56 protein-coding genes and 1 riboswitch (1 of these 57 running past the window's edge) are annotated in these 55268 nt (G+C 63.9%); of the genes, 24 read left to right on the top strand and 32 right to left on the bottom strand.

What is annotated here, in order from left to right; translation table 11 throughout:
- Both DK366_RS16975 and DK366_RS16970 read right to left on the bottom strand, forming a co-directional pair.
- Positions 1-1061 carry the 5' portion of a beta-ketoacyl-[acyl-carrier-protein] synthase family protein gene (locus tag DK366_RS16975; protein WP_109126756.1) on the bottom strand. It extends 151 nt beyond the left edge of the window, so only the first 1061 of its 1212 coding nucleotides appear in the window; its start codon is at positions 1059-1061; the stop codon falls past the left edge of the window.
- Between the two features lie 3 nt (positions 1062-1064).
- Entirely contained in the window at positions 1065-1316 is a 252-nt protein-coding gene (locus tag DK366_RS16970; RefSeq protein ID WP_046971921.1) for a phosphopantetheine-binding protein, read from the bottom strand.
- Between the two features lie 232 nt (positions 1317-1548).
- On the opposite strand from DK366_RS16970, the gene DK366_RS16965 reads away from it, so the two are divergent.
- From DK366_RS16965 to DK366_RS16955, 3 genes are all read left to right on the top strand, one after another.
- Entirely contained in the window at positions 1549-2607 is a 1059-nt protein-coding gene (locus DK366_RS16965) for a GNAT family N-acetyltransferase (RefSeq protein WP_109126755.1), read from the top strand.
- The gene (locus DK366_RS16960) at positions 2594-3469 is read left to right on the top strand and encodes an arginase family protein (RefSeq protein ID WP_109126754.1); all 876 of its coding nucleotides are present in this window, start codon (positions 2594-2596) and stop codon (positions 3467-3469) included. Before DK366_RS16965 ends, DK366_RS16960 begins: the two co-directional genes overlap by 14 nt.
- A 106-nt stretch (positions 3470-3575) precedes the next feature.
- Positions 3576-4391 (top strand): type II CAAX endopeptidase family protein, encoded by an 816-nt coding sequence (locus DK366_RS16955; protein ID WP_109126753.1) that lies wholly within the window; start codon positions 3576-3578, stop codon positions 4389-4391.
- Between the two features lie 100 nt (positions 4392-4491).
- Here DK366_RS16955 and DK366_RS16950 read toward each other — a convergent pair whose 3' ends face one another.
- The 10 genes from DK366_RS16950 to crcB all read right to left on the bottom strand — a co-directional run bounded on the left by DK366_RS16950 (position 4492) and on the right by crcB (position 13676).
- Complete coding sequence (locus DK366_RS16950; protein WP_109126752.1) at positions 4492-5691, bottom strand: DegT/DnrJ/EryC1/StrS family aminotransferase; 1200 nt, start codon at positions 5689-5691, stop codon at positions 4492-4494.
- A gap of 1 nt (position 5692) precedes the next feature.
- Positions 5693-6136, bottom strand: a complete 444-nt coding sequence (locus DK366_RS16945; RefSeq protein WP_109126751.1) for an EamA family transporter — start codon at positions 6134-6136, stop codon at positions 5693-5695.
- Between the two features lies 1 nt (position 6137).
- The gene (locus DK366_RS16940; RefSeq protein ID WP_109126750.1) at positions 6138-6503 is read right to left on the bottom strand and encodes an EamA family transporter; all 366 of its coding nucleotides are present in this window, start codon (positions 6501-6503) and stop codon (positions 6138-6140) included.
- 9 nt (positions 6504-6512) lie between these two features.
- A complete protein-coding gene (locus DK366_RS16935; protein WP_109126749.1) occupies positions 6513-7352 on the bottom strand; it encodes an alpha/beta fold hydrolase in 840 nt (279 codons plus the stop codon).
- Between the two features lie 208 nt (positions 7353-7560).
- Positions 7561-8094 carry a hypothetical protein gene (locus tag DK366_RS16930; RefSeq protein ID WP_109126748.1) on the bottom strand — a complete coding sequence of 178 codons (534 nt, stop codon included), beginning with the start codon at positions 8092-8094 and terminating at the stop codon, positions 7561-7563.
- 187 nt (positions 8095-8281) lie between these two features.
- On the bottom strand, positions 8282-10519 hold the full coding sequence (gene parC / locus DK366_RS16925) for a DNA topoisomerase IV subunit A (protein WP_109126747.1): 2238 nt from the start codon (positions 10517-10519) through the stop codon (positions 8282-8284).
- Positions 10520-10769: 250 nt separating this feature from the next.
- Complete coding sequence (locus DK366_RS16920; protein ID WP_109126746.1) at positions 10770-11645, bottom strand: TraB/GumN family protein; 876 nt, start codon at positions 11643-11645, stop codon at positions 10770-10772.
- Between the two features lie 122 nt (positions 11646-11767).
- Positions 11768-12886, bottom strand: a complete 1119-nt coding sequence (gene cfa / locus DK366_RS16915) for a cyclopropane fatty acyl phospholipid synthase (protein ID WP_109126745.1) — start codon at positions 12884-12886, stop codon at positions 11768-11770.
- 53 nt (positions 12887-12939) lie between these two features.
- Positions 12940-13284 (bottom strand): DUF190 domain-containing protein, encoded by a 345-nt coding sequence (locus tag DK366_RS16910; RefSeq protein WP_109126744.1) that lies wholly within the window; start codon positions 13282-13284, stop codon positions 12940-12942.
- Between the two features lie 8 nt (positions 13285-13292).
- Positions 13293-13676: a fluoride efflux transporter CrcB gene (crcB, locus tag DK366_RS16905; protein ID WP_109126743.1), complete on the bottom strand. Its 384-nt coding sequence runs from the start codon at positions 13674-13676 to the stop codon at positions 13293-13295.
- Positions 13677-13751: 75 nt separating this feature from the next.
- Positions 13752-13835, bottom strand: a riboswitch (Fluoride riboswitch).
- 94 nt (positions 13836-13929) lie between these two features.
- Here crcB and DK366_RS16900 point away from each other — a divergent pair.
- Positions 13930-15198, top strand: coding sequence for a multidrug effflux MFS transporter (locus DK366_RS16900; RefSeq protein WP_109126742.1), 1269 nt, complete (start codon positions 13930-13932; stop codon positions 15196-15198).
- Positions 15199-15244: 46 nt separating this feature from the next.
- Here the strand turns inward: DK366_RS16900 and DK366_RS16895 are convergent, their stop codons facing one another.
- Positions 15245-17212: a serine protease gene (locus tag DK366_RS16895; RefSeq protein WP_232821092.1), complete on the bottom strand. Its 1968-nt coding sequence runs from the start codon at positions 17210-17212 to the stop codon at positions 15245-15247.
- A gap of 255 nt (positions 17213-17467) precedes the next feature.
- Here DK366_RS16895 and DK366_RS16890 point away from each other — a divergent pair, with 255 nt between their 5' ends.
- Genes DK366_RS16890 through DK366_RS16880 form a run of 3 tightly spaced genes read left to right on the top strand, consistent with a single transcriptional unit; the run spans position 17468 to position 20171 of the window.
- Positions 17468-18361 carry a pseudouridine synthase gene (locus DK366_RS16890; protein WP_109126740.1) on the top strand — a complete coding sequence of 298 codons (894 nt, stop codon included), beginning with the start codon at positions 17468-17470 and terminating at the stop codon, positions 18359-18361.
- Positions 18362-18393: 32 nt separating this feature from the next.
- Entirely contained in the window at positions 18394-19461 is a 1068-nt protein-coding gene (locus tag DK366_RS16885; RefSeq protein WP_109126739.1) for a class I SAM-dependent methyltransferase, read from the top strand.
- A complete protein-coding gene (locus tag DK366_RS16880) occupies positions 19458-20171 on the top strand; it encodes a 16S rRNA pseudouridine(516) synthase (protein ID WP_109126738.1) in 714 nt (237 codons plus the stop codon). Before DK366_RS16885 ends, DK366_RS16880 begins: the two co-directional genes overlap by 4 nt.
- A gap of 17 nt (positions 20172-20188) precedes the next feature.
- On the opposite strand, the gene DK366_RS16875 is transcribed toward DK366_RS16880, so the two are convergent.
- Positions 20189-20386, bottom strand: a complete 198-nt coding sequence (locus DK366_RS16875) for a hypothetical protein (protein ID WP_109126737.1) — start codon at positions 20384-20386, stop codon at positions 20189-20191.
- A 228-nt stretch (positions 20387-20614) separates the two neighbouring features.
- Here DK366_RS16875 and DK366_RS16870 point away from each other — a divergent pair, with 228 nt between their 5' ends.
- On the top strand, positions 20615-22174 hold the full coding sequence (locus tag DK366_RS16870) for a YdiU family protein (RefSeq protein WP_109126736.1): 1560 nt from the start codon (positions 20615-20617) through the stop codon (positions 22172-22174).
- 8 nt (positions 22175-22182) lie between these two features.
- Here DK366_RS16870 and trxC read toward each other — a convergent pair whose 3' ends face one another.
- Positions 22183-22620 (bottom strand): thioredoxin TrxC, encoded by a 438-nt coding sequence (trxC, locus tag DK366_RS16865; RefSeq protein ID WP_109126735.1) that lies wholly within the window; start codon positions 22618-22620, stop codon positions 22183-22185.
- 75 nt (positions 22621-22695) lie between these two features.
- Between trxC and DK366_RS16860 the strand changes: the two genes are divergently transcribed.
- Positions 22696-23160 carry a hypothetical protein gene (locus tag DK366_RS16860; protein WP_232821091.1) on the top strand — a complete coding sequence of 155 codons (465 nt, stop codon included), beginning with the start codon at positions 22696-22698 and terminating at the stop codon, positions 23158-23160.
- 4 nt (positions 23161-23164) lie between these two features.
- Here the strand turns inward: DK366_RS16860 and DK366_RS16855 are convergent, their stop codons facing one another.
- The 5 genes from DK366_RS16855 to DK366_RS16835 all read right to left on the bottom strand — a co-directional run bounded on the left by DK366_RS16855 (position 23165) and on the right by DK366_RS16835 (position 30022).
- Positions 23165-24565: a glycosyltransferase gene (locus DK366_RS16855; RefSeq protein ID WP_109126733.1), complete on the bottom strand. Its 1401-nt coding sequence runs from the start codon at positions 24563-24565 to the stop codon at positions 23165-23167.
- A gap of 265 nt (positions 24566-24830) precedes the next feature.
- Positions 24831-25658 carry an SH3 domain-containing protein gene (locus DK366_RS16850; RefSeq protein ID WP_198651612.1) on the bottom strand — a complete coding sequence of 276 codons (828 nt, stop codon included), beginning with the start codon at positions 25656-25658 and terminating at the stop codon, positions 24831-24833.
- 86 nt (positions 25659-25744) lie between these two features.
- Positions 25745-27028 carry an amino acid permease gene (locus DK366_RS16845; protein ID WP_109126731.1) on the bottom strand — a complete coding sequence of 428 codons (1284 nt, stop codon included), beginning with the start codon at positions 27026-27028 and terminating at the stop codon, positions 25745-25747.
- Positions 27025-28113 (bottom strand): SRPBCC family protein, encoded by a 1089-nt coding sequence (locus DK366_RS16840; protein ID WP_109126730.1) that lies wholly within the window; start codon positions 28111-28113, stop codon positions 27025-27027. Before DK366_RS16840 ends, DK366_RS16845 begins: the two co-directional genes overlap by 4 nt.
- A gap of 79 nt (positions 28114-28192) precedes the next feature.
- Complete coding sequence (locus DK366_RS16835; protein WP_109126729.1) at positions 28193-30022, bottom strand: 3'-5' exonuclease; 1830 nt, start codon at positions 30020-30022, stop codon at positions 28193-28195.
- Positions 30023-30237: 215 nt separating this feature from the next.
- On the opposite strand from DK366_RS16835, the gene DK366_RS16830 reads away from it, so the two are divergent.
- Entirely contained in the window at positions 30238-30702 is a 465-nt protein-coding gene (locus tag DK366_RS16830) for a VOC family protein (RefSeq protein ID WP_109126728.1), read from the top strand.
- 13 nt (positions 30703-30715) lie between these two features.
- Here DK366_RS16830 and DK366_RS16825 read toward each other — a convergent pair whose 3' ends face one another.
- Positions 30716-31639, bottom strand: coding sequence for an oxygenase MpaB family protein (locus tag DK366_RS16825; RefSeq protein WP_109126727.1), 924 nt, complete (start codon positions 31637-31639; stop codon positions 30716-30718).
- A gap of 244 nt (positions 31640-31883) precedes the next feature.
- Between DK366_RS16825 and DK366_RS16820 the strand changes: the two genes are divergently transcribed.
- Positions 31884-32978 carry a 3-deoxy-7-phosphoheptulonate synthase gene (locus DK366_RS16820; protein WP_109126726.1) on the top strand — a complete coding sequence of 365 codons (1095 nt, stop codon included), beginning with the start codon at positions 31884-31886 and terminating at the stop codon, positions 32976-32978.
- A gap of 11 nt (positions 32979-32989) precedes the next feature.
- Here DK366_RS16820 and DK366_RS16815 read toward each other — a convergent pair whose 3' ends face one another.
- Positions 32990-33415 carry an OsmC family protein gene (locus tag DK366_RS16815; RefSeq protein ID WP_109126790.1) on the bottom strand — a complete coding sequence of 142 codons (426 nt, stop codon included), beginning with the start codon at positions 33413-33415 and terminating at the stop codon, positions 32990-32992.
- Between the two features lie 150 nt (positions 33416-33565).
- Between DK366_RS16815 and DK366_RS16810 the strand changes: the two genes are divergently transcribed.
- On the top strand, positions 33566-33841 hold the full coding sequence (locus tag DK366_RS16810) for a GNAT family N-acetyltransferase (protein ID WP_109126725.1): 276 nt from the start codon (positions 33566-33568) through the stop codon (positions 33839-33841).
- Between the two features lie 115 nt (positions 33842-33956).
- Complete coding sequence (locus tag DK366_RS16805) at positions 33957-34634, top strand: DUF1345 domain-containing protein (RefSeq protein ID WP_109126724.1); 678 nt, start codon at positions 33957-33959, stop codon at positions 34632-34634.
- 179 nt (positions 34635-34813) lie between these two features.
- Here DK366_RS16805 and DK366_RS16800 read toward each other — a convergent pair whose 3' ends face one another.
- Positions 34814-35296: a YajQ family cyclic di-GMP-binding protein gene (locus DK366_RS16800; RefSeq protein ID WP_109126723.1), complete on the bottom strand. Its 483-nt coding sequence runs from the start codon at positions 35294-35296 to the stop codon at positions 34814-34816.
- Between the two features lie 591 nt (positions 35297-35887).
- Between DK366_RS16800 and DK366_RS16795 the strand changes: the two genes are divergently transcribed.
- The 3 genes from DK366_RS16795 to DK366_RS16785 all read left to right on the top strand — a co-directional run bounded on the left by DK366_RS16795 (position 35888) and on the right by DK366_RS16785 (position 39763).
- A complete protein-coding gene (locus tag DK366_RS16795) occupies positions 35888-37396 on the top strand; it encodes a DUF1266 domain-containing protein (protein ID WP_109126722.1) in 1509 nt (502 codons plus the stop codon).
- Positions 37397-37627: 231 nt separating this feature from the next.
- The gene (locus DK366_RS16790) at positions 37628-38806 is read left to right on the top strand and encodes an NAD(P)/FAD-dependent oxidoreductase (RefSeq protein WP_109126721.1); all 1179 of its coding nucleotides are present in this window, start codon (positions 37628-37630) and stop codon (positions 38804-38806) included.
- Positions 38807-38860: 54 nt separating this feature from the next.
- Entirely contained in the window at positions 38861-39763 is a 903-nt protein-coding gene (locus DK366_RS16785) for an NAD(P)-dependent oxidoreductase (protein WP_255412605.1), read from the top strand.
- An 87-nt stretch (positions 39764-39850) separates the two neighbouring features.
- Here DK366_RS16785 and DK366_RS16780 read toward each other — a convergent pair whose 3' ends face one another.
- Entirely contained in the window at positions 39851-40318 is a 468-nt protein-coding gene (locus tag DK366_RS16780) for a YaiI/YqxD family protein (protein WP_109126719.1), read from the bottom strand.
- Positions 40315-41196, bottom strand: a complete 882-nt coding sequence (locus tag DK366_RS16775) for a PhzF family phenazine biosynthesis protein (RefSeq protein WP_109126718.1) — start codon at positions 41194-41196, stop codon at positions 40315-40317. The genes DK366_RS16780 and DK366_RS16775 overlap by 4 nt, the downstream gene beginning before the upstream one ends.
- A 162-nt stretch (positions 41197-41358) precedes the next feature.
- Here DK366_RS16775 and DK366_RS16770 point away from each other — a divergent pair, with 162 nt between their 5' ends.
- The 4 genes from DK366_RS16770 to DK366_RS16755 all read left to right on the top strand — a co-directional run bounded on the left by DK366_RS16770 (position 41359) and on the right by DK366_RS16755 (position 44534).
- Positions 41359-41961 (top strand): rhomboid family intramembrane serine protease, encoded by a 603-nt coding sequence (locus DK366_RS16770; RefSeq protein ID WP_109126789.1) that lies wholly within the window; start codon positions 41359-41361, stop codon positions 41959-41961.
- A gap of 127 nt (positions 41962-42088) precedes the next feature.
- Positions 42089-42877 (top strand): histone H1-like repetitive region-containing protein, encoded by a 789-nt coding sequence (locus DK366_RS16765; protein ID WP_109126717.1) that lies wholly within the window; start codon positions 42089-42091, stop codon positions 42875-42877.
- Positions 42878-43005: 128 nt separating this feature from the next.
- Entirely contained in the window at positions 43006-43389 is a 384-nt protein-coding gene (locus DK366_RS16760; RefSeq protein ID WP_109126716.1) for a hypothetical protein, read from the top strand.
- A gap of 56 nt (positions 43390-43445) precedes the next feature.
- On the top strand, positions 43446-44534 hold the full coding sequence (locus tag DK366_RS16755; RefSeq protein ID WP_232821090.1) for an aminopeptidase: 1089 nt from the start codon (positions 43446-43448) through the stop codon (positions 44532-44534).
- Here DK366_RS16755 and DK366_RS16750 read toward each other — a convergent pair.
- Complete coding sequence (locus tag DK366_RS16750; RefSeq protein ID WP_109126715.1) at positions 44531-45346, bottom strand: cytochrome c; 816 nt, start codon at positions 45344-45346, stop codon at positions 44531-44533. The two genes, DK366_RS16755 and DK366_RS16750, sit on opposite strands and share 4 nt — an antisense overlap.
- A gap of 332 nt (positions 45347-45678) precedes the next feature.
- On the opposite strand from DK366_RS16750, the gene pncB reads away from it, so the two are divergent.
- Entirely contained in the window at positions 45679-46875 is a 1197-nt protein-coding gene (gene pncB, locus DK366_RS16745) for a nicotinate phosphoribosyltransferase (RefSeq protein ID WP_109126714.1), read from the top strand.
- A 55-nt stretch (positions 46876-46930) separates the two neighbouring features.
- Here pncB and DK366_RS16740 read toward each other — a convergent pair whose 3' ends face one another.
- The 3 genes from DK366_RS16740 to DK366_RS16730 form a co-directional block, all read right to left on the bottom strand.
- Positions 46931-47734 carry a MetQ/NlpA family ABC transporter substrate-binding protein gene (locus tag DK366_RS16740; RefSeq protein WP_109126713.1) on the bottom strand — a complete coding sequence of 268 codons (804 nt, stop codon included), beginning with the start codon at positions 47732-47734 and terminating at the stop codon, positions 46931-46933.
- Between the two features lie 77 nt (positions 47735-47811).
- Entirely contained in the window at positions 47812-48492 is a 681-nt protein-coding gene (locus tag DK366_RS16735) for a methionine ABC transporter permease (protein WP_109126712.1), read from the bottom strand.
- Positions 48489-49514, bottom strand: a complete 1026-nt coding sequence (locus tag DK366_RS16730; protein WP_109126711.1) for a methionine ABC transporter ATP-binding protein — start codon at positions 49512-49514, stop codon at positions 48489-48491. Before DK366_RS16730 ends, DK366_RS16735 begins: the two co-directional genes overlap by 4 nt.
- Positions 49515-49658: 144 nt before the next feature.
- On the opposite strand from DK366_RS16730, the gene DK366_RS16725 reads away from it, so the two are divergent.
- Positions 49659-50144 carry a glutathione peroxidase gene (locus DK366_RS16725; RefSeq protein ID WP_109126710.1) on the top strand — a complete coding sequence of 162 codons (486 nt, stop codon included), beginning with the start codon at positions 49659-49661 and terminating at the stop codon, positions 50142-50144.
- On the opposite strand, the gene dacB is transcribed toward DK366_RS16725, so the two are convergent.
- A complete protein-coding gene (gene dacB, locus DK366_RS16720) occupies positions 50129-51742 on the bottom strand; it encodes a D-alanyl-D-alanine carboxypeptidase/D-alanyl-D-alanine-endopeptidase (RefSeq protein WP_109126709.1) in 1614 nt (537 codons plus the stop codon). The two genes, DK366_RS16725 and dacB, sit on opposite strands and share 16 nt — an antisense overlap.
- Positions 51743-51860: 118 nt before the next feature.
- On the opposite strand from dacB, the gene DK366_RS16715 reads away from it, so the two are divergent.
- Positions 51861-52343 (top strand): peptidylprolyl isomerase, encoded by a 483-nt coding sequence (locus tag DK366_RS16715; RefSeq protein WP_109126708.1) that lies wholly within the window; start codon positions 51861-51863, stop codon positions 52341-52343.
- A 105-nt stretch (positions 52344-52448) separates the two neighbouring features.
- Complete coding sequence (locus DK366_RS16710; protein WP_109126707.1) at positions 52449-53627, top strand: NAD(P)/FAD-dependent oxidoreductase; 1179 nt, start codon at positions 52449-52451, stop codon at positions 53625-53627.
- Between the two features lie 6 nt (positions 53628-53633).
- Here DK366_RS16710 and DK366_RS16705 read toward each other — a convergent pair whose 3' ends face one another.
- Both DK366_RS16705 and DK366_RS21745 read right to left on the bottom strand, forming a co-directional pair.
- Positions 53634-54755, bottom strand: coding sequence for a phospholipase A (locus DK366_RS16705; RefSeq protein ID WP_109126706.1), 1122 nt, complete (start codon positions 54753-54755; stop codon positions 53634-53636).
- Between the two features lie 136 nt (positions 54756-54891).
- On the bottom strand, positions 54892-55268 hold a 377-nt coding region (locus DK366_RS21745), incomplete at its 5' end, for a hypothetical protein (protein ID WP_109126705.1).

Raw genomic sequence — 55268 nt, 5'->3', positions numbered from 1 at the left:
ACAATGCCGTCGTGGATCGCGCCAATCGTGCCGACCAACTCCAGCGCACCGCCCGCACCCAGTGCGTGACCGTGCATGGGCTTGGTGGAGGAAATCACCATCTCGCGCGCATGCGCACCGAACACGCGATGGATCGCACGCGTTTCGGTACTGTCGTTGGCTACCGTGCCGGTGCCATGTGCATTCACGTAATCCACGTCTTCCGGCGACAGGCCGCCATCGCGCAGCGCCATGTTCATGGCGGCGGCGGCGCCGATATCGGATGGCGCGGCGATGTCGCCCGCGTCCGAACTCATGCCGGTGCCCACCAGTTCGCAAAGGATCTCGGCGCCTCGCTTCTGCGCTGATTCCAGCGTCTCGATCACATACATGCCCGCGCCTTCGCCCAGCACCAGGCCGCGACGGCCCTTGCTGAAAGGACGGCAGGTATCGGGTGCCAGCACGCGCATGGCCTCCCACGCGCGCAGCGTGCCCAGCGTGATGCATGCCTCGGTGCCGCCAACCACGGCGGCATCCACCATGCCCGAACGGATCATCAGCGCCGCCTGGGCGAACGCATGGTTGGACGATGCGCAGGCGCTGGCCACCACGAAGGAAGGACCCGTGATGCCGTGGGCCATGCTCACCTGGCTGGCGGGCGCATTCATCATCATGCGCACGATGCCCAGCGGGTGGAAGCGACCCTGGTGTTCGCCGTAGAGGCGTTCGTAAAGATCGTCGCGTGTGGTTTCGCCACCGGCGCCCGTGCCGATCACCACCGCCGTGCGCGCACTGGCTTCACCCTCGAAGCTGATGCCGGACTGGCGAATGGCTTCATCGGCGGCGATCAGCGCGTATTCGCTGAACACATCGAGCAACGCGCGGCGCGATTCGTCGAAATACTTCGCCGGATCGTAATCCACCACTTCGGCCGCGATGCCGCCGTTGCGCAGTTGTCCCGGTTGAATGTGGTGGATCGGGCCGATGCCGGACTTGCCTTCGGTCATCGCCTTCCACACGGAAGGCGCGTCGTGGCCGAGCGCACAGATCGCGCCCATGCCGGTGATCACGATACGGCGCATGGATTATTCGCTGGTCTTCTGGGCGAGCTGGCGCTCGATGGCTTCGACGAGCTGGCCGACGGTGCCACCGTCAAAGTCGGTGTCTTCGTTGGGCAGGTTGATGTTGAAGTGCTCCTCGATGTCGAAGATCACTTCGATGGCGTCCAGGGAGGCGATGCCCAGATCTTTCAGGGTGGACTCCGGCTTGATCGTGTCGAGCTCGATCTTGGCCTGCTTGGCGATGATGTCGAAGGTTTCCTGCTGAACATTGCTCATAGGTGCTTTCCTGGTTGCCTTGGCGCCGGGTCTTGCGGCATCCCCCCGGATGCCGTTTCGCAAGCCTGACGAACCGTCAGGACAAAGTCCAGAACGCCACCGCATGGAGCAGTGCCGGCCATGCTCCGCCCCACGCCTTTCAGCAGCCTTATCCATGGAAAACCGTCGTATGACCGTGTCCGGGCGGGCAGGGCGTCGTATCCTATGCACTTGTGACTCGTGGACTTGCCGCGTGCGGTACCTCAATCAGCTCGAACCGGACGCACTGGTCAGCCGGTTCGCCGAACATCCCCCTATCGGATTCAGCGTGATGCAGGTGGCCGGCACGCCGGCCTTCGTGGCGCCGTTCGATCTGTTGACCACCGCCGACGACGAGGCGCGCACAAAGGTGACGGGCGCCCCTGGTTATCGCTGGTGGGGCCGGTTGCTGCGCTGGCGCACGGCGTTCGTGGGCACCACGGTGTCCGAATACGCGCTTTTCCCGCGCGATGCCCAGCCCGACACGTTGGCGAACGCGTTGCGCGACGAGCTCGGCCGCAAGCAGCGGCTGATGATCATCAAGGATATTCCGCAAGCTTCGCCCCTGTTCGATGCCGCGACGGGCGACTGGTGCCGGCGCTTTGCCGATGCCTGCGATGCCGCGGGTTTCATGCTGCTGGAAGGGCAGGCGCTGGCCTATGTGACGATCGATTTCCAGGGCGAGGACGAATACCTGGCGCGTCTGTCTTCCGGGCGCCGGAAGGACATCCGCCGCAAGCTTCGCAAGCGCGATGACGTGGCGGTGGACGAAGTCCGTTGCGGCGATGCCATGTTCGATGACGACGCCGTGGTGGACGCGTATTACGCGCTTTACGAAAACGTGTACGCGCAAAGCGAAATCCATTTCGACAAACTCAGTCGTGCGTTTTTCGCGGCGGTGTTGCGCGATGCGTCGAACGGCGGCGTGGTGTTCGTCTATCGCCACGAAGGCGCGATGATCGGCTGGAACCTGTGCTTCGCGGTCGAGGGCAAGCTGATCGACAAATACGTGGGCTTTGCCTATCCGCAGGCGCGCGAACAGAACCTGTATTTCACCAGCTGGTTCCGCAACCTGGCCTACGCGCGTGAACACGGACTGACGCATTACGTGGCCGGCTGGACGGACCCGCAGATCAAGTCCTATCTGGGTGCACAATTCACCCTGACGCGGCACGCGATCTACCTGCGCAATCCGCTGTTGCGCATGGCCGCACGCAAACTGGGCAAATTCTTCGAGAGCGACAGCCAATGGGCAGGCGATGAGCAGGCGTGAACCGCTGATTCTGGATTTCGACGATTCGGTCGGCCCGATCGCGGGCGCGACATCGCTGGCGTTGTCCGACTGGCAGGAAGACATCCGCTTCGGTTGCACGTTGCGCACCTTCAATCGACTGCGTACGCATCTCGATGCACAGATGCCGGAAAACTACGGCACCGTGCTGATGGGCTCGGGCGACTATCATCACCTGACGTGGCCGTTGGTGGAGCGCCAGCGTTCGCGTGGCCCCTTCCAGCTGGTGGTGTTCGACAACCATCCGGACAACATGCGTTTTCCGTGGGGTGTCCACTGCGGTTCGTGGGTGCGTCGCGTGGCCATGCTGCCGTACGTAACGCACGTACACGTGGTGGGTATTACCTCCGGCGACATCGGCGCCAAGCACGCCTGGGAAAACTACCTGCGTCCGTTGCAGGCGGGCAAGCTCACGTATTGGTGCATGGACGTCAACGTGGATTGGGCCGCCAAGCTCGGCCTGGCCGATGCGTTCCGGCGCTTCGAGGATCCGGAAGCGCTTACGTCCGCTTTCATCGAACAGCTCAAGCGCGCACCACAGCCCACTTACCTTTCCATCGACAAGGACGCCTTCAGCGTCGACACGGCCCGCACCAATTGGGATCAGGGCCTGCTGGAGGAGTCGCACGCGATGGCGATCATCGAAGCCTTGCGCGGGCGCATTGTCGCCAGCGACATCAATGGCGAGGTGTCGGCCTATCAATACCGCTCGTGGTGGAAGCGCCTGTTGAGCGGCATGGACGGGCAGGAGCCGGTGCCGCAGAGTGAGCTGGATGCGTGGCAAACGCAGCAGCGGGCGTTCAATGCGCGCCTGCTGGCGGCCATTACCGAAAGCAGCGTGTAATCGAAGGCATTGACCATGGTGGTGGCCGCCGGTCGCCCGGTTCGGTGCAGGAACGTGGCAAACGTGTCGAGAGCCGGCTCGTTCCGGTGATGCCCGGGGCCAACGCATGAGCGAACAGTTTCCCGCCAGTCGTCGCGCGCTGATTTTTCTCGCTGTCGCCTTTGGCATCACATGGCTGGCGTGGTGGGCGCTGGTGGCGCTGGCGCAGGCGGGTTTCACCACGTACGGCAGGTGGCCCTTCATGACCCTGTACGTGCTGGGCGGCCTGGGACCCACCATCGCCGCCTATGTCGCCGTGTATCGCACCCGGGAAGAAGCACCGCTCAGCGAGTTCAATCGGCGCGTGCTGCGCTGGCGCGTGTCGCCGGCCTGGTACCTGCTGGCCCTGGGGTTGCCATTGGCATTGGGATTCATGGCCATTGGCGTGGCGGTGGCACTGAAGCCGGAGCTGGCGACCGGCGTGGCTTTCAAACCGTGGTATCTGTTTCCGCTCTATCTGCTGATGACCATCATTGGCGGCGGCCTGGAGGAATTCGGCTGGCGCGGCATTGCGCAGGAGGAATGGGGGCGTGCCATCGGTTCCATCCGCGCCGCGTTGCTGATCGGTCCCATCTGGACGTTGTGGCACCTGCCGCTTTTCTTCATGCCGGGTGTCGCGCAGTACCACGCAAGTTTCGCCATGTTCCTGATCGGCGTGATGGGCAACGCCTTGTTGCTGGGCTGGCTCTACAGCCGCACGCGCAGCATCCTGCTTTGCGTGCTGATGCATGCGGCGATGAATGCGGCGACGATGATGGGCGTAGGCGTGCCGTCGGGTTTCGAGATGTCGATCATCGGCCCGTGCCTGAATCTTTGCGTGGGCGCGCTGTTGTTTCTTTCCAGTGGCAGGCGCGCAGCCCACTCCGAGGCGACGCTGCGTTAAGCGTCAGTGGATATGCTTCCTCACCGTCATTCCCGCGAAGGCGGGAATCCAGTGCCTCGTCACAAGGGCTTGGAGACGCAGGATGACTATTCGGCAGCGCTCAGGCCGTGGCGCGTTCCAGCTCGGTGCAGATGGCTTCAAACGTTGCATCATCCAGCCACGGGCTGTTGGTAATGGTGAGCGAACGCGCGGCGAAGCTGCGAGCGTTGGGCAGCGGCGTGTCGGCGACGATGTCGCGCAGGTAGCCGTAGTCGGGCAGCGCGTGGATGAACAGGCGGCTGACACCGAGCCCGGCGGTCCACAAGGTCTTCAGCGCGGCATCCCGTCTGGATTCATCCGGCAGCGTGAGCAGCAGGAAGGGCCAGACGCCTTGCGCGCCGGGCACGTCGTCGAACACGGTGATGTTCGGGATGCGACGCAGTCGCTCCACGCGGCGCAATGCCTGCGTACGTGTGGACGCCAGGAAAGCAGGCAGTCGCGGAAGCGCGCGTGCCCCCACGGCCTGGCGCCACGTGCTTACCGTGTGGAGCGGGATGTCCGGTCCGAAATCGTCACCCACGGCCGCGACGGGATCGTTCGCGGCCAGCGCCTTGCGCAACGGCCGTCCATAAGCCAGCGAGAGCAGTGAAGGGCGATAGGCCAGCGTGTAGCCGATGAGTTCCAGGGCGCGCTGCCAGTCCATCTTCGTGTCTGGATGGATGGTTTCGCGATGGCTCGCGACAAAGGCATCGCGCAACACCGGATCGCGCGTGAGCAGCAGGCCGCCTTCAAACAGCGTAAGGCCCTTGCCCACGGCGAGGCTGAAGAAGCCCGCGTCACCCAGCAAACCCACGCTGCGCCCGTTCTGCATCGCACCCAGGGCCTGCGCCGCATCTTCGAGCACATAGGCCCCCACGCGGTGCGCGACGTCCAGCGCCGCGTTCACGTCGGCGACGCGGCCGGCCAGATGCGTCGGCACGATGGCCAGCGTGCGCGGACCGGCCAGCGTGCAGAGCTGGGCGAAATCCATGTCGAAATGATCGGGTGCGAGATCGCACAGGCGCAGCCTGAGTCCCGCGCGATGGATGGCGAGCGCCACCAGCGGGCAGGTCCACGCAGGCACGATCACTTCGTCGCGTTGGGGGCGCAGGCGATGCATGGCGCGCAAGGCGACCACCATGGCGGCCGTGCCCGAGCATTCCAGTTGCAGGTGATCGACGTCGAGCCATTCGGCCACGCGTTCCGCGAACGGAGCGTGGCCGGGCCACAGGTCGGTCAGGCGCAGCGGCAGTCCGGCAGTGGGCGGCAGCTCGCGCGCCATCTCAATCTCCGGCGGCCACGCCCAGCGCACCCTTCGCTTCAGTGGGTGCGTCGCCTTCCGGGTGCGCGCCACTTTCCGCAAAAGCGAGGCAGATGATGCCCGCCACGATGGTGACGGCGCCCAGGATGCGCGCAAACGTCAGTGGTTCGTGGAACAGCCACACGGAGAACAGCATCACGCTCACTACTTCCAGATGCGTGACGGCGAAAGCCGGGCCGATGGGCGCGTGCTTCAGCAATGTCATCCACGTGAAGAAGTTGCCGACGTAGCCGATCACCGCGACGTAAATCCACGGATGGCCAAACACGCGCACGATCCACGCCCAGTTCGCTTCGGGCGGAAAGGCATGATCGCCGGCGTATTTGAAACTCAGCTGCACCAGCGTGTCGAACAACACCAGGATGGTGAAGCCGATGGCGTAGAAACGAACAAGGCTTTTCGTCATGTCAGCCACCACCGGCAAAGCCGACAATCGCCACGCCCGCTGTCACCAGCAGCATGCCGGTCACGCGCATCGGCGTGAGCTTTTCTTTGAACAGGATGCGGCCGGCAATCATGATCACCACGATGTTGATCGAGCCGAGCAGCACGCCTTCGGACAGATCGACCAGCGACAGGAACGCGATCCACACCAGGAATTCGGCGACGTACGACAGCACGCCGATCCAGATCCACGGGCGCGCCGCCATGTACTTCCAGCGCGCCACACCATCACCCGCACGCGGATCGCCGGCCGCTGCCTTGAAGGACAGCTGGCCGACGGTATCGAGCGTGACGTTAAGCAGCCACAACGCGACAACCAGGGGACTCATCGTGAGTCCTCAGGCGGCAGCGCGCGCGGCAGGTTCGTAGGTGGCGGCGATCTGGCGGAAGAATTCCGCCGAGCGATCGGTCAGCAGGCGACGTTCCCGGTCCACCGTGATCATGTGGTAGCTGTCTTCCAGCCACAGCGTTTCCACCGGGCCGGACACGGAACGCTGCACGAGGCGGGCGTTCTCGATGCTGGCGATGTCGTCTTCCGTGGCGTGTGCGATGAAGCACGGTGCGGTGACGCGGGGCAGGTCGCGCTTCACTACGGCGGCCATGTTGTACATCTCGCCCAGCGACGGCCACGGATTACCCGGCAGGCCGGCGGCGGCACTGTCGCCGCTCAGCATGGCGCCGCTGATCTGCGCGCGCAGGCGCTCGTCGCGGATGCCGTACGGTTCGCCCTCGTGCACCATGCGGTGCTTGCCGATGCCGAACTTGTGCAGGAACGGCAGCAGGAACGAGAACTTGCCGATCCACGGAATCGCCCAGCCGTCATAGCGGAAGGTGGCGCCGTACACGCCCACGCCCTTCACCCATTCCGGACGCTCGGCGGCAAGCTTGAGCGCCAACACCGCACCCATCGACAGTCCGGCGACGAAGAGGTGATCCACTTCGTGGCGGTACTTGTCGGCGGCGGCTTCCACGCTGGCGTACCAGTCTTTCCAGCCGGTCTTCAGGAGGTCGTCCACGTCGCCGCAGTGGCCAGCCAGCTGCATGCCGTATACGGAATAACCCGCACGGTTCAGGCCCTTGCCGAGCAGGCGCATCTCGGTCGGCGTGCCGGTAAGGCCGTGAATGAGCAGCACTCCGCTGCGACCGCCTTCATAGCGGAACTCGACGTTCTGGATCACTGGGGAGCTCCGGGGCGGTGGGCGGCAGCCGTGATGCGGCGCTGGGCGCGCTTGTAGACGTGACAATAAACCATGAAGCCAGTGTGAGGGCTCACCCTTTCCAAGAACTTTCGAGCCGTTCCTTCCCATTTAGCGGCATTTCTCGCAAGAACGCCCCGACATGCGGGGCGTTCAAGGAAGATGCGTGGGCTTGAAGCCCTTGGAAGTGTCAGCGGCCGAAATGGCCCTGCGTGCCACCCACGGAGATGCTCATGCCACCAGTGGGATGCTCGCAGCTGCCAAAGGCCTGGCTCAGGGTGACCTGGCCACCGGTGTAGCCGCCGCTGAAGTGATTGCCGGAGACCACGCCGGTGCTGACGGCGCCATGCACCTGCGGCTGGTTGTAGGTGGCGTCATCGCACTGGATGGTGCCCGGGGCGGGGCCGGCGGCTGCCTGGGTGTCACCCAGCGCGCCGCTGGTGTCGCCGTAATAGGTGCCCGGCGGGTCCTTGGTGTAGGAGCCGTTCTGGGCTGCGCCCTGGGCATTGGCCGGTGCACTGGCTTGTGCCGTGGCGCGACCGTCGTTGGCCGCACGGCTGGCGTCGGTGGGCGCAGCGGTATTTGCCGGAGCTGCCGCGCTGGCGCTGGAGGCGGGCAGGTTGGCCGGCAGCTTCAGGTTGAGCGACTGGTCGGAACTCTGGGCCCAGGCCGTGGCCGCGAGCAGGCTGGCGGCGAGGAAAGCGGTGGTGCGGACGATCTTCATGGGAAACGCTCCGGGGACGTGGGCTTTATAACGCGCCACCGTCGCCGGTGTGCACACATCCCGATTTGATCCTGCCTCTGGCAGTGAAGTTCCCGTTCCATTTCCCCTGTAGGAGCGCACTTGTGCGCGACCGCAGACCTGCCGGCAAACAGCGGTCGCGCACAAGTGCGCTCCTACAAGGGTGTGTTTAGCCCGTGGTCTCGATTCGCTCCACGCGACGCAGGCCCTGCGGCAACAAACCGCCGCGGGTGGCGCGGTTGCCGCCGTACTCGACCAGGTTGGCCCACTTCAGCGTGAGCTTGCGCTGGCCGGCATAGAGCGTCACTTCGCCCTTGCCTTCGGTGACCACGGCTACGCCAACGACCTTGATGCCAGCAGCCAGCTTGGCCTTGGGCACGTCGATCAGCTTGTTGCCCTTGCCCTTGTCCAGTTCCGGCAGCTCGGCCACGGAGAACATCAGCAGGTGACCTTCGGTGGTGACTACCACGATGCGGTCGCGTGCCGGATCGGCGCTGACCTGCGGTGCCAGCACCCTGGCGCCATCGCCCAGCGTGATGATCTGCTTGCCGGCCTTGTTGCGGCCGGTGAGTGCCTCGAAGCGGGTCACGAAGCCGTAGCCATGATCGGTGGCCAGGATCAGGCGCGTGTCGTTGTCGCCGGCCGTCAGCGCGTCGAAGCTGGCTCCCGACGGCGGGCTGAAGCGGCCAGTGAGCGGGTCGCCGTTGCCGCGTGCGGACGGCAGCGTGTGCGCTGGCGTGGAATAGCTGCGGCCGGTGGAGTCGATCACCGCGATCTGCTGCGTGGTGCGTGCCTTCACCGCCGCGAGCAGGCTGTCGCCTTCGCGGTAGTTGAGGCCGTCGGCGTCCACGTCGTGGCCCTTGGCGGCGCGAATCCAGCCCTTCTGGCTCAGCACCACGGTGACCGGTTCGCTGGCCACCAGTGCGCTTTCGTCCAGCGCCTGCGCGGCTTCGCGCTGAACCAGCGGCGAGCGGCGGTCATCGCCGAACTTGGCGGCGTCGGCGCGCAGTTCTTCCTTGATCAGGCCCTTGAGCTTGGCCGGCGATTTCAGCAACACGTTGATGCGTGCGCGTTCTTCTTCCAGCTGATCGCGTTCGGCATTGATCTTCATCTCTTCCAGGCGCGCCAGCTGGCGCAGCTTGGTTTCGAGGATGTAGTCGGTCTGCTCTTCGCTCAGCGCAAAGCGCGCCATCAATACCTGCTTGGGCTCATCCTCGGTGCGGACGATGCGGATCACCTCGTCCAGGTTGAGGTAAGCGATGCGCAAACCTTCCAACAGGTGCAGGCGGCGCTCGACCTTGGCCAGGCGGTGTTCCAGGCGGCGGGTGACCGTGCTCGTGCGGAAGCTCAGCCACTCGCTGAGGATGCGCTTGAGATCCTTCACCTGCGGACGGCCATCCAGGCCGATCATGTTGAGGTTGATGCGGAAGCTCTTTTCCAGATCCGTCGTGGCGAAGAGATGCTGCATCACTTCCGATGCGTCCACGCGGTTGGAACGCGGCACCACCACCAGGCGAATCGGGTTCTCGTGGTCGGATTCGTCGCGCAGGTCTTCCACCATCGGCAGCTTCTTCGCGCGCATCTGAGCGGCGATCTGCTCGAGGATCTTGGACGGGCTGACCTGGTGCGGCAGCGCGGTGATGACGATGTTGCCTTCGTCCACGTGATACACGGCACGCGCGCGCACCGAGCCCACGCCGTTCTGGTACATGGCCAGCAGGTCGTTGCGCGGGGTGAGGATTTCCGCTTCGGTCGGGTAGTCCGGGCCCTGGATGTGCTCGCACAGGTCCGCGACGGTGGCGTCCGGATCATCCAGCAGGCGGATGCATGCACTCACCACTTCGCGCAGGTTGTGCGGCGGGATGTCGGTGGCCATGCCCACGGCGATGCCCATGGAGCCGTTGAGCAGCACGTGCGGCACGCGCGCCGGCAGCCAGCTGGGTTCTTCCAGCGTGCCGTCGAAGTTGGGCACCCAGTCGACCGTGCCCTGGCCCAGTTCGCCCAGCAGCGCTTCGGCGATGGGGCTGAGGCGCGACTCGGTGTAGCGCATCGCGGCGAAGCTTTTCGGATCGTCCGGCGAACCGAAGTTGCCCTGGCCGTCCACCAGCGGGTAGCGGTACGAGAACGGCTGGGCCATCAGCACCATCGCCTCGTAGCACGAGGTGTCGCCGTGCGGATGGAACTTGCCGATCACGTCGCCGATGGTGCGGGCGGATTTCTTGGGCTTGGACGACGCGGCCAGGCCCAGTTCGCTCATGGCGTAGACGATGCGGCGCTGTACCGGCTTCAGGCCATCGCCCACGAAGGGCAGGGCGCGGTCCAGCACCACGTACATCGAATAATCGAGATACGCCCGCTCGGCGTACTCCTTGAGCGGGATCTGTTCGAAATTGGCTTGCAGATTCATGGGCTTGCGTCAGTTGGCGTGCGCGCGGGCGGCGCGCTTAACCGGGGGATGGTGCCAGAAAGGGGGATCGGGGGGCGAGGGGTAACCGAGCCCGGCCGGTTGTTTCTTATGTAGGAGCGCACTTGTGCGCGACCGGGTGGGGGCCTTGCTGCGGCGAACAGATGGGGCGACCAGCCGGTGGCCTTGGCTGGCTGGCGTGCGCCGGTCGCGCACAAGCGCGCTCCTACAGGGAGGGCATGGCCAGCCCGAGTTACTTCTGTATGCGCGTGGTTTCCACGCCCAGCTTGCGCAGCTGCTCCTGCAGGCTGTCCGGGCCGGCCAGGTGGCCAGCGCCCACGGCGACGAAGCTGACGCCCGGCTGCTGCATGCGCTCGGCGATGATCTTCGCCCACGCCTGGTTCCGTTCCACGATCAGGCGCTGGTAGAGCATGGGACTCTCCTTGCGCAGGTCCTCGTCTTCGATGCGGGCGATGGCGGCGGTGTCGCCGTTGCGCCAGGCATCGATCAGTTCGCGCAATTTGGCGGGGCCGTCGGCCACGTCCTTGAACGACTGGCGGAGGAAATCCAGCTGCATGTCTTCGGGCAGGTCCGACAGCATGCGGATCTGCTTTTCGGCGGTTTCCAGACCGTCGATGGGCTTGCCGGCCTGCTGCATGCGGGCCTTGATCAGCTTGTCCACGCCCTGGTTCGGGTCCAGCCCGGCCTGCATCAGCGGTGCCATGGTGAGCGTGAGCGCGGCCAGCCACGGGCGCATGGGCTGCAAGGCGGCAAGACCGCCGGGAAGCTTGGCGGTTTCGGCAGCCTGTTCCAGCTCGGTGCGGTCCTTGTCGTCGAGTTTGCTCGACAGCGGTGCGCTGAGATCCAGGCCGTGCTGCATCACCAGCGTTTGCATGGAGCTGGAGTCGTCATCGACGATCTCGATGCTCAGGCGCTGGCTTTCGTCCAGCGCCTTGTCCAGCGTCGCCGATTTCCAGTTCGTATCCGAAGGCAGCAGGTGCACGGTGCCGAACAGGTAGATGGTGGCGTGATCGTTCCTGGCGACCCACAGCGCAGGCTGCGCCGAGGCCAGGGCGACCAGCAACAGATTGAGGGCCAGGGCGGCGGCAAATCGACGAAACAGTTTCAAGGGGAATCCCGGGTGAGGGCGGACCACGTGTTTTTGGAGCCTGCGGGCTCTGGGCGGGCCAAGGCCATCCGGCCCGCCGATCTGAGCACTATCGTGCGCGAACTGGCTTGCTGCAAGCTGTTTCAGCGCGGCACGCGATAGCCGCCCTGCACGCCATGGGGACTCAGCGTGAGTTGCCACAGCTGGTCTCGGCGGCTGCGGAACACCGCGGCGGACACGGCCAGGTAGAAACGCCACATGCGGCGGAAGCGGTCGTCGTAGTTCGCCGAAAGCGTAGGCCATGCCGCGTCGAAATTGGCTCGCCACGAGGTAAGCGTGAGGTCGTAGTCGGCGCCGAAGTTGTGCCAGTCCTCCACCACGAACAGGTTCTGCAGTGCTTCGGTGACCTGGCTGGCGGCGGGAATCATGGAGTTGGGGAAGATGTACTTCTCGATCCACGGATCCGGCCGGCTGGGTGTGCCGTTGCTGCCGATGGAATGCAGCACGAACAAGCCATCGCTGCGCAGGCAGCGCCGCGCCATTTCAAAGTAGGTGCGGTAATTGAGCGCGCCCACGTGCTCGAACATGCCGATGGAAAAAATGGCATCGAAGGGTTCGTTGAGTTCGCGGTAATCCTGCAGGCGAATATCGATGGGCAGGCCGTCGCACAGCTCGCGCGCAAACGCGGCCTGCTCCTGCGACACGGTGATACCCACGCCCTGCACACCGTAATGCTCCGCTGCGAATTTCAGCGCCTCGCCCCAGCCGCAGCCGATGTCCAGCACACGCTGTCCCGGATGCAGGCGCAGCTTGCGGCAGATCAGGTCGAGCTTGGCTTCCTGCGCGTCGTCCAGGTTGTTCGCCTGCGCCCAGTAGCCGCACGAATACACCATCCGTTTGCCCAGCATGGCCTGGAACAGATCATTGCCCAGGTCGTAATGGACCTTACCGATCTCGAACGCGTGCTCGCCTCGCTGAAGGTTGATGAAGCGCGCCTTCAAATGCGCCAGCAGCGTGTCCAGGGTTTTCAGTTCGGCGTCCAGCTGCGCGCTGAGGATGTGGGTGAACATGCCGGGCAGGTCGTCGCTGTCCCACCAGCCGTCCATGTAGCTTTCGCCAAGCCCGAGCGAGCCGTGCGCGAACACGCGGGGATACACGCGATCGTCGTGCACATGCATGTCGGTGGGGCGCGACCCATTCAGCAGAATGCCGGCATGTTCAAGCAGGCTGGCAGCGCGTGCCTTCAGTGAATCCTGGCTCATGCGTTCCTCGTGGCAGGTGACGATGCGTGGCCGGACGGGAGCGGGCGGGCAGGTCAGCCGGCTCCCGGGATTTTCCCCAACGTTCCAAAGCTTGCGGCAGCGATTGCATACACTGCGTCGACGCGGCTCTTGCGGACGGTCTCCACCAGCTCATGCGCCTTGGCTTCGGACAGCAGGAATTCCACTTTGACGGACAGGTCGTCGGCCAGCTCGAAGAACTGTTCTTCACGCAGCACGCCGTGCCGGCCGAAGCCGCACACGGCACGAAACGCCGAGCCGCCGCCGATGCCGTGCTTGCGGGCATGTTCAAGCAGCCACTCGAACACCAGCTTGCCGTCGTGACGGGCGCGCGCATGGGTATAGAAGATCAGCAGGACGCCTTGCTGTGTGGTTTCCATGGGGCCTCCTAGCGCAGCACGGCGCGGGTAAGTGCGATGCCGGAGATGGTCATCACGATGGAGCCCACCAGGTGCAGCGCCACGTGGCCACTGAACCAAAGGTACTGCTGGCGCAGTAACAAGGTGGTGGATTCGGCGGAAAAGGTAGAGAAAGTGGTGAGTCCGCCCAGAAAACCGGTGGCGCAGAACAGCCGCAGTTCCGGCGACAAAGTCTGGAAATGATCGAACCCCCCAAGCACTACGCCCATCAACAGGCCACCGATAAGGTTCGCGGCCAGCGTGCCCAGCGGCACGGTAGGAAAGATGGGGTTGAGCATCACGCCGAGCACCCAGCGCAGCCAGCAGCCCAGCACGCCCCCGACGCCTACGGCGAGAAAACCGGTCCAGCCCACGTCGTCGTCTCCTGCTGAAGCACCATCACGAAGGACGTTCCGGACACAGGCACGAGCCTGCGCCCCGGGAAGTCCGGCGGTGCAGGCATCATCAACCCGAAGGTGGTTCGCCCTGAGGCACCTGGCCCGAGCGGGAGGCATGCCATCTCCCTGTGCGAATGGATCGTAACGGAAGATCCCCCGGACGTCATGGCTCGGGTGTGCAGGGGGCGCCGCTATACTCGGCGCACCTCGCCCCCGCCGTGCCATGCCCATGACATCCACCCCGCGCCCCGTCCGGCGCAGCCTGCCGTGGCTGCTGGCGGGCCTGTCCATGATCGGCCCGTTCTCGATCGATGCCGTGTTCCCGGCGTTCCCGCTGATCGGCGAGCGCTTCGGCGTGGACAGCACCGGTCTGCAGCAGATGATCAGCATGTACCTGATCACCTACGCCGTGATGAGCCTGTTCCACGGTGCCATTTCTGATGCCATCGGGCGCAAGCCGGTGATCGTCGCGGGCATGCTGGTGTATTCGCTGGCGTCGGCTGGTGCGGCGTTGTCCACGTCCTACGGCATGCTGCTGGCCTGCCGTTCGTTGCAGGGTGTGTGTGCGGGTGCGGGCCTGGTGGTGGGGCGCGCGATTGTGCGCGACAGCCTGGAAGGCGCGGCCGCGCAACAGCTGATGTCGCGCGTGATGATGATCTTCAGCGTGGCCCCGGTGATCGCGCCCATCGTTGGCGCACAACTGCTGTTCCTCAACGGCTGGCACGGCATCTTCTGGGTATTGATGGCGTTCACGGCTTTCCTGGCCGTGGCGTTGATGCTGTATCTGGACGAAACCCATCCGCCCGAGGCACGCACGCCGTTCAATGCCAGCACGCTGGTGCGCGGTTACGTGAGCTTCGGCAAGGACCGACCGTTCTGGCCTTTGCTGTTGGCGTGCACGGTGAATTTCGCGGGATTGTTTCTCTACATTGCATCGGCACCGCACATCATTCGCGACCTGCTGCATCTGTCGGCGCAGGGCTTTCCGTGGCTGTTCCTGCCCACCGTGATCGGCCTGATGATCGGCGCATGGTTGTCCGGGCGCATGGCCAACCGTCGCAGCGTGGTCTACACGGTGAACCTGGGCTATGGCGCCATGTTGCTCGCGTGTGCATTGCATCTGGCGGCGGCGCTTATCACGCCCGAGCCGGTGCTGCCGTGGTCCATGCTGCCGCTGATCGTGCACGGCATCGGCGTGCAGCTCGCATTTCCCACCTTGACGCTGTTGCTGCTGGACCGCTTTCCGCATCGTCGTGGCGGCGCATCATCGGTGCAGGCGTTCTGCAGCCTGATGCTTTGCGCAGTGGTCGCCGGCGTGCTGTCGCCGCTGTTGTCCGGCCACATGGTGAACCTGGCACTGGGCGCCACGGCGCTCACGGTAGCGGGCTGGTTCGGCTGGCGCTGGTATCACCGGCTTACCGGCAAGCCGCGCGTTCCGCACGACGCCACGGCCGAGGTGGAAGTGGAGCTCCAGACGGAAATCACCGAGCCGCGTTGATGGCCCGGGAGAAAGTGCGGGGCGCCATGGCCCCGCACCTGGTGGCTCAGTGCTCGTTGACCTGCAGCTTGTCCAGCAACTGGTTGAGCTTGCCCTTCATGGCGTCTTCGGGGCGTGGGCCGTCCACGCCGTAGAACGCGGTGTAGAGCACATCCGGCTTCTTGTCGGCGCTGACCTGCGTGCCACCGACCGTGCCGATGTACGTCATGTCGTTTTCGCTGTACGGCACGCCATCATCCGGATGGCTGCGATTGACGATCTTGCCCCAGTGATTGCGGAAGCTGTCGTCCAGATCGTCCGACGGTGCTACGTGACGGTTCACGCTCACGTGCTCGGCGTTGTCGATGTTGGATTTCACTTCCACCTTCGACACGTCCCACACCGTCTTGCCGTGGTCCTGGAAGTAGGACATGCCGAGTACCAGTTCGCTGTCGGCATCGATCTTCTGCAGCGAGGGCGTGTACGCGAAACCGATGCGCTTGGACTGGTACTTGAAGTCGTCGCCGTAGTTGAAGCGAATGGCGATGTCGGACAGCACGCTGGGCAGCAGTTCGGTGTTGGCGAGGAACTCCTTCCACTGCGCCAGCGTGCCGCTGTAGGACACGTCCACGAAGTTGGCGAGCTGCTTCAGGTCGCTCATGTCTTCGTGTTCGGTGCGGTTGCTGGTGACGCGCACCATGGCGGAGTAACCGTCGGGTACCGGCAGCAGGAAAGCGACGATCAGGCCGTTGTCGTACGCCATCGGCCATTCGCGGATCTGCCAGCGACGCTGGTAGTTGTCCGTGAAACTGGCGCTCAGCGTGGGCTCGCCAAGCGAGGTGATCTTGACGCTTTCCGTGCCCACGCGCCGCTGCATCGGCGCACCCTTCAGCACCAGGTCCATGAAGACCTTCGAATCGCCGTACAGCTGCTTGCTGGTGACGTCGTCGGGCTTGCGCAGATGGAACATCACCTGCTGGCCCACGATGGCACGGCTGACATAACCGTTGTGCGGAAGCACCGCCTTGTTCTCGGCGACCTTGCTGGTCACCCAGTTGCCGTTGCTGTTGCGGTGGAGCAGGGTGGGGAACGGGTTGGCGTCGGAGTTCACGTGCAGCAGACGGCTTGCGCCGGGGCCGTTGGGGAACATGGTGGCGGCGTTTTCCGTCAACAGCTCATGCCGCTTCTGGTCGACGTCGGCGTTGTGCAATTTCTGGTACGCCGCGCTGAAGTCCGCAAAACTCTTGGGCAACGGGAACTGTGCCTTGAAGTCGCCGGTGTGCTTGTCCTCGATGACGTCGAGCTGATAGCTCTCGCGCGTATCGATGGACGCGATGTTTTCCGGTGCCTTCAGCACCAGGTCGATGGGCAGCGCGTAGTTGAGGTTTTCGTCCGGCGATTTCATCACCACGACGCCAATGACCTTGCCGTCCTTGTCCAGCAACGGGCCGCCGCTGTTGCCGGGCGAGGCCGCCGCCGAGAAACGCAGCCATTTCCAGCGCCCGTCCTGGTCTTCCGGCGTCTGCGAAGTGTAGAGGCCATCGCGGATCACGATGCCCGTGCCCAATGCGTTACCCACGGCGTAGACCACCTGGTTCACGTCCGGCTGCGTGTTGACCGCCAGCGGTGCGACCTTCGGCGGGTCTTTCAGCGAGAACTCGACGAAGTCTTCATGCAGCGAGTAGCGCGTGACCTTGTCGATGGCGTAGACGTGGCCGGCGGCGTCACGCAAGGCTGGTTCGCCCATCAGGCTGTCGATGCCCAGCGACAACACGTGGCCGGCGGTGACATAGCGGTTCTCGCCGATCGCGAAGGCCGTGCCCACCGAGTAGAACTTGTCCGTGCGCTGCTGGTACGGCAGCTGGTCGAAGGGCAGCGGCTTCTCGTAGCTGAGCGGATCTTTCACCGGTTTGGGAATGACAACCTCGAACGTGGCCGCCTGTACCCGGGGCAACACGGCGGGGTCCATCGTCGCCGCGTGCAATGGCGAGACGGCGGCCATGGCCAGGCCGGCCAGCCACAGGGCACGTCGCATGCCGGAGGGTTTCGAACCTAGCGCTTGCCGAGCACGTGTTGCCGGCTTTTCCATGTGCTGCCTCGTCTCAATTGTCGGCGCGCTGGGGTGGCGCCATACCCGTTCATCCGCGAGTTTAGCCAACGCGTGATGGCATGGAACGGTGTACGCCGGAAGTCATACCGATGACCTGTGGCCGTTACGCGGCAAGCAGGATTCCGTCACAAATTCGCCGTACAGCCTTAAGCTGCCCCATCGCTTTGGAATGAGTTCCCCATGTCCCGCTCGCCCGCCGCCAGCACTGTTCACCTGCCGCCCGGATCGTGGGGCACGGTGCTGGAAGGCTTGTGTGCGTTGTTTCCGCGCATTGACCGGGCCACCTGGGAAGACCGCTTCGCCCGCGGCCGCGTACAGGACGAGTCCGGGCAACCGTTGCCTGCCGACACGCCCTATCGCGTGGGCTTGTGCGTGCGGTATTTCCGCGAAGTACCCACGGAAGTCCCCATTCCGTTCCACGAAACGCTGCTGCACGTGGACGCGCACCTCGTGGTGGTGGACAAGCCCCACTTCCTGCCCGTCACGCCGGCCGGCGGCTTCGTGGAAGAAACCGTGCTGGCGCGACTGACCCGCACGCTGGGCAATGAGAACCTGGTGCCGCTGCATCGCATCGATCGGCACACGGCGGGACTGGTGATGTTTTCCGCCGATCCGGCGAGCCGCGATGCGTATCAGTCGTTGTTCCGCCAGCGTCGCATCGAGAAGACCTACGAGGCATGGGCGGCGCCGCTGCCGCATCTGTCGTTTCCGCTGGTGCGGCGCTCGCGCATCGAGGCGGGCGAACCGTTCTTCCGCATGCACGAAGTACCGGGTGCACCCAACAGCGAGACGCACTTCGACGTGCTGGAACGCTTCGACACGCACTGGCGATATGCCTTGCAGCCCGTGACGGGCAAAAAGCACCAATTGCGTGTGCACATGGCCGCGCTGGGAGCGCCGATCCTGCACGATCCGTTTTATCCGGACCTGCCGGAACCTCGGCCTGATGACCATGCGCACCCGCTGCAATTGCTGGCGCGTCGTTTGTCTTTCCTTGACCCGCTGAGCGGCATGCCGCGTGAATTCGAAAGCGAGCTGTCGCTGCTGACACCCGCCCCGGGCCTCGGTTGGTAACATAGGCGGCCCGCCACCGGACCGTCTGCCTGATGCGCCCTTCGTTCGCCCCCGCTGCCCCGGATGCAGCGCTGGAGGCCTTGTTCGTTCCGTTCGAGACCGGCGCCCTGGCGTTGCCGGCGGACGGGCGCGTGTTGTTCCTGCGCGCGCGCGACGGGGTCCGGTTGCGCGAAATGGCGGGCAAGGGATGGGTATGCGAGCAGGGTTTCAAGCCGTTCGCCGAGGCGCTTGAGGTCAGCGGCCTGAAGGTCGAGCCGCCCGGCAGCGAGCGTCGGTTTCCGCTGGTGCTCGTGCTGCCGCCGCGGCAGCGCGACGAAGCGCGCGCCTTGTTCGCGCAGGCACTGCATCGCGTGGAAGAAGGTGGCGTGGTGCTGGCCGCCGTGCCGAACGCGGAAGGCGCGAAATCGGCGGAGAGCGATCTTGCGCAGCTGGCGGGGCCGTTGAACCAGCTTTCCAAGCACAAATGCCGGGTGTTCTGGACCCGGGCTTCCGATGCTCATGTGGATCGCGCGCTGCTCGATGCCTGGACCGCGCTCGACACGCCACGCAGCAACGATGCCGGCTTCATCAGTCGGCCCGGCCTGTTTGCATGGGATCGGGTGGATACGGCTTCGGCGCTGCTGGCGGCCCATTTGCCTACGGATCTGTCGGGCAGGGTGGCCGATATCGGCGCGGGCTACGGCTACCTTTCGACGCAGTTGATCGCGCTTTGCCCGGCGGTGGTGTCCATCGATCTTTTCGAGGCCGAGGCGCGTGCGCTGGAGCCTGCGCGACAGAACCTGGAGCGTGCACAACGCGATAGCGGTCGCGACGTTTCGTTTCATGTCCACTGGCATGACGTGACAAGAGGCCTGCCGGGGCGCTACGACGTCGTGGTGAGCAATCCGCCGTTTCATCAAGGTCGCGCCGACCTGCCGGATCTGGGGCGCGCCTTTATCGATGCCGCCGCCCATGCCTTGCTGCCGCACGGCAGGCTCTGGCTGGTGGCCAATCGTCATCTTCCCTACGAGGCCACCTTGGCCTCTCGTTTCAACGAGGTACGCACGGTGGTAACGCAAGACGGTTTCAAGGTGATCGAAGCTCGCGGAGTACGCGCATGAAACTGGTCAAGCTCATTGCCAATCTCGGCTACGGCAGCCGCAAGGAAGTCGCGCTGATGTTCCGCGAAGGACGCATCACCGATCCGGACGGCGAGGTGCTCTACGCCGACGACAAGGTGCCGCACGAACACATCCGCATTGACGACGAACCGCTCGATCCGCCGTCAGGCATCGTGTTGATGATGAACAAGCCGCTGGGCGCTACCTGTTCGCGCAAGGACATCGGGCGCGTCGTCTACGACCTGCTGCCGCCACGCTATCGCGTGCGCGATCCTGCGTTGTCCACGGTAGGACGCCTTGATCGCGAGACATCGGGCCTGCTGCTCTTCACCGACGACGGCGCCATGCTGCATCGGATCATTTCGCCCAAGTCGCAGGTGGCCAAGGTCTACGAGGCCACTCTGGCCAGCGACCTGCGTGGCGATGAAGGCGAGCTGTTCGCCAGCGGCACGATGATGCTTGAGTCGGAGAAGGAGCCACTGGAGCCGGCGGTGCTCCAGGTACTGGGTCCCAGGCGTGCCCGCCTTACGCTGACCGAGGGGCGTTACCACCAGGTGCGGCGCATGTTCGCGGCCACGGGAAACCACGTGGACGCGTTGACGCGCGTGTCCGTCGGGGCATTGACGATGGACGACCTGCCGCCCGGCGAGTGGCGCGCGCTTGAAGATCGCGAAATCGCGCGCATCTTTGAACCGCCTGCACAGGACTGAGCAGGCGGTTTTACGTTTCAGCCGAACTGGTTCTGGCGTTGACGGGCAAGCTCATCTTCGCGACGAGAATGCGCGCCGGGCTGCCAGGACACCAGGTGAAACTGGTTAGGGTCCTGACGGTGGTTGCGGACGTCCGACGTGTCCCGATGATTGAGCATCCCTGCTACCAGCTGCATTCCGCGTTCGAGCGCGGAACGGGCGAGAAGCATGTGCATGTTTTGGCTCCCGACCACCCCTGCGTGGCCGTTCAGGACGCATATAACCAGCTTCACAGGCAATACACAAATGCCAATAGGCACTGAACGGCGTCGCAAAACCTTTGTGACCGTCATCACGGTATTCACAATGATGAACGACGCAATATCCTGCGCGGTTTCAGCGCCGGTTCGGCTTTCCGCTGCGCGGGAAGGTCATTTTTCCCCTTTCGATTGCAATGTGCGCCCATGCTCGATTTGACCTTCGACAACGCCTTCGTGAACCAGCTGCCCATGGACCCGGAGCAGGGCAGCCGCCCCAGGCAGGTTCTTGCCGCCGCGTACTCCCGCGTGGATCCCACGCCGGTGGCGTCGCCACGGGTGGTGGCGTGGTCGCGGGAAATGGCGGACGCGTTGGGCCTGGATGCCACCGACATGGAAGGTCCCACGATGGCCCAGGTGCTGGGCGGGAACGCGCTGCTGGACGGCATGCAGCCCTTCGCGACCAACTACGGCGGCCATCAGTTCGGCGTGTGGGCCGACCAGCTGGGCGATGGCCGGGCCATCTCGCTGGGCGAGGTGCTCGCATCCGGCGGGCAGCGCTGGGAGCTTCAGTTGAAGGGCGCGGGGCGTACGCCGTATTCCCGTGGCGCGGACGGGCGTGCCGTGTTGCGGTCGTCGATCCGGGAATTCCTTTGCAGTGAAGCCATGCATCACCTGGGCGTGCCAACCACGCGCGCGTTGAGCCTGGTGGTGACGGGGGACGCGGTGGTCCGCGACATGTTCTACGACGGCCATCCCCAGGAAGAACCGGGCGCCATCGTGTGCCGCGTGGCACCGTCCTTCATCCGCTTCGGTCACTTCGAATTACCGGCGGCGCGTGGCGACCTGGCGCTGTTGCGGCAACTGGTGGACTTCACCATCGCGCGTGACTACCCGGAACTGGAAGGCGAGGGCGAGGCGCTTTACGCCGAGTGGTTCGCGCAGGTGTGCGAGCGCACTGCGCGCACGGTGGCGAACTGGATGCGCGTGGGTTTCGTGCATGGCGTGATGAACACCGACAACATGTCCATTCTCGGGCTCACCGTCGACTACGGTCCGTACGGATGGATCGACAACTTCGATCCGGAGTGGACGCCCAATACCACCGATGCCGGCCGCCGCCGCTATCGCTTTGGCCAGCAACCGAATGTGGCGTGGTGGAACCTCAGTCGCCTCGCCATGGCGCTGGCGCCGCTGTTCAGCGGCACGGAACCGCTGCAGGCAGGGCTGGATCGTTACGCTGCGGTCTACGCGCAGGAAGACCGCGCCCACATTGCCGCGAAACTCGGCCTCGCCGCGTGCGAGGACGATGACGTCGAACGCATGCGCGAGTTGCACACGTTGCTGGCCGAGGCAGACGTCGACATGACGCTGTTTTTCCGCGCGCTGGCCGATGTCGATCCTGCCAGTCCGTCGCTGGCGCCGTTGCAGGATGCGTTCTACGACGAAGCGAAGCGCCTGCAGTTCGAACCCGCGTTCCTTGCGTGGCTGCAGAATTACGCGGCGCGTGTGCGGCAGGACACCTGGTCCGGTGAGCAGCGCCTGGCGGTCATGCAGTCAGCCAATCCGCGGTATGTGATGCGCAACTACCTGGCGCAGGAGGCGATTGACCGGTCCATGCAGGGCGACTACGCCGGCATCAGCGAGCTGCTCGACGTGATGCGCAGGCCGTATGACGATCAACCGGGCCGCGAGCGCTACGCGCAAAAGCGACCCGACTGGGCCATGCACAAAGCCGGTTGCTCCATGTTGTCCTGCAGCTCGTAGCGAGCTGCTCAACGCAACGTGTTGGCGAGGAACTGGCGCAGCTGCATGCCATTCATTGCGCCGGCCTGGCGTGCAATTTCGCGGCCGCCGCGCATCACCAGCAGCGTGGGAATGCTGCGAATGCCGAAACGCTGCGCCAAGGCGGGTTCGGCCTCGGTATCCACCTTGGCCAGGCGCAGCTGCGGTTCCAGGCTTTTTGCGGCCTCGGCAAATACCGGCGCAAAGCCTACGCACGGGCCGCACCAGGGCGCCCAGAAGTCGATCACCACGGGCAGGTCGCCCCGCGTTGCCACGGCATCGAAGTTTGCGGTGGTCAGCGTGGCGGGCTTGCCGTCGAACAGCGCGTGTTTGCAGCGTCCGCACACCGGGTGTTCACCCAGGCGCTCTTCAGGCACGCGGTTCAAGGCGGAACAGTGGGGGCAGGGAATCGTCAGCGCGGTGGACATGGCAGGCCTCGTTGGCCAAGACTCGATGTTGCGTCAGATGGTGCCCGCTACACGATGAAACAAGGGAGCCGCCCTGTGCAGCAGCTGAAAACCCCGTCCGCCAGCCCATGGTATGCGTTGGTGGTGGGCGCGCTCTGGACGTTGCCCAACAGCGCGCTGGGCTTGCTCGCCGGCGTGGCCTGCATGCCGTGGGGTGCACGGCCCGAGTGGCGCCGTCGCGAGTGCGCGCTGGGTTTTCGCCACATGCCTCACCGAGGCTGCGGCGGCGCGCTCACCCTGGGCAACGTGATCCTCTATTCCTGCGAAATGCTCGACACGCCGTGTTTTACCTATGCGCATCGCGCAGGGCGCGGCGACGAGCCCTGCATTTCGCTGGCAGACCACGAACGCGCCCACGTGTACCAGTACATGGTGCTGGGGCCCCTGTTCCTGCCGCTCTATCTACTTTGCGGCGGCATCAGCGTGCGCAATCGCTTCGAGCGCGCCGCCGATCGTTACGCGCGACAACTCGGCAGCTGGTGGCCGTGGTCCGCGCCGTGACAGTTCACGACGGATAGTGGTTGGAACGCCGTGCCACCAGGCCCGCGAGATAGCCCGTCACGCTGGCCGGTTTCAGCACGAGCCCGTAGACCAGCGCATAGCCGAGCAGTCCGAACGGATTGCGTCGTACGGTAAGGCCGAGTTCGTGGAACATGCGCGACTGCGTGGCATAGGCCACGCCATGGGCTAGCAGTGCCATGGGCAGCACGAAGGCGAGCAGGGCTGCCGCGAGCCAGTAAACGCCCCAGCAGGCAAGCAGCAGGGCAGGCAGCAACGCGATGGTGTAGACCAGGTCCGTGTACGGGAACAACAGGCTCCACCAGATGAAGAACGTGCTGAGCTTGCGACGGAACAGCAAAGCACCGTGCGCGCGGAGGGCTTCCACCACGCCTTGCGACCACTGTCGACGCTGCGCGAGGAACTGGGTGAGCGTGGGCGGTACACGCGCGAAAGCAATCGCATCTTCGGCATAACCCACGCGATGGTGATCGCGCAGGATGGCCCAGGTCAGTACCGTGTCTTCCCCTGCGCACTCGGGCCAGCCGCCCACCACGCGCAGAATGTCGGTGCGATACAGCGAGAACGTGCCTGACGCCGCAAGCATGCCCTGGCACAGGCTCTGCACGCGTCGCGTGGCCGCGATGTTCTGGAAGTAATCCCACTCCTGCATGCGCGCCACCAGGCTCTGGCGCGAATTGCGCACCAGCACCGCGCCGGCAACGGCCGCCGTGCCGGGTGGGTCGCTCATGTAGCGCGTCACCAAACGTCGCAACGCCTGCGGATGCAGGTGCGCATCGGCATCGAGCGTGACGGTGATGGGATAAGACGCCAGTCGCAGGCCTGCGTTGAGCGCCTTTGCCTTGCCTCCCGAGCATTTCAGGTCGATCACCTCCAGCCACGGATACGACACGCCGCGCAGGCGTTCCAGCGTGGCGTCGGAGGAGCCGTCGCTGATCACCATCACTTCGATCGGCGCGGGATATCGCTGCATGGCAACGCTTGCCAAGGTTCCCAGGATGGTTTCCTGCGCGTTGCGTGCGGCGATCAGGATGGTCACGCCGGGAAAATCACCATCGGCGAAACGCGAGCGCGCGGGGCGACGATCAAGCAGCAGGCCCACCGCGATAAATGCATTCATGAAGGCGGGAGTCACCACCAGTCCGATGATGAGCAGGTGCGCGAACAGCCGCCTTCCCGAACCTTCCAGCTCGCTCACCCACGGATGCGCCACCATGTACGCAAGCGTGGCCCAGGCGAGGGAGACGCTCAGCGCGAGTGCAAACTTGAGCCATACCGGCACGTAGTGGCGGCGATGCAGCTGGCCGTCATTGGCTGCATCCAGAGGCAAGCGCACCGTCACGGCAAACGGCCGTCGCCTTGACCAGTCTCGTGCGTTGACGCCCATGCGAAAGCCTGCTGCTGCAACCGCACGCGCTGGGTGCGCATGCGCTGAATGACCGACGGCGTCCTGCCTGAACTCCGTTCCTTGCCTTTTCGGTCGCAAGGTTCATGCCACGGCGGACGCTTGGTGATACGGGCGCAACATCAGGAATCAACGGGCTTTTTGCGTCTTCGTGCAGATGCGGTGGCGAGAGGGCGACGCTCGCCGACACAAACCGACGCGCCGGGGCGCGTCGGTTGAGGTCACTTTCCCGAGAAGTGCGAGGCGGCTAGTTGCCGCCCCGATTGTCCGGTGCAGGGCGCGATTGCGGCTTGGGTGCCGGGCGCGAATTGCCTTGCGGCGGGCGGGCGTTGCCCTGGGGCGGCCGGTTGCCACCCCCATTCGACGGCGGGCGATTGCCCTGGCTCGGCGGACGATTGCCCTGCGGCGGCTGGTTGCCGCCCGGCGGGCGAGGCGTCTGGCCCGGCGGCCGCGGATTGGGCGCCGGCCGGTTGTTCGAGGGCGGACGATGTCCCTGCGACGGCGGCGGACGGTTGCCACCATTCGGCGGAGGGCGATTACCACCGTTCGGCGGCGGCCGGTTGCCCTGCGGCGGCGGACGATTGCCCGGACCCGGTGGCGGGCGATGACCACCCGGCGGCGGCGGACGCGCACCCGGATGCCAGCCCGGCGGACGCGGCGGCGGACGCGGTGCGTATGGACGTCCATACCAATAATCGCGATTCCGGTAGAACGGACGATTCACGTAGTACGCACCCCAATACGCCGCTATGGAAAAGGTGACGATGGGGATGCCGATACGTGCGCCGTAATCAGCCACATACACCGGCTGGCTCTGATACATGTATTGCACGAAGGTGCCGGCGACCCAGCCGCGCGTACCTCCTGCAATCACGTCGCACCAGCCCCAGCCTTCCGTACATCCCTGGATGGCCACGGCGGTGCCCGCAGGTAGCTGCATGATGGTCGGATACCCCGTATCGGGGCCCGCATAAAGGTCGACATAAGCGGTCACCACACCGCTCTGGCCCTGCGCAAACGCCGCAGGACTCGCCAACCCGAACAACAACATGACGGCCCACACGATCCGCTTCATGGGTGCCTCTCCCGGATATTCGGGCCGATGAGACTGCGTCGTCTGCGAAGGACGCGTCAATTGACAAGTGAACGAGCGGGGATCGTTCAGCGTGCAGCGAACCGTTGCCACAGATAGATCGGGCAGCCGGCCAGCAACAGCACCGCGCCCCATAGCAGCGGCTCGGTACCCGCTCCCGCCAGGGCCCACAGGGAGAAGGCCAGGGCGACGACGGCAACCAGCTGGCGCCAGCGTGACGAGCCGCGACCTTCCATGCGCCACCACGCCAGCGTGGTCACCAGGTAAGGCAGCAACGTGGTGGCGGTCGACAGCAGGATCATGAACGTGAACAACGACACCAGCGAGCGTGTGTCGTTGGCGACAATCAGCGCGCTGGTGAGTGCGCTGCTCACCAGTACGCCGATCCAGGGCGTATGACGCCGATCCACGCGCGCAAAGGCGCGAGGAAACATGCCGTCCTCGGCGGCGGCCATGGTGGTTTGGGCCACCAGCAGCACCCAGCCATTGAGCGTACCGAAGCACGCCACCACGGCGACCGCGGCCACCGCCACGCCAGCCATATGCCCCCAGGCCTGCGTCGCTGCCGCTGCCATGGGCGCCGCGGACGCTATGAGCACATCGTGCGGCAGCATGCCGATCACCACCGTGCAGGCAAGCATGGTGATGACACCTGCCACCAGCGTGCCGATCATCGTGGCGCGCGGCACGGTGTGCAGGGGGTCCTTCACCACGCCGGTCGGAACGGTGGCCGTTTCCAGCCCCAGCAGCGACCACAATGCGAGCGTGGCGGTGGAAAGGGCGACCTGTGGCAACGGCACATGTCCCGGATTGAAAGGTTGGTAGGAACCTGCGTGAAGCGTGGCCATGCCGAACACGCCAAACAACAGCAGTGGAATCAGCTTGAGCAGCGTCGTTACCAGGGCGACGCGGCCCGCCTCGCGCACCCCGGCCAGCGTGATGCCCGTGCACACCCACAACACAGCCAACGCGCACAGCGCGTCGCGCTGTGGTGTCGAGATGGCGCCGGGCCATAGCGCGCCAAGACTTCCCGCAAAGGCGACCGCGATGGCCGCATTCGCCGACCAGGTGCAGACCCAGTAGCTCCACGCGACGATAAAACCGGCGCCATCGCCGAAGGCGTTGCGCGCATAAGCGTACGGACCGCCGTGATTGGGGATGCAGCGCGCGAGCCACGCAAACACCTGGGCCAGTGCGAGCGCGCCGCATAGCGCTACCACCCAGCCCAGCACGCTGGCCGCCCCGAACGGCGCCATCGCCGCGGGCAGCACGAAGATGCCCGAGCCGATGATGTTGCCGATCACCAGTGCGACCAGCGTCCACTGTCCGATCACCTTCGTGCTGGCACTCATGCGTTGGCGAGCGATTCGCGATAGGCGCGGCGCACCATTTCATGGAAATGATGCACGGCATTTTCCCGCAGCGGATTCAAGCGGCCGGCATCGTAGGAACCGGAGGCGAGGCCGCGTTGTACGTCCTCGCAAATGGTCACGTCTTCGTCCTGCACTTCGTCGCTGAACGCTACGTCGCGCGTGCGGCGTGTCTTCGCTTCGGCACTGTCGTCGGCAGGGTAGTAGAAATCGAACTCCACGCGACACCGGTCCACGCCCAGCGGCAGCACGCGATTGGTCTGCAAACGCGATGGCAGGATGTTGAGCATCGTGTTCGGGTGGATGAAGTAGTAAAGCGCCTCGCCACTGCCGTAGAGATCGCCTGCGCTTTCCAGCGGGCTGAACTGGAACGAGTACCACTCGGCCGTTTCCGTGATGTAGCTGCGGTAGTCGAGCAGGCTGTTGAGGCCGGGATGGATGTGCGGAACGTGGTAACCCTCCAGGTAGTTGTCCACGTACACCTTCCAGTTGCAGGCCACGTCGTAGCTCGCGCGATGGTGGAACTGGTAATGCTCCAGCGAGCGTTCCGGTCCCAGCCGCTCGTCGATGCCGGCCACCACCTCGCGGAACGACGGCGCGTCGCCTATGGCCACGAACACCAGGCCTTGCCACACCTGCACGCGCACTTCAGGCAAGCGGATGTCCGAGGGCGTGAAGTCAGGCGTGCGCCCCATTTCCGGGGCGCCGCGCAATACGCCGTCGAGTCCGTACGTCCCGCCGTGGTAGCGGCAGCGCAACGCCTTGGCACCTTTGCCGTCGCAACTGGCGATGGGGCCCGCCCGATGACGGCAAACATTGTGGAAGGCGCGGATGGAGCCATCCTCGCTGCGCACGATGACCAGTGGCAGTCCCGCAATCTCGGTGACCACGTGGTCGCCCGTATCCGCGACCTGCGATTGATGACACACCAGCTGCCAGCTGCGCGCAAAGATGGCGCGCGCATCCAGCAGAGGCATGCGCGGATCGGTGTAGAAGCGGGCGGGCAGCGTCAGCGCGTAGTCGAGCGGTTGCGGAGCGAGAACGGTATCGTCGAACAAGTCGCGCATGTACGGATCGCCGGCAGCAGTTTGGCCGAGTATCGGCCCCGGCAGCGCGGCGAGGGAAGGGGGTTAATCGGCCACGCGTCTACCCGGCAGCGAGTTGCTTCTGCACATCGTTGATGGAGTTGCGGATGCGCTGGCTGAAGATGGAATCTTCGTGATGGATCAGCACCAGCCGTTCCGTCGCACGCGTCATCGCGACGTAGAGCAGGCGTGCTTCCTCGTGCTCGTTCTTGCCGGGTTTGGGCAGCGAGCCAAGCCCGGGGATGATCACCAACGGAAATTCCAGGCCCTTGCTTCCACGCATGGTCACCAGCTTCACCGTGTCGCCCACCACGAACAACGAGCTGGCGCCGTTCTTCTCGGCGAGCTGGCTGGTGATGCCGGCTTGCTGCAACGCTTCGTGCAGCTTCTCGCCTTCCCAGTCGTTGCGGAAGATCACCGCCATGTCCGACAACCGGCGCCCCGCGGCAATCTCTTCGCGCAAGCGCTGGATAATGGCGGGCAGCTGGTCCTGCTGGCGTTCCACGCGGATGAGTTCCGGCAGCGCGCCTCGCCGGCCCGCGCTTTGCGGTTCGATCAGCGGGATGCTGTCCTCATCGCCGTCGTCGCGGCCCAGCAGCAATTCGGCGGCGAAACCGCGCGCCACCGAAAGAATCTCCAGCGTGTTGCGGTAGTTGAGCTTGAGGATGGTGGTGCGGCCCTGTGCCTGCACGCCCAGGCTCTTCCAGCTGAGCTTCTTGCGGCTGGCCTGGCCGTAGATGTTTTGCGCGTCGTCGTACAACACCAGCAGCGAGTTGGTGTTGGGATCGATCATCTGCACGATCAGCTTGTACCACTCGGGTTCGAAATCGTGGCCTTCGTCGATCAGCACGGCGCCGTACTGGAAGCGCGGAATCACGCCGCTGTCCACGCCGGCAATCACCGCGGGCGGCAGTTCCTCGTTGATGTGCGGGCCTTCCTCCGGCATCGGCGCGTGATACGCCGTAAGCATGTTCCGGCACCACTTGTGGAAGTTGTACACCTGCACCTTGTCGCTCAGGCCGCGCTCACCCATCAGCTGGTCCAGGCGTGCGGCGAGCGTGGTGTTGTAGCAAAGCACCAGGATCGGCTTGGACAGCGTGCGCGCCAGTTCCATCGCGCGGAAGCCCAGGATCATCGTCTTGCCCGAGCCAGCCACGCCGTGAATGATGCGGTGCTCGTCGCCCAGTGAGCGCGCCAGCGATTCCTGCTGCGCATCCATCACCTTGATCAGGTCGGGAATGGCCATGCCGCCCGATTTGCTGCGTTCGCTGGAAGCGAACAGGCCGAACTGGCCATCGCCGGCTTCCACGCGGATTTCCGGGAACAGGTGCCAGCGGATGCGGTCGATCTGCGGCAGGGTGAGTGCTGTGGGAAATACCTGGGGAAACATGGCCCACAGGCGTTCCTGGAAAATGTCCGGTTCCACCGACTCGAACATCTCGTCCTGGCAGATCACCAGATGCGCTGGAATCACGTCTTCCAGCTGGCCGGCAAGAAATTGCTTGCGGCTGATATTGGCGAGCACCACGCCGTAACCCAGCGGCAGTTGCAACCGGCCTTCATACATGTGGCCGGGCGGATAGCACAGCGCCGGATCGCGCTGCAGCACCTTGGCGATTTCGTTGGCGCCGTCGCGCGCCTGCATCAGCGGGTTGTGCTCCTTCACGCTGCTGCTGCCGGTGATCAGCGTGAACAGCGTGCGGTCGGCCTGCTGGATGGTGCCTGGCTTCCAGTCCTTCACTTCCAGCACGAGCAGGCCGCGGCGCGGGTGGAACACGATGAAGTCCGGCCGCCGCTGGCGAGGGCCGACGGCCACGTCGTACCAGAGCAGGTAGTCGTCTTCGAGCTTTTGCTCCAGACGCTCGGAAAGGCGCTTTTCGCCGCTGGTCATCTGCGGCAGGCAACTGTTGCGTGAAGGGATAAGCGTTGCCACGTAAGGCTGCCTCGTGCCGGTCCGTTTCGCGATGGGCGTTCAGGTCCGGCGACGTTAGCGGATCGGCGCAGGCTGTCAATCTCGCCAGCGCTGCGCCGGCTTGGATTTTCACCAAGACGCAGCTAGGCGGCGCGCATAGTGTGGGTGTGCCTGTTCCTCCCCGGAGTCACGCGATGAGCACTGCCAAGCCCCCCGTCATCAAGGAAATGTTTCCCTACCTGCGTGTTCGCAACGCCGAAGCCGCACTGGCGTACTACCAGAACGTGTTCGGCGCCGTGCTGACCATGCGCCTGGACGAGCCGGGCACCGGGCGCATCGGGCATGCCGAACTCACTTTGGGGCCGTCCGTGCTGATGGTGTCCGACGAATACCCCGAACGCGGCATTACGGGGCCGCAGAGCATTGGCGGCACCAGCGTGGCCATCCATCTGCATGTGGATGACGCGGACGCCGTGCTGGCACGTGCTGTGGAAGCGGGTGGCACGCTGCTGAGGCCGGCCACGGATCAGTTCTATGGCGAGCGCAGCGGCAGCGTACGCGATCCCTTTGGGCATGAATGGCTGATCGGCCACGAGATCGAAAACGTCAGCGCCGAAGAAATGCAGCGTCGCTACGACGCGGCAATGGAAGAAGGCTGACCGGCGAAAGGGCTTAGCGCCAATGCAGCAGCGTGTCGGCTGAAACACCGACTCGCATGCAGGCGCGGCTGGCGATGCCGTCGTGCAAGGCCATGCGGAATACGGGCGATACCGACCACAAGGCCCGCGCTGCAAGACGCGACTGCGCTCGTTGCAGCGGCGTTCGTTCCAGCAATGCATCCGCCCAGGGTGGCAGCAACGCCGCGCCCGCCTGAAGAAAGACATCCCGGGAAAGCCCGGCCACCGGTACGGGCAGTCGCACGCGATAAAGCACATCAAGCACCGCGCGTGAACGCTCACCGAAGTGCAGCTGCGGACGCACACGACGAAAATAGGCCGTGATCTGTGATTCCGAGGCGGGAACATCGCGAGCGCCGAGCGCCTCCGCAACGCGGCGCGCCTCATCGTAATAACGATCTGCCGCGCCGCCCGGCAGGTTGATGTGGCTGTAGCGCCGATAGCCCTGCAGGAAGCTATAGGCTTCGGTGACATGCACCCATGTCAGCAGTTCCGGATCGTCTGCCACGTATGGACGTCCATCTTCGTCCACGCCCTGCACCTGTGCATGGATATGCTTCACGCGTTCGATCAACTTCGCTGCTTCGCCGGCCGGTGCGTACGTGGTGCCGCTCACGAACGACGTCGTGCGGCGCAGGCGGCCGATCAGGTCTTCGCGGAAATTGGAGTGATCCCATACGCCCGCCAGCGCGCGCGGATGCAGCGTCTGGAGCATCAGCGCCGCCAAGCCGCCCGCGAGCATGCCGGGAAAGTCGGCGTGCACGCGCCAGGTGGCGCTGTCGGGGCCAAACAAACCTGGATCGCCCACCGGATGGTCGTAGTCGACATGCCCGCCGCCGCCGCGCGGAAACGCGCTCAATACCCATCGTCGGATGGGCTCGCGGGCAGGGCGGGTGAGAAGGCTCAAGGGTGACGGCATGCGTGTGAGTGTAGCGCTTGGTTACAAATGCATCCTTTGCATGCGCCAAAAGCCTGTGTTATTCCTTGTCGCCATGACCTTCACTCCCGCCCGCCAGTATTTTTGGTTTTACGGCTATCCGATGCCGCTGGCGGAGGGTTGGTCGCGATTGTCCTAAACGACAAGACACCATTCCCAAAAGGCCGCCAGCCACCACTGGCGGCCTTTTTTATGGGCCGCGAGTGGAAACTCCAAGGAGCTTCTCGTGAACCCTTCCACCGACGATTTACGCATCCGCGCCATCACGCCACTCAGCACGCCGGCCGAGGTGATGCGCGAGAGCGCGGCCAGCGTGCATGCGATGCACACGGTCAGCGCATCGCGACAGGCCCTGCATCGCATTCTCAGCGGCGATGACGACCGGCTGGCCGTTGTCATCGGCCCCTGTTCCATCCACGACACCAGGGCCGCGCTGGAATACGCCGAACGGCTCGTGGCGTTGCGCAAGCAGCATGCGGGTGAGCTGGAGATCGTGATGCGCGTGTATTTTGAAAAGCCCCGCACCACGGTGGGTTGGAAAGGGCTGATCAACGATCCCGATCTCGATGGCAGTTTCCGCATCGACAAGGGTCTGCGCATGGCGCGCGGCTTGCTGCGCGACATCAACGAAATGGGCATGCCGGCCGGCTGCGAGTTCCTGGACATGATCACGCCGCAATACATCGCGGATCTCGTGGCCTGGGGCGCCATTGGTGCGCGCACCACGGAAAGCCAGGTGCATCGCGAACTGGCCTCGGGGCTGTCCTGCCCGGTCGGCTTCAAGAACGGTACGGATGGCAACGTCAAGATCGCCGTGGATGCCGTGAATGCCGCTTCGCAGCCGCATCATTTCATGGCCGTGACCAAGGATGGCCAGACGGCCATTGCGGCTACGACGGGCAACGAGGATTGCCACGTCATCCTGCGTGGCGGCAAAACGCCCAACTACGATGCCGCCAACGTGGACGCCGCGTGCACGGCGATTGCCAAGGGCGGCCAGCCTGCGCGCGTAATGATCGATGCCAGCCACGCCAACAGCAACAAGCAGCCGGAGAACCAGCCGCTCGTCAGCAACGACATCGCCATGCAGCTGTCGGCCGGTGAACATCGCATCGTCGGCGTGATGGTGGAAAGCCATCTCGTCGGCGGCAAGCAGGACCTGGTGGAAGGACAGCCGCTGCGTTACGGCCAAAGCATCACCGATGGCTGCATCGACTGGGCCACGTCAGTTGCCGCGCTTGAAAGCCTTGCCCACGCCGTGCGCGCACGCCGCGCCGCGCGACAGGCAACCAGTGCCGTGCGCAAGGCCTCCGGTTGCTGAGCGTGTGCCGCTCAGCTTTCCAATTGGGCGTCGAGGTTGATCTTCGCCTTGAGCACCTTCGATACCGGGCAGCCTTCCTTGGTGGCCTTGGCGATCTTGTCGAAGGTGGCGGCGTCGATGCCTGGCACCTTGGCACGGCAGGTGAGGTCCACCGTGGTGATGGAAAAACCATCGCCGTCCTTGTCCAGCGTGACCACGGCCTTGGTTTCGATGTGATTGGCGGTGTGTCCGGCCAGTTCGAGTCCAAGCGATAGCGCCATGGTGTAGCAGCCCGCGTGAGCCGCACCCAGGAGTTCCTCGGGATTGGTACCGGGGCCGTCTTCGAACCGCGACTGGAAACCGTATCGTGCGTCGTGCAGAACGCCGGACGCGGTGGATATCGTTCCGGAACCTTCCTTCAAGCCACCTGACCAGGCGGCGGACGCGCTTCTCTTCATGATGGTTTCCCGATGGAAGTGACGGCGAGGCCGGCGGAGCTTGCCAAAACAGTCATCCACGAAATGCGAACGCCAGCGGCCTGCCTCTTCACGCATGGTTCGCTGCCACTTGCTTTACTCTCCGCGCCTTGCTTCATGAGGGCGCGTTTCATGTCTGCCGAGATCAACCACAACCTGCGGGCGCATCGTTTCGAGACCAAAGTTGACGGTGTGCCCTGCGTGCTCGATTACACGCTTGAAGATGGCGTGATGACCATCACCCACACCATCGTTCCTTCAGCGGTAGGCGGCCGCGGTATTGCGTCCAACCTGGTGCGCACCGCGCTGGACACGGCACGCGAAGAACACTGGAAAGTGGACCCGGCCTGTTCGTATTCCGAAATCTGGATGACGCGGCACCCCGAATACCAGGACCTGCACATCTGAACCCAGGGGGCTGCGGAAAGTCGTCGAACTGGCTCTAAGATGCGCCATGCCCGCTTCCGGGCCATGCAGAGAGCATTGCGATGACGAGTTGCCTGACGATCGCCGGGGATCACGCATGAGCGCGAACCACCCGCATGCTCGCGGTTTCATTCCCTTTCGCATACTGCGCGGCCGTCCTCGCCTGATGCTGTCGGGCGCGGTGGCGCTGATCGTGGGCGTGGTGCTGTGGTATTGCCTCGATCTTAAACCGGCCAAGGCCTTGCTGCTGGGGTTTGACCTGGGCGTTGCCGTTTACCTGACGGCGCTCACCATCCTGTTCTGCCGCACCACCTCGCCGGACCTGATGCGCGGCCAGGCCCGCAAGCAGGACACCGGCCGCTGGGGCGTGTTGTGGACCTCGCTGCTGCTCACCGCGTTCGTGTCGCTGGCGTTGACGACCGAAATGGGCGCCGCCAAGGGCGGCGATGCCAAGGCGCTGGTGATCGCTGCCGTCAGCATCGTGCTGTCGTGGCTGTTCTTCAACGTGATGTTTGCCATGCATTATGCGCATGGCTTCTACGGCGATTTCGGCAAGCAGCACGAGGGACTGGATTTCCCGGGCACGAAGGAACCCGACTACTGGGACTTCACGTACTTTGCCGTGGTAATCGGCATGACCTTCCAGGTCTCCGACGTGCAGATCACCAGTCGCTACCTGCGTCGTGTGGCGCTGATGCACAGCGTGATCGCGTTCTTCTTCAACGTGTTCATCATTGCGATCAGCGTGAATATCGCGGCAGGCCTGGCGGGCTGAGGCCCGCCCATCTCAACACCGCCTTCATGCCCGTCATTCCGGCGCAGGCCGGAATCCAGTGGCGACACGCCGTGGTTGTCGCGAAAAGACGAATGGCTGTGCGATATCGCGATAGCCAAGCGCTTCCTCTGCTGGATTCCGGCCTGCGCCGGAATGGCGGGTAGGAGAGGGCGGGCGCGTCAGTCGCGGAAGTTGTCGAACTGCAGCGGCAGTTCCACGTCGGCCTTGCGCAACACGGCCATCGCCAGCTGCAGGTCGTCGCGCTTCTTGCCCGTGACGCGCAGCTTGTCGCCGTTGATCTGCGCCTCGACCTTGAGCTTGGCTTCCTTCAACGATGCCACCAGCTTCTTGGCGATGGCCTGCTCGATGCCCTGCTTGACGGTGATCTTCTGGCGGGAGCCGCCCAGGTTGGTTTCCGGGTCGTCCACTTCCAGCGCGCGAATGTCGATTTTCCGTGAGGTCAGGCGGCCGCGGAGGATGTCCAGCATCTGTTCCAGCTGGAATTCGCTGGGGGCGGTCTGGGTAATCACGAACTTGTCGAGCTCGAACTTCGCATCGGTGCCCTTGAAGTCAAAGCGGCTGGTGAGCTCGCGGTTGGCCTGATCGATGGCGTTGGTCAGCTCGTGCTTGTCGACTTCGGAGATGACGTCAAAAGAGGGCATGGTGGCGGTCCGCGGAAAGGAAGGAACCCAAGTTTAAGCGACGCGGCCTGTTCTTACGCGCGTGATGCCGATCAGCTAGTTATCGCCGCCTATCTGGCCGGGTCGTGAAAGTGGCGGCGAGAAGCGGGTCCGCGGGCATCGACAGGTCAAGCGACGCATGCATCTAAGCAAGCAACAGGCCTGCCTCCATTCCTAGCTTGCTCAGATGCAAATGGTATCGGTATGTAGCTGTTGATCGCAGGTCCGGTATCCGGTTTGCGGCCTTGTCACCCATGATTTCCAAAGAGGAATTTCCCAGCTACTTCGCATTCGACGTACCTGAACCCTGGAGCCTCCGAGTTCCAGTGAATGATTCCATTGGATAGTTCGGTGGATATGCATTCGTGATGAATGCGGGCAGGCATGACGTTCAGGCGGTCGCATGAGCCTGCTTTTGTGAGAAGAGACGTCGAAAAGAGGATGAGGGACCTTTGTCGAAGACCGGGAAAATGTCGATTCGTTCTTGCGGTTCAGTTATGAGATATCTCTCATTGTTGAGTGGTCGCGCGCTGCTTATCGTCGTTGGCTCATTCGACTTTTTGGTACGCAAACATGTTTTGGTGGATTGCGCTGGGCGTCGCCGTTGCGGCGGTGATCGGAATTTGCGTTCTGGTGAAGCTCGAAACGCGGTCTCGACGAAAGGATCAAGCCACGCTGGCCCAACATCCTGAGCACGAGCAGCTGCTGTGCTTCGGTGCGCTCATGGGGCATCGCAATAATGAGCCCACTCGCCTCCTGTTGAGAGAGGGCGAATACAAGGTGTCTTATAGCGTGTCTCCTGATGACATTCGCGAGTGTCTCGCGGAAGCCTGGGACATAACGGATGCGCAATCGGCGCGCAACACGCTTCATGAACTGATTGTCGAAGGGCGTCGAGCGAGCTTTGACGTTGAGTTCCGTCGCCTGCAACAGGGCGAAAGCCTGTCTGACTTGACCTCCTTCAACGGTGAAGATTACTTACGCTGGAAGAACGTCAAAGCAACGTGGATCGAAGCGGGCCTTACTCTTAGTGACAATCTCTCCATGGCGGCGTTTGACTATGAACGCATAGCATGGGTTGCCCGCAGCAGTTTCCACGTGGGGTATCTGAGCGAGCAGGAAGTCTGGCGGTGCCTCGCCTGGGTGGCGGCGCAATCAGTCTGCCAGTTCGAGTCATGGCAGAACTATGCGGCATCGTACGTATTGGGCCGCGCGGCAACCTATAGCGGCGAATCGTATGCGGCTGATGGTGTGACGGCGGCCAAACATCTACTTTTCGAGAACGACAGATGGCTTGATCGCCCAAGTCTTTGGCAGGACTATCCCCTGGCAAATATCCGTGCACCTCAGGCGCTTCTGGCCCCCCTTGTCGAGAGCAAATCCACGTCAATCCAGGACCAGTTGCTCGGCCTGGGTGCATTGTCTGCATGGGGGCGTGGGCAGCGCGTCGATGAACTGGCTATCCGTCCCCATCGCGAGGGTGTCGCGGAAACTTGGTTGGCCGACAGCTGGAACGTGGCGGACTGCGCCTCCGCGGTTACCATGCTCGACTGGCTTGTGGAGAAGGGCAGTCGGCTGGAAGAGGAGGCCTCTTTCAGGCACGCCGTGAGCGGTGTAGGTACTCACCAGGTCGACGAGCCGAGCGCAATTCAGCTTGTTCAACTGAGGCACGCCAAGAGAGCCTTGTCGGAGGCTTGGGTGGATAGCGCCCTTGTTGCTGGCTGCCGAACCATGCTGGCCTACGATCTGGAGCTTGCGGCGTATGTGGCACGCGTGGCATGTGCCGTGGGTTACCTCAACGAAGAAAATGCCGGGGCGTTCCTTCGCCGCATGGCAATCCAGGCGCGTGCGGCGTTCGATACTTGGGAAGACTACCTGGTGTCGTTCGTGCTCGGGCACGCATTTTTCAACAACGACATGGATTATCTCCAGCGTTTGATTCGCGGTGGCCTAGTATTGAGCCGGTTGGTAAGCCCTTTTGAGGGATATCAGTCCCCTTGGCAACGCGTTGCCATAAAATCGCTGCCAGTACTGCATTCCGTCAGGAGCACGGATACTCCGGAAACGCGGATCGGCGCATGATCCTCGCCCGTTTGAATCGGGGGATCCCTTGGCTGCCCTCAATTCGAAACGCAGGGAGGGCCTGATGGCTTGGGCACTCTATTGCTAGCGTTGATTCTCCGCTAACAAGTTCAGGAGCGGTAACGTTGTGCGGGCCTGGCAGGGTAGGGAAGCTATTTTAGCGGTACACCCCTTCCTGACGGATAATGCGCGTTCATCGGAACGAAACCAGGTCATGACGGCGGTGCGCGCGTGAAAGTGGATGTACTCATTGTCGGTGCCGGCGCCGCCGGGCTGATGTGCGCCATCGTGGCCGGCCAGCGCGGCCGCAGCGTGTTGGTGGTGGATCATGCCAACAAGGTGGGCAAGAAGATCCTGATGTCGGGCGGCGGGCGCTGCAATTTCACCAACATGGGCGTTACGCCGGCCTGTTATCTCTCGGCCAACCCTCATTTCGCGAAGTCCGCGCTGGCGCGCTACACGCCGTGGGATTTCATCGCGATGGTGGAGAAGCACCGCATCGCGTATCACGAAAAGGAACTGGGCCAGCTGTTCTGCGACGAGTCGTCCAAGCTCATCGTGCGCATGCTGCTGGACGAATGTGCGCAAGCTGGGGTACGCATCGAAACCAGCTGCGGCGTGCAGCGCGTGCGGCGCGTGGATGAAGGCTTCAACGTGCTCACCTCGCGCGGGGAAGTGCACGCGCAGTCGCTCGTTGTCGCCACGGGCGGCCTGTCCATTCCCACCATGGGCGCCACGGGGTTCGGCTATGAATTGGCGCGCCAGTTCGGACATGCGGTGCTGCCCACGCGTGCGGGCCTGGTCCCGCTCACGCTGAGTGGCAAGCATCAGGAGCGTTACCAGGATCTCGCGGGCGTGGCGTTGCCAATGGTGGAGGCGCGTGTCGGCAAGCAGTCCTTCCGCGCCGGCATGTTGTTCACGCATCGCGGCATCAGCGGGCCGTCCATCCTGCAGATTTCCTCCTACTGGCAACCGGGCGATGACCTGCGCATCGACCTGTCGCCCACGCTTGATCTGGGCAATTGGCTGGTGGAACAACGCGGCGCGCGGCCTGCTGCCGAATTGAAGAACGTGCTGGGTGATGCGTTGCCGCGTCGCCTTGCGCAGCGCCTGTGCGAGTTGTGGTTTGAAAGCAAACCCATGCGCCAGTATCGCGAGGCCGAACTCAAGAACATCGGCGAGCAACTGCACGACTGGCCCGTGGTTGCCAGTGGTACTGAAGGCTATCGCACCGCGGAAGTCACGCTCGGTGGCGTGGACACCGATGGCGTGTCGTCGTCCACCATGCAATCGATACTCGTACCTGGCCTGTATTTCGTGGGCGAAGTGGTCGACGTCCCGGGTTGGCTGGGCGGCTACAACTTCCAGTGGGCGTGGGCATCCGGGCATGCCGCTGGCGAAGTGGTGTGAGTTTTTTCGCGCGGGTTGAACACACGGCGTGATCCACTGGGCGCGTTTTGTTTTGTGGAGATAGCGTCAATGAAGGTAGGTTTTATCGGTCTGGGCGCCATGGGCAGTGCCATGGCGAGCAACCTCATCAAGGCTGGTCATGAAGTCACGGTGTGGAATCGTTCCCCCGGGCCGACCGAGCCGTTGGTATCGCTGGGCGCCAAGGTGGTGAAGACGGCGGACCGCGCCGCGCAAGGTGATGTGTTGTTCAGCATGCTGGCCAACGACCAGGCGGTACGTGCCGTGTTTTTCGATGACGGCCTGATCGATGGCATGGACAAGGGCACCGTCCACGTCAATCACGCCACCATTTCGGTGGCGCTGGCACGCGAGTTGGTAGAAGCGCACGCCAGCCGCGGACTCGACTACCTTGCCGCGCCCGTGTTCGGCCGCCCCGACGTGGCAGCCGCGGGCAAGTTGAACATTCTCGCGGCGGGCAAGCCGCATGTGCTTGTTCGCGTCCGTTCGCTGCTCGAAGCCATGGGCAGTCGCATCTGGCCCCTGGGCGAAGCGCCCGAGCGCGCCAACGTGGTGAAGATCGCCGGCAATTTCATGCTTGGCGCCGCCATCGAGAGCATGGCCGAGGCATCCGCGCTGGCGCGTGCGCACGGCGTCAGTGCGGCCGATTTCCTTGAGGTGATGACGAGCTCGCTGTTCGCTGCGCCGGCCTACCAGGGTTACGCGAAGTTGATCGCGGAATCGCGCTACACGCCGGCCGGTTTTGCGTTGCCGCTGGGCTACAAGGACATCGGCCTGGCGCTGGCCGCCGCTGATGCCGAACGCGTGCCGTTACCGCTTGCCGGCGTGTTGCGAGACAGCCTGCTCGAGGCACTGTCTGCCGGTGACGAAGACGTGGACTGGGCCATCATGGCGCAGGTGGCCGCGCGCCGGGCGCATCTGGACGAACGCAAGCTCTGACTTCATGTGGGAGCGCACCCTGTGCGCGACGGCAAGTCCGCAGTCGCGCACAGGGTGCGCTCCCACAAGGACTATTAGGGCGTGCAATCAGCGCGACTGGCGGAACTTCACCAGCCAGCGATCCAACTGGTTTGCGAACGCCTGCTTGTCGCGGGGATGGAACGCGGCAGGGCCGCCGGTATCCACGCCCGCGCCACGCAACTCATCCATGAAGTTCCGCATGGAAAGTCGCTGCGCGATGGTGTCGGGCGTGTAGAGCTCGCCACGGGGATGCACGGCCAGTGCGCCCTTGGCGATCACCGCGGCGGCCAGCGGAATGTCCTGAGTCACCACCAGATCGCCGGCAGCAACGCGTTCGACGATCTCGTTGTCCGCCACGTCGAAGCCGCCGGGCACCTGGATGGCACGCACGAAACGCGACGGCGGCGTGCGCAGGTACTGGTTGGCAACCAGCGTCACCTGCACCTGTTCACGCTCGGCGGCCCGGAAGAGCACCTCCTTGATGGCCGTCGGGCAGGCATCGGCGTCCACCCAGATTTGCGGCCGTGTGCTCAATCGTAATTACGCCAGTGGAGCGTGCCGTCGATGATGGTGTTGGTGTGGCCGCCGATCCACACCGTGTCGCCGTCGATGCGCACGGTAAGGCTGGCATCGTGGCCGATTTCCCGGCCCTGGCTCACCACGTAGCCATGTGCCAGCGGGCCATCGGGTTCGGCATGGGCGATGTAGGCGGCGATGAGGCCATTCGCGGCGCCGGAGGCAGGATCTTCCACGATGCCCACGCCCGCCGGCAGCGCGCGCACCACCAACTGGTAATCCGGGTGCGAACTGCGCGCGAAGGCACACAGGCCCATGCTGTCGGTGGCCTTGGCCAGCGCGCCGATGGCGCCGTGGTCAGGCTTCCATTGGCGCAGCGAGGCTTCGTCCGCGCATTCGGCGAGCCACCAGTGACGTCCGCCCGATACAAAGGCCGGCGGCAACTTGCCCAGTCCGATGCCGGCCAGCGCATCGTCGATAAGCGGGTGGGCGTCCCGGCCGGTTTTCTCGACCAGGGAGCGGGGTGATTTCAACAGCAACTGTCGCGCGTCGCCTTCGCCTTCCACACGGATCGGCAGCACGCCAGCGCCGCATTCCTGCCAGAGCACGCCGTCCACCGGTTCGGCCAGTCCACACAGCAGCACGGCGTGCGCGCTGCCGATGCTGGGATGTCCCGCGAAGGGAATTTCCTTGTGGGGCGTAAAGATACGCACGCGATAGCTGGCGCCGGGCTGGCTGGGCGGCAGCAGGAACGTGGTCTCGACGAGGTTCGTCCAGCGGGCAAAGGCTTGCATGCGAGCGTCTGTCCAGCCGGTGGCATCGGTGACGACGCCCAGGTGGTTGCCGCCGCCGGCTGTGGCGGCAAAGACGTCCAGATGCAGGTAACGGATCGACATGGAGAGGTGCCTGGGGCGTGGGGAAACGCGGGGAAGTCGCGGATGATAGTGCGGAATGCCGCGCCGCGCTTGGACTTTCCGGCTGACCGCATGGTCGACAAGTGGCGGCTGCACCGCCAAGATGCGGGCTCTTTTCACCGCATCCTGCCTGGTACGGAACACATGGTCACCCTGATCATCATCGCCATCACCGCCGTCGTCTCGTTCATGGCGTTCAACAACGCCCGCCTGATGAATGATCTGATCCTGTGGCCGCCGGCCATCACGCGCAGCCGCGAATACCACCGCCTGGTGACCTACGGGGTGGTGCACGCCGATTTCGGCCACCTGCTGTTCAACATGATCACGCTGTTCTTTTTCGGTCGCGCCATGGAGGGTTTCTTCACGCGCGAACTGGGCCCGCTGGGCTTTGCGTTGTTCTACATCTCGGCGTTGGTGGTCTCGATCTTGCCGACCTATGCCAAGAACCGCCGCAACCCGAACTACCGCAGCCTGGGTGCATCGGGTGCGGTGTCGGCAGTGTTGTTTTCCTTCATCCTGCTGGCACCGTGGACGCGCATCTACGTGTTCGTGATTCCGGTGCCGGCGATCATCTACGCCTTGTTGTACGTGGGCTATTCCATCTACATGGATCGCAGCGGGCAGGACAACGTCAACCACAGTGCGCATTTGTGGGGCGCGGCGTTTGGCGTGCTGTTTACGCTGGCTATTCGTCCCGCGGTGTTCTTCCATTTTCTGTCGGAGCTTTCGCAACCGAGCTTTTAAGTGCGCGGGGGTGTTGCAGAACGGCGGTTTTGCTCACCCTTGATACATCTTTGCGGTGTTACTAAACGTTTTAGCCTGGCGTGATGGGGGCGTTGGGCGACATCGACCACCGCAGGAGTGAAGACGCATGGCAACGAAGCGCAAGCCGGCCGCGAAGAAATCCTCGGCCAAGAAAACAGCCACTCGCAAGTCCACTGCCAAAAAATCCACTGCCAAGAAAGCCACCGCGCGCAAGCGCGCAGCAACCCGCACCGTTCGCAAGACCGCCGCGCGCAAGGTAGCCACGCGCAAGTCGGCAACCCGCAAGGCAACCGCGAAGAAGTCGGCCACTCGCAAGACCGCCGCTCGCAAGAGCACGGCGCGGAAGTCGCCGGCACGCAAGACCGCAGCGAAGAAGACTACCGCCAGGAAGACCACCGCCAAGAAGACCACGGCTCGCAAGGCCGCGACCAAGCGGGCGGCTCCCCGCAAGACCGCAAAGAAGGCGACGGCGAAAAAAAGCGCGGTGAAGAAGACTGCGCGCAAGCGGGCCACTGCCAAGAAGACCGCGAAGAAATCCGCCACCCGCAAGGCGGCCACCAAACACGCCACACCTCGCAAGGCCGCCACCGCGACACGCAAGGTGGCGACGAAGAAGGCGTCCGCCGCACCGCGTACCCGGACCGCAACGACGAAGGCCCGTCCCCGCAAGGTCGCCCGCAAGCACATTACGCCGCAGGAAGCGGTGGAACACATCCAGGCCTTGCTTGAGGCCAAGCAGGAACGGGTACGCCAGGGGCCGACCTGGCCGGGTGCGGATGAACATCCCACCTCCAGCAATGGCGGCCTGGGTGCAGGCGCGAATACCGGTGGCGTTTCCAGTGAAGCCACTTACGGCCACATCCGCCAACCGCCCGAGCGCAACGGCAATAACTGAACGCGCAAACGGGTTCGGGTTTCGGCATGGCTGGCAGGTAAATACTTGCCAGTCATGTCGGTAGCGTTCAGTGCGCACTTAACGCGACAGGTTCAAAGTAAAGGCGTCTTCCCTGAAGGCCTTTCGTCATGAAACGCGTGCTTGCCGGTCTTGCCTTGGCGGTTGCCACCGCAGCGCTATCCGGTTGTTATTACGACCCTGGTTATAGCTATGTTCGCCCTGTCGCCACGGGCGGCGGCGATGCCTATTACGGTACGGGCGTCACCTACTCGGGTGGCTACTATCCCGGTTACTACTACCCCAGCTACGGCTATTACGGCTGCTGTTACGGGCCGGCGATAAGCATTGGCCTGGGCGGCTGGTACGGCGGCGGTTATTACCGCGGCGGGTACTACCGTGGCGGTGGTTATTACCACGGTGGCTACTACCACGGCGGCGGTGGTTATTACCGCGGCGGCCACGGCAGCTGGAGCGGTGGCCACGGTGGCGGCTGGAGCGGTCACGGCCACTGAAATCAGGGCACAATCGCGGCATGAGGTTATCCCGCTTCGTGCCGCTTCCGAATGAAATGTCCAGGCCCATCGCCGTCATGACGATGGGCCTGGTGCTTTCTGCCTGCAGCACCGTCAACTACTACGCGCATGTGGCCAAGGGCCAGGGTGAGCTGGTGGCGAACCGGCGCGACGTGAGCGACGTCATCCGCGACCCTGGCACCGATGAGAAGACGCGGGAGCGCCTGGCGCTCTCGCAGGAAGCGCGGCGGTTTGCTTCAAGCCATCTGGATCTGCCGGACAACCGCAGTTACACCAGCTATGTAAAGCTGGATCGCTCCTACGTGGTGTGGAACGTGTTCGCCACGCCGCGCTTTTCCATCTCTCCCATCCAGCATTGCTTCCCCTTTGCGGGATGCGTGGCGTATCGCGGTTACTTCTCCAAGGACAAGGCCAAGGCTGAGGCGACGCGGCTGGAAGGCGAGGGCAACGACGTCTACGTTGGCGGTGTGCCTGCGTATTCCACGTTGGGTTGGTTTTCCGACCCTATTCTCAGCAGCATGATGCGCTGGGACGACGACGAGCTGGCCGGCACCATCTTCCACGAGCTGGCGCACCAGCTGATCTACGTGAAGGACGACAGCGCCTTCAACGAGTCGTTCGCCAGCTTCGTGCAGGACGAAGGCTTGCGTGAGTGGCGCCAGTCGCGCGGCCTGCCGCCGCAGGACGATCACGAGAAGACCATGGACGACGGCTTCACCTGGCTGGTGATGGACCTTCGCGATCGGCTCAAGAAGCTCTATGCCAGCGGCGTGGATGAAAAGACCATGGCCGAACGCAAGCAGCAGACCATCGAGGATTTCCGTGTGCGCTATGCGCAGTGGCGCGACCTGGATTGGCCGAACGACCATCGCTACGACGCCTGGGTGAACGGGCCGATCAACAACGCCCGGCTGTTGCCGTTCGGCATCTACGATCGATGGACGCCGGTGTTCCTGGCCCTGTTCCGCCATTCGGAAGGGCAGTGGCCTGCCTTCTACGCGAATGTGCGCGAGTTTGCCCGGTTGCCTTACGCGCAGCGTCAGAAATCGTTGCAGCAATGGCTGGACTCGACGGGTCAGCCGACGGTCCCGCCAACGCCCCAGAGCGCGACAGGCAGCCCCTAGGGCTGCGCCTTGTGGGCCGCCATGTAACGCAGGTAGGCGAGCAGGTCGTCCAGCTCCTGGTCGGACAACGCCTTGCGGTCAAAGCCCGGCATGCGTGCCTGCGGCCAGTGGCGCAGGGATTGCGGGTCGCGGATGTAGGCGCGGAACAGATCCTCGCGCAGGTATTCGGTCGGACTGTGCGGAATATTGAGGTCTGGTCCCAGTTTCGCGTCGCCCTGGCCGTTGAGCGTATGGCACGCGAAACAGGTGTGCTGGAACACCACGAAGCCGCGCTGGACAGGACTGCCGGGGGCCTGGGATGCATCGGGCACGATGGCCGGAAAGCGCTGGGCGACCGGCGCCTGACGATGGATCGAGGCCAGCTGGAACGGCCATTGTTCCGAGGTGATCTTCATGGCGTCCGGATTCGTCCACACCACGTAGAAGGGGCCGGCGTCTCCCTTGATCTCGGCCAGCGTCGGCCACGGGCGGGCCGGGTCTTCAACCGCGAGCCATGCTTCGGAACCTTTTGCCCGCACGATCAGGGCGGCCGGAATCTGCGCGGCGAAGCCGTCGGAGGCAACGAACTGGAGTGTGTCGTCCGGCGAGGCACCGTCGAGCAAGGCCTTCAGCGGCACGGCGCGATAGCGCATCGGGCGCTTGAACGACACATCCGCCGGAATGCGGATGACTTGAACGTCGCCACGGGCCAGCAGTTGCGCCGTGGTGTAGGTCTTTGGTCCATGCCCCAGGTCAACGATGAGCTCGGCTGCGTGCAAGGGCAGGGCGCTGCACAGGGCGATCAGGCACAACAGTCGCGGCAGGCGGGGCATCGTTGGGTCCGGCGTGGGGAAGGCGCCGATTGTAGGCATGCCGGGCCAGCTTGCCGAAACCTGAACGAAACTCGGGAGGCGCTTGAACTCTATCCGCGCCGGCCACACTAACTCATCGTATCGCCGTGACGGCGACAAGAAGTGGTACAGCACCAACGTGCCACTGAGGGGTCGGTCCTTTTCCCCTCTTTGTTATGGACCAGGCCTGACAAAACCCCGGTAGTCCCTCCCCTGACTACCGGGGTTTTTATTGTCCGGCGTTTGGCGAAACTCGCCGAGGCGAGGGCAGGGCGAGGATAATCGGCAAACTCCCCGAGGCGCGTGAGCGACCGATGATCGTAACTTCCCTGTTGGACACCGACCTGTACAAGTTCTCGATGATGCAGGTGGTGTTGCACCACTATCCTGCGGCGCAGGTCGAATACAAATTCAAATGCCGCAACCCGGGCATCGACCTGGTTCCGTACATCGACGAGATCACACGCGAACTGCACGGCCTGTGCTCGCTGCGGTTTACGCCCGAAGAGCTGGATTACCTGCGCAGCTGGCGCTTCATCAAGAGCGACTTCGTGGATTTCCTGGGCCTGTTCCAGCTCAACGCGAAGTACGTGGAGATCTACCCCGCGCAGGACGGCCCCGGCGAAATTGAGATACGCATTCGCGGCCCCTGGCTGCACACCATCCTTTTTGAAGTGCCGTTGCTGGCGATCATCAACGAGGTGTATTTCCGCAATACGCAGCCTGCGCTGGATCTTTCCGAAGGTCGCCGCCGGCTGCGCGAGAAGATCGCCCTGTTGCGCGACACCGAGGGCTACAGCGACTGCAAGATTGCCGACTACGGTACGCGTCGCCGCTTCTCCCGTGCGTGGCATGAGGAAGTGGTCACCACGCTGCGCGAAGGCCTTGGCAGGCAGCTGGCGGGCACCAGCAACGTCTGGCTGGCGTGGAAGCTTGGCCTGACGCCGCTGGGCACGCTGGCGCACGAATACCTGCAGGCACATCAGGCACTCGGTCCACGGCTGCGCGATTCGCAGGTGGCGGCGCTGGAAGCCTGGGCCAAGGAATATCGCGGCGATCTCGGCATCGCACTGTCGGATGTCTATGGACTCAGCGCCTTCCTGCGCGATTTCGACATGTATTTCTGCAAGCTGTTCGATGGCACGCGGCACGATTCCGGCGACCCCTTCGCCTGGGGCGAGCGTGTGCTGGCGCACTACCGCGCCAATCGTGTCGATCCGCGCAGCAAGGTGCTGGTGTTCAGCGATGGCCTGGATATTCCCAAGGTCATGCAGCTTTACGAGCATTTCCATGGCCGTTGCCAGCTGGCTTTTGGCGTGGGTACCAACCTCACCAACGATGTGGGCCCCGAGCCGTTGCAGATCGTCATCAAGATGATCCGCTGCAATGGCCAACCGGTGGCGAAGATCAGCGACACACCCGGCAAGAACATGTGCGACGACAACGCTTACGTCACCTACCTGCGGCAGGTGTTCGAAATTCCCGTCGAGCAGGAAAAGCTGCCTTGCTGAAACAAAAAAAGGAGCGCGTGATGCGCTCCTTTTTTTCTCGCACGAACCGTGGAAATCAGAACGCCGGCAACACCGCGCCCTGATACTTCTGCTCGATGAACGCCTTGATCTCCGGGCTGGTCAGCGCCTTGGCCAGCTTCTGGATGCGCGGATCGTCCTTGTTGTCCGGACGTGCGACAAGGTAGTTCACGTACGGCGAATCCTTGTCTTCGATCAGCAGCGCGTCCTTGGTCGGATTGAGGCCGGCAGCCAACGCATAGTTGGTGTTGATGAGCGCCAGATCCACTTCGTCCAGCGTGCGCGGCAGCATGGCGGCTTCCAGCTCACGCAGTTTCAGGTGCTTCGGATTGGCCGTGATGTCCTTTTGCGTGGACAACTCGTTGCTCGGGTCCTTCAGCGTGATGATGCCGTGCTTGGCAAGCAGCAGCAGCGCACGGCTGTTGTTGCTGGGGTCGTTGGGCAGCGTCACCGTGGCGCCGTCAGGCAGCTGGTCGATGGACTTCAATTTGCGCGAATAGGCGCCGAATGGCTCGATGTGCACGCCCGTCACGATGGTGAGGTTGGTGCCGCGCTCGCGGTTGAATGCATCGAGATACGGCTTGGTCTGGAAGTAGTTGGCATCCACCGACTTCTCCAGCACCTGCACGTTGGGCTGCACGTAGTCGGCGAATACCTTGATTTCCAGATCCACGCCTTCCTTCGCAAGGATGGGCTTCACCTGCTTGAGGATTTCCGCGTGTGGTACGGCAGTGGCTGCCACCACGAGCTTCTGGCTGCCAGCGTCGCCGCCACTGTTGGACGACGATGAGCAGCCGGCCAGGATGAGTGCGGCGGAAAAAATGGCTATGAGCTTATTCATCGTCGTTATATGGGCTAAACGCTTGATGCGGTGCACAAGAATAGCCGTCCATACCGCCGGATGCAAAAGCCTTGATCTCAGTGCCGTGTATACCGCGCCACGATGCGATCGCCGGCCATTTGCAGCAGCTGCACCAGCACGATCAACAGGATGACCGTGACCACCATGTAGTCCGATTTGTAGCTGAGATAACCATATCGATAGGCCAGGTCGCCCAGGCCACCGGCGCCAATCGCGCCGCCCATGGCCGTGTAACCCACCAGTGCAATGGCCGTGACCGTGGTGCCTGCGATCAACCCACCGCGCGCCTCGGGCAGCAGCACATGGCGCACGATCTGCCATGTGGTGGCGCCCATCGCCTGGCTGGCCTCGATCACACCGCGTTGCACTTCGCGCAGCGCGGTTTCCACCAGACGCGCGAAGAACGGTGCGGCACCGATCACCAGTGGTGGAATCGCACCTCGGATGCCAAGCTTGGTGCCCACCAGCACATAGGTCAGCGGCATCAGCACGATCATCAGGATGATGAAGGGAATCGAACGCAGGATGTTCACCAGCAGCGATAGCACGGCGTAAAGCCGCGGCATGGCGCGCAGCTGGCCCTTGCCCGTGAGGTACAGCAGCACACCCAGCGGCAGGCCGAGCACCACCGTTAGCAACAACGAACCACCCAGCATCAGCAGCGTGTCGATACACGCGTGACCGATCTCGCTCCAGTCGTCGATGTTGGGGAAGAGGGATTGCAAGGGGCCGCTCATGCGCGGTTCTCCGGCGGAGTGATGTCTTCGATTTCGATGCCGGCCTCGCGCAGGGTCGCCAACGCATCGTCCACGCGTTCGCCCTGCATGGCGAGCGTGAGCTGGCCGTAAGGCAGGTCCTTGATGCGATCGATGCGGCCGGCAAGGATGTTGAAATCCACGTTCGTTTCGCGCGCAACACGTCCCAGCGCCGGTGTCCACGTCGCTTCGCCGCGGAACGACAGGCGCAGGATGCGTCCCGGCACATGTGCGAACGGCATCTGCTCGCCGGCGGCTTCTTCCGGCAACGCTTCGTTGACGAAGCGACGCGTGGTGGCCTGCTGGGGGTGCAGGAACACGTCGGCGACGGCGCCACTTTCCACGATGCGGCCGGCATCAAGCACCGCCACGCGGTCGCATACGCGACGCACCACGTCCATCTCGTGCGTGATCAGCACGATGGTGAGTTTCAGTTCGCGATTGATTTCCGACAGCAGCTCAAGCACGGCCGCCGTGGTCTGCGGGTCGAGCGCGCTGGTGGCCTCGTCGCACAGCAGGATCGACGGGCGATTGGCCAGCGCACGCGCAATGCCCACGCGCTGCTTCTGGCCACCGGAAAGCTGCGACGGGTATTTGTTGGCATGCGCGGTGAGCCCCACGCGCGCCAGCAATTCGTCCACGCGCTGGCCAATCACCGCATTGTCGCGCTCGCCGGCGATTCGCAACGGGAATGCCACATTCTCGGCCACGGTTTGCGAGGCGAGCAGGTTGAAATGCTGGAAGATCATGCCGATGCGTTGGCGCTCGTGGCGCAGCTGCGCTTCGCTCAGCGCCGTCATGTCGGTGTCGCCAATCAGGATGCGACCGCCACTGGGGCGTTCCAGCAGGTTGATCAGACGTATAAGCGTCGATTTGCCCGCGCCCGAATGACCGATGATGCCGAACACCTCGCCATCGGCAATGTCGAGACTGAAGGGTTGCAGTGCAGGGACGTCCCTGCCGTCGACACGGTAGGACTTGTGCACATCCTGAAATCTGATCACGGGGTACCTTCGGGGCCGGGGAGGCGTGAGTGCTGCCGGCGAGACCGGCCGGAGGCAAGCATAAGGCACGCGGGCCTTTGGGTGGGGCTACGCGCGCTGCGTCAACCGGCCTAGACTGGTCGCCTTTCCACGAGGAACTTCACCATGACCTCCGTCTACGACTTCTCCGCCCGCGACATTGACGGCAACGAGCGCTCGCTTGCCGAATTCCGCGACAAGACGCTGCTGATCGTCAACGTGGCTTCCAAGTGCGGCTTCACCCCGCAATACACGGGGCTGGAAGCGCTCTGGCGCGCCGACAAGGACAAGGGCCTGGTGGTGCTGGGCTTTCCCTGCGACCAGTTTGGCCATCAGGAACCGGGTGACGAAGCGGAAATACGCAACTTCTGCTCGACGAGCTACGACGTGAGCTTCCCCATGTTCGCCAAGATCGAAGTCAACGGCGACGGCACACATCCGCTCTACAAGTGGCTGAAGAGCGAAGGCAAGGGCATCCTGGGCAGCGAGTCGATCAAATGGAACTTCACCAAGTTCCTTGTCGACAGCAAGGGCCAGGTGGTGAAGCGTTATGCGCCCACCGATACGCCGGAGAAAATCGGCAAGGACCTGAAAGCTCAGTTGGCTGGATGATTCGCTACGGTGGGTGCGGCTGAAGCGGAGCCGGCGGGTGAACGCGGACCCGCCAGCAGCACGGCGATCTGATCGATGTCCTTGGTGGCGCTGGGCGCACCTTCGGGCGGGCTGTAGTTGTTGAGCATGATGGCGAAAGCAAGTCGTTCGCCATCGCTCGCGGTGACATAACCGGCCAGGCAGTGCACGAAGCTCATGCTGCCGGTTTTGGCATGCACGTTGTTTTCCGCGGGCGTGTTGCGCATGCGCCATTGCAGCGTGCCATCGATGCCGGCAATCGGCAGTGCTTCGACCAGTGCCGGGCCGTAGGGCTGGCCGGCAAGGTAGACGAGCAATCGCGCCATGGCGTTGGGCGTGGCCAGGTTGCGTCGCGACAGGCCCGTGCCTTCTTCGATCTGGCTGGCCGCGGGCGTAATGCCGATTTGCTCAAGCAGCTGGTGCATGGCGCGAATGCCCCAGCGCTCACTGGTGACAAAGCCCGCGCTGCCTTCGCGCTGCTCGGTATCCGCTTGCGCCTTGACGCCGGAAAGCAGCAGCAGATTTTGCAGGTAGAGATTCTGCGAGCGCTTCAGGCCGCGCTCCAGGATCTCGCCCACGGGTGGCGAAAGCACTTCGGCGAGCGTGCGCGGCTGGGCTGGCAGAAACGTGTCGCGGCGAGGCCAGTGCACGGTAAGCAGTTTGCCGTCGAGTTGGATGCCGTGGCGGAGCAGCGCTTCCTGCAACTGGCGCCCCGCGAACTGTGCTGGATCGGGCAGGGCAAGCTTGTAGTTCTGCGGGGGTGCCTTCGCCGCGATGTTGCCGAACGCGTAGAGCACGCCATCGCCCGGTGCGCGGTACAGGTTCACGTCGCTGCGCGTGCGCTGTGCACTGGTGACGATCTCGTTGGCCACCGTAGGCATGGCTTCGGCGGGTTCGAAGCGCAACTCGGCCGGGGCACCGTTGCCGATGCCTGGCGTCACGGTCACGTCCACCTGGTTTTCGCTCACGCTGAGCGCCGTCGCCGGCACCGCGAACCAGCTTTGCAGGTCGGTGGCCTCCCATCCGCTGCCCATGCTCGGGCTGGCGAAATACGTCGTATCGGCGATCAGGTCGCCATGGATGCGATGAAGCCCCTGGTTTGCCAGTTGCTCGGCGAGCTGGTCGGCCCAGTGCAGCGTGGCCGCGTCGACGCCCAGCGTCGGATCGCCCATGCCGTAGAGGATCAGCGGGCCTTCCAGCCGGCCATTGCGGATATCACCGCCAGCCAGCACACGCGTGGGGATGCGGAAGTTCGGCCCCAGTTCGTTGAGCGTCACGGCCGCCGTGAAGAGCTTGGCGGTCGACGCCGGCTGGAACAGCTGGTCCGCGTGGTGGCTGTATACCGTTCGCCCCGTGCTGAGCGAAATCACCGCGATGCCCCAGTCCGCTCCGGCGAAACGCGGCTGGCTGATCAGGCTGTCGATCTGCGCGCCCAAGGGTGCTGTCACCGGCGCCTGCGCTGGTGAAGCCGCGGTTTGCGGGGGAGGCGATGAGGCCTGGGCCGCCAGCGCGGACGCTGCCACCGTCACGCCGAAAAACACGGCAGTACAACGGCATAGCAGGCGGTTCGGCAGGCTCATGGGTGAAGTATCGCCAATCCGCGGGGCTGGCGCCTAGCCGGCACCGTCACGGGTGGTCTGTTAATCTTGCTCATTCGTGCCGGCCCTTGCAGGCACTCCTTCCCCATTCGAGACCATCATGCAGATCGCCAACAACTCCGTCGTTTCCTTCCATTACACGCTGACCGATGACAACGGCCAGGTCCTCGACAGCTCGCAGGGTCGCGAGCCGCTGGTGTACCTGCAGGGCGTTGGCCAGATCGTCCCGGGCCTGGAAAAGGCGATGGAAGGCCGTCAGGTCGGCGACCAGTTCAAGGTTGATGTGATTCCGGAAGAAGGCTACGGCGTGCGTCACGACGAGCTCGTGCAGGAAGTGCCGCGCGAGGCTTTCCAGGGCGTGGAAGACATCCAGCCGGGCATGCAGTTCCAGGGTCGCGGTCCGCAGGGCGTGATCAACGTCACCGTGACCAAGGTGGAAGACGGCAAGGTGCACATCGACGGCAACCATCCGCTCGCCGGCCAGACGCTGCACTTCGACGTGGAAGTGACCGAAGTGCGCCCGGCCAGCGAAGAAGAGCTTTCGCACGGTCACGTGCACGGTGAAGGCGGCCATCACCACTAAGCGTATGGCGCAAGCGGGCGGTGGCGCGCGCGCCTTCGCCCGCCACGCAAGGCATGATGCCTTGCCCCAGGCCGGGTCCACGGCCTGGCTCGACAAGGAGATGTCATGCGAGAAAAACTGCGCGTCGCCATCGTTGGCTATGGCGTCGCCGGTCAAGCCAGCTGCCTGTTCCTCCATGCTGCCGGACATGATCTTGCTGTTTTCGAGCAAGCGGCTGCGCCCGGTCCGGTAGGCGCCGGCTTTCTGCTTCAACCCACGGGACTTTCCGTGCTGGCCCGGCTGGGCTTGCACGAGCAGGCGTTGGCGCGAGGTCAACGTATCGAGCGCCTTTACGGCTGCAATCTCGCCGGCCGCGCCGTGATGGACATGCGGTATGCCGATCACGCGCCCGATTGCTTCGGCCTGGGCATGACGCGTGGCGCGCTGTTCTCCCTGCTGCACGACGCTTATGCGCGGCGCGATGCCGTCGTCACGGGCACGCGCATCCATGCCCTGGCTGACGATGGTCAACACCTGATCGACCAGGCGGGCAACCGGCATGGCCCCTTTGATCTGGTGATCGCCGCTGATGGCGCGCATTCCGTGCTGCGCAGGCAACCGGGTCTGATCCAGCGCGAACGGGTCTATCCGTGGGGCGCCATGTGGTGCCTGTTGCCCGCGGCGAATTGGCCGCATGCCGATGTACTTCATCAGCGCTACGCCGGCACGCGCGAGATGGCGGGACTGCTGCCGGTGGGGCAGCGCGATGCGTCGGATGATCGATGGCTGACCTTCTACTACAGCCTTCCAGGCGAGCAGGTGGATGCGTTCGATGATGACGCGTTGCACCGCTTGCGCCGTCGCTTTGGGGACATGTGGCCCGATGCCCGGCATTTGCTGGAGGGCATCGAATCATCCACGCAATTGCATCGTGCACGTTACCGGGATGTGGTGCTACGCCATTCGTCGCACGGTCGCGTGGTGTTCGTGGGGGACTCGGCGCATGCCATGAGCCCGCAGCTCGGCCAGGGCGTGAACATGGCGCTTCTCGATGCGCAGGCACTGGCCGAGGCGTTGGCGGGCAACGATGACGTGGCGTCCGGTCTCGCTGCCTACCATCGGCTCAGGCGAACGCATGTGGGCATCTACCAGCGACTGAGTCGTTGGTTGACGCCACTGTTCCAATCGGATCATCAGGCATTGTCGGGCATGCGCGACCGCTGCTTTGGGCCGTTGGGCCGCATGCCCGTGGCGCGCGGACAGATGCTGCGCATCCTGACCGGCACCAAGCGCAGCTGGTGGTAACCGCGATCAATACCAGTCGAGCAGCGACACGCCTATGCCGAGATACGTGGCGTTGTGGTTGTAGTCGATCATGCTTTCGCCGTAGCCCTTGAACAGTTCCATGTAACCGCGCAGGTTGCCGATGACCGGGAAGGACCAGGTGAACTGGGCCGCGCCGTGGCTTTCGCTGCCGCCGCGCAGGGAGTGGCGAAGCATCAGGCCGAACTCCTGGCCATTCCACTCGTGGATGATCTGCATGTCGGCTCGACCCATGTAGTTGTCGATGTCCGGATTGTTGTCGTCGGTGCCACCTTCGGGAATGCGCCACCAAGGACGGAACATGATGGTCCACGTGGGCCGTTCGAAACCGATGTAACCCATCACGCGATTCCAGCTGCGCGACAACGGATCGGACTGGCCGTTGGACTGGTGGTTGATGCCGATGCCGAGCAGTCGGCCATCCCAGCCGGCCAGCTCGTAGTTCGTGTTGAACATCAACATCACCTCAGGCTCGTAATCGGTCTCGCGGAAGGGACGCGATTCTTCCTTGTTGTAGACCTGCCAGCGGGACGATTGCGTGTAAGCCGCCCACAAGTCGCCTTCGTCACCGAACACGCCCTGCCACAACTTGGTCTTCAGGCTGATCTGGAACTTCGCCTCGATGTTGTCCAGTTCTTGTGGCTGATCGACGGTGTTCAGCGGATTGGGACTGGTCGGCAACCGGTTCTGATTACTGCTGGCAAAGAACGGCAACACGGTGACGGGTTTGTAGCCACGTAGGTTGAACGTGCCGAGTTTGCTTTCGGGTGACAGCTCCCAGCGGCTGTCGAGCAGCGAAAGTGGTTTTACTTCTGGCGCCGTTGCGGCCACCGACGTCGTCGATGCGTTGTTCGCACCCTTGGCCGTTTCATGGCCGAACATGTTGTTCGACGATGCGCTGGTGGGTGCTTGCGTGGTGTCGTCCGACTTTTTCTGCGCCGCTGGCAGATTGTCGCGACCGGTGGCTTTGTCGTAGCAGGCCAGTCGCTGCGAATCGGTTTCGATGGCCGTGCACGCGCGAATATCCATCGGGCTGGGATTTTGCGCGTGGGCGGCGAGTGCGGGCAGGCCGAGTGTGAGCGACAAGGCTGCCGCGGACTTCAATCGCATGGTGAGGCTCCATCCTGGTCGGGCTGGCGATAAGCAACGCTTTGCCGGTGATGGTTTCCATACCAGCCACGCCATGCATCGCACGTGACGACGCGGGCCGCCGTTGCCGGCGACCCGCGTCGAGGGGTGTTGCATGTTACTGGTTATGGTTCAACCAGGCTTCGTACTGTGCCTTGCTCACGCGACCCGCGTGACCCTTGTCGACATAATTCCAGTCGTTGGCGAGCAGTGGGTACGCCGATGCATCGCTTTCACTGATGTAACGCTTGCCGTTGGCCAGCTGCTCGAAGCTGGGCGCAGGTCCGGCGTTCACCGGCGGCACGCTGGAATTGATCGTCACCTGCTGGCCAGCCGTATTGGTCTGTGCCTGCGTACCGCCCGGGGGCGGCGGAGGCGTGGGCTGCGTGGCCGGCATCACCTGCGTCGGCGGCGGCGGTGTCTGCGACGTCGGCATCGCGTCCGTCGGTTGCGGCGGCGGAGGCGGTGGCGTGTCGGTGTGGCGGAGCTGCGCGC

It is taken from the genome of Dyella sp. C11 (assembly GCF_003121485.1).
In the GTDB taxonomy this organism is placed as follows: domain Bacteria; phylum Pseudomonadota; class Gammaproteobacteria; order Xanthomonadales; family Rhodanobacteraceae; genus Dyella.
This window is presented reverse-complemented; position numbering and strand designations above follow the sequence as displayed.

What these genes read in the sequence shown, in the direction of transcription:
- DK366_RS16710 (WP_109126707.1), top strand. Translation starts at nt 52,449, where the DNA reads ATGCGAGAAAAACTGCGCGTCGCCATCGTTGGCTATGGCGTCGCCGGT.
- DK366_RS16910 (WP_109126744.1), bottom strand. Translation starts at nt 13,284, where the DNA reads ATGGAAACCACACAGCAAGGCGTCCTGCTGATCTTCTATACCCATGCG.
- DK366_RS16870 (WP_109126736.1), top strand. Translation starts at nt 20,615, where the DNA reads ATGCTCGATTTGACCTTCGACAACGCCTTCGTGAACCAGCTGCCCATG.
- DK366_RS16805 (WP_109126724.1), top strand. Translation starts at nt 33,957, where the DNA reads ATGAGCGCGAACCACCCGCATGCTCGCGGTTTCATTCCCTTTCGCATA.
- DK366_RS16875 (WP_109126737.1), bottom strand. Translation starts at nt 20,386, where the DNA reads ATGCACATGCTTCTCGCCCGTTCCGCGCTCGAACGCGGAATGCAGCTG.
- DK366_RS16765 (WP_109126717.1), top strand. Translation starts at nt 42,089, where the DNA reads ATGGCAACGAAGCGCAAGCCGGCCGCGAAGAAATCCTCGGCCAAGAAA.
- DK366_RS16750 (WP_109126715.1), bottom strand. Translation starts at nt 45,346, where the DNA reads ATGCCCCGCCTGCCGCGACTGTTGTGCCTGATCGCCCTGTGCAGCGCC.
- DK366_RS16955 (WP_109126753.1), top strand. Translation starts at nt 3,576, where the DNA reads ATGAGCGAACAGTTTCCCGCCAGTCGTCGCGCGCTGATTTTTCTCGCT.
- DK366_RS16715 (WP_109126708.1), top strand. Translation starts at nt 51,861, where the DNA reads ATGCAGATCGCCAACAACTCCGTCGTTTCCTTCCATTACACGCTGACC.
- DK366_RS16735 (WP_109126712.1), bottom strand. Translation starts at nt 48,492, where the DNA reads ATGAGCGGCCCCTTGCAATCCCTCTTCCCCAACATCGACGACTGGAGC.
- cfa (WP_109126745.1), bottom strand. Translation starts at nt 12,886, where the DNA reads ATGAGCCAGGATTCACTGAAGGCACGCGCTGCCAGCCTGCTTGAACAT.
- DK366_RS16895 (WP_232821092.1), bottom strand. Translation starts at nt 17,212, where the DNA reads ATGCGACGTGCCCTGTGGCTGGCCGGCCTGGCCATGGCCGCCGTCTCG.
- DK366_RS16855 (WP_109126733.1), bottom strand. Translation starts at nt 24,565, where the DNA reads ATGGGCGTCAACGCACGAGACTGGTCAAGGCGACGGCCGTTTGCCGTG.
- DK366_RS16840 (WP_109126730.1), bottom strand. Translation starts at nt 28,113, where the DNA reads ATGCGCGACTTGTTCGACGATACCGTTCTCGCTCCGCAACCGCTCGAC.
- pncB (WP_109126714.1), top strand. Translation starts at nt 45,679, where the DNA reads ATGATCGTAACTTCCCTGTTGGACACCGACCTGTACAAGTTCTCGATG.
- DK366_RS16885 (WP_109126739.1), top strand. Translation starts at nt 18,394, where the DNA reads ATGCGCCCTTCGTTCGCCCCCGCTGCCCCGGATGCAGCGCTGGAGGCC.
- DK366_RS16850 (WP_198651612.1), bottom strand. Translation starts at nt 25,658, where the DNA reads ATGAAGCGGATCGTGTGGGCCGTCATGTTGTTGTTCGGGTTGGCGAGT.
- DK366_RS16900 (WP_109126742.1), top strand. Translation starts at nt 13,930, where the DNA reads ATGACATCCACCCCGCGCCCCGTCCGGCGCAGCCTGCCGTGGCTGCTG.
- DK366_RS16740 (WP_109126713.1), bottom strand. Translation starts at nt 47,734, where the DNA reads ATGAATAAGCTCATAGCCATTTTTTCCGCCGCACTCATCCTGGCCGGC.
- DK366_RS16970 (WP_046971921.1), bottom strand. Translation starts at nt 1,316, where the DNA reads ATGAGCAATGTTCAGCAGGAAACCTTCGACATCATCGCCAAGCAGGCC.
- DK366_RS16705 (WP_109126706.1), bottom strand. Translation starts at nt 54,755, where the DNA reads ATGCGATTGAAGTCCGCGGCAGCCTTGTCGCTCACACTCGGCCTGCCC.
- parC (WP_109126747.1), bottom strand. Translation starts at nt 10,519, where the DNA reads ATGAATCTGCAAGCCAATTTCGAACAGATCCCGCTCAAGGAGTACGCC.
- DK366_RS16795 (WP_109126722.1), top strand. Translation starts at nt 35,888, where the DNA reads ATGTTTTGGTGGATTGCGCTGGGCGTCGCCGTTGCGGCGGTGATCGGA.
- DK366_RS16810 (WP_109126725.1), top strand. Translation starts at nt 33,566, where the DNA reads ATGTCTGCCGAGATCAACCACAACCTGCGGGCGCATCGTTTCGAGACC.
- DK366_RS16775 (WP_109126718.1), bottom strand. Translation starts at nt 41,196, where the DNA reads ATGTCGATCCGTTACCTGCATCTGGACGTCTTTGCCGCCACAGCCGGC.
- DK366_RS16830 (WP_109126728.1), top strand. Translation starts at nt 30,238, where the DNA reads ATGAGCACTGCCAAGCCCCCCGTCATCAAGGAAATGTTTCCCTACCTG.
- DK366_RS16825 (WP_109126727.1), bottom strand. Translation starts at nt 31,639, where the DNA reads ATGCCGTCACCCTTGAGCCTTCTCACCCGCCCTGCCCGCGAGCCCATC.
- DK366_RS16960 (WP_109126754.1), top strand. Translation starts at nt 2,594, where the DNA reads ATGAGCAGGCGTGAACCGCTGATTCTGGATTTCGACGATTCGGTCGGC.
- dacB (WP_109126709.1), bottom strand. Translation starts at nt 51,742, where the DNA reads ATGAGCCTGCCGAACCGCCTGCTATGCCGTTGTACTGCCGTGTTTTTC.
- DK366_RS16930 (WP_109126748.1), bottom strand. Translation starts at nt 8,094, where the DNA reads ATGAAGATCGTCCGCACCACCGCTTTCCTCGCCGCCAGCCTGCTCGCG.
- DK366_RS16815 (WP_109126790.1), bottom strand. Translation starts at nt 33,415, where the DNA reads ATGAAGAGAAGCGCGTCCGCCGCCTGGTCAGGTGGCTTGAAGGAAGGT.
- DK366_RS16725 (WP_109126710.1), top strand. Translation starts at nt 49,659, where the DNA reads ATGACCTCCGTCTACGACTTCTCCGCCCGCGACATTGACGGCAACGAG.
- DK366_RS16800 (WP_109126723.1), bottom strand. Translation starts at nt 35,296, where the DNA reads ATGCCCTCTTTTGACGTCATCTCCGAAGTCGACAAGCACGAGCTGACC.
- DK366_RS16760 (WP_109126716.1), top strand. Translation starts at nt 43,006, where the DNA reads ATGAAACGCGTGCTTGCCGGTCTTGCCTTGGCGGTTGCCACCGCAGCG.
- DK366_RS16950 (WP_109126752.1), bottom strand. Translation starts at nt 5,691, where the DNA reads ATGGCGCGCGAGCTGCCGCCCACTGCCGGACTGCCGCTGCGCCTGACC.
- DK366_RS16835 (WP_109126729.1), bottom strand. Translation starts at nt 30,022, where the DNA reads ATGACCAGCGGCGAAAAGCGCCTTTCCGAGCGTCTGGAGCAAAAGCTC.
- DK366_RS16845 (WP_109126731.1), bottom strand. Translation starts at nt 27,028, where the DNA reads ATGAGTGCCAGCACGAAGGTGATCGGACAGTGGACGCTGGTCGCACTG.
- DK366_RS16755 (WP_232821090.1), top strand. Translation starts at nt 43,446, where the DNA reads ATGTCCAGGCCCATCGCCGTCATGACGATGGGCCTGGTGCTTTCTGCC.
- DK366_RS16880 (WP_109126738.1), top strand. Translation starts at nt 19,458, where the DNA reads ATGAAACTGGTCAAGCTCATTGCCAATCTCGGCTACGGCAGCCGCAAG.
- trxC (WP_109126735.1), bottom strand. Translation starts at nt 22,620, where the DNA reads ATGTCCACCGCGCTGACGATTCCCTGCCCCCACTGTTCCGCCTTGAAC.
- DK366_RS16940 (WP_109126750.1), bottom strand. Translation starts at nt 6,503, where the DNA reads ATGAGTCCCCTGGTTGTCGCGTTGTGGCTGCTTAACGTCACGCTCGAT.
- DK366_RS16945 (WP_109126751.1), bottom strand. Translation starts at nt 6,136, where the DNA reads ATGACGAAAAGCCTTGTTCGTTTCTACGCCATCGGCTTCACCATCCTG.
- DK366_RS16770 (WP_109126789.1), top strand. Translation starts at nt 41,359, where the DNA reads ATGGTCACCCTGATCATCATCGCCATCACCGCCGTCGTCTCGTTCATG.
- DK366_RS16890 (WP_109126740.1), top strand. Translation starts at nt 17,468, where the DNA reads ATGTCCCGCTCGCCCGCCGCCAGCACTGTTCACCTGCCGCCCGGATCG.